The organism is Streptomyces sp. NPDC031225 (assembly GCF_055570355.1).
Genome location: NZ_JBVIHJ010000002.1, coordinates 317,862 through 374,456, shown reverse-complemented (window position 1 = coordinate 374,456; position 56,595 = coordinate 317,862). Strand labels below are relative to the sequence as shown.

The following is a 56,595-nucleotide window of genomic DNA, read 5'->3' as shown; positions in this document are numbered from 1 at the left end:
GCTGACATGCTTCTCGACGGCCCCGTCGCTGACCACGAGTTGGCGCGCGACGGCCGAGTTGGTCCGCCCCTCGGCCATGAGCCCGAGCACCTCCCGCTCCCGGGGCGTGAGATTGGCGAGCACATGCTGCTTACGGCTGCGCCCCAGCAACTGTGCGACCACCTCGGGATCGAGGGCCGTACCGCCCTCGGCCACCCGCACCACCGCGTCCACGAACTCACGCACCTCCGCGACCCGGTCCTTGAGCAGGTACCCCACTCCGTGACTGGACCCGGCCAGCAACTCGGTGGCGTACCGCTCCTCCACGTACTGCGACAGTACGAGTACCCCGAGTCCGGGATGTGCCTTGCGCAGTTGTACGGCGGCCCGTACTCCTTCGTCGGTGTGCGTCGGCGGCATCCGTACGTCGGCGACGACGACGTCGGGCAGCTCGCCCTCCGCGTCCAGCTCGCCGATCGTCTTGATCAGTGCCTCTCCGTCGCCCACACCGGCCACGACGTCGTGCCCGCGGTCGGTCAGCAACCGGGTCAGGCCCTCCCTCAGCAGCACTGAATCCTCGGCGATGACCACCCGCACCCTGTCCTCCACGACTCTCGGCCCCCCAGCCCGTTTCCTGCCCGCCCGCCGGACAGGTCCAGCATTCCAGCATTCGGATGCGGACGGGTGCGGGCAACGGGATTAGAGGCCGTGGATACGAACAAAGGCCCGAGAACAGGGGGGTCAGTGTCGTTTTTCAGCCCGTCCGGCGTTTGAGGACGAGGCTCCTTCAGGGCCGACGGGGGTCTGGGGGCGCAACCCCAGGATCCAGGGTCGAAAGGGGCAGCACCCCTTGGGGATGGGACGGGTAAGGGCGGCGGGGGCGACCCCCCCCCACCGCCCCCACGTCACGCAGGACCCGTCACACCCGATCCGCCCGCCAGGGCAACTCCGCGGTCACCCGGGTAGGTCCCGCCACCGGCGAATCCACCACCAGAATCCCGTCGACGGCATCCAACCGCTCCGCCAACCCCGCGAGCCCGGACCCGGAGGACACATCGGCCCCACCCACCCCGTTGTCCACCACCTGGAGCATCAGCCGGTTCTCCACCCGCCACACATCCACCGCGGCCGACGTGGCCCGGGAGTGCTTGCTGATGTTCTGCAACAGCTCCGACACCGTGAAGTACGCGATCCCCTCGATAGCCGGCGCCGGCCGGGCCGGCAGATCCACCTCCACCTGCACCGGCACCGTGCACCGCGACGCCACCGAGGACAGCGCCGCATCGAGCCCCCGGTCGGTCAGCACGGCCGGATGGATCCCCCGCGCCAGATCCCGCAGCTCCTGCAGCGCCGTCTTCACCTCACCGTGCGCCTCGTCCACCATCCGCGCCGCAGCGGCGGGATCCTCCGTGAGCTTCTCCTTCGCCAGCCCCAGATCCATGGCCAGCGCCACCAGCCGGGCCTGCGCCCCGTCGTGCAGGTCGCGCTCGATGCGCCGCAGATCCGCCGCCGCCGTGTCCACCACGACGCCCCGGTCCGACTCCAGCTCCACCACCCGCGCCGACAGCCGGGTCGGTCCGAGCAGACCCGTCACCATCACCCGGTCCACCATCGTCAGCGCCCGCACGATCCACGGCGTGGCCAGCGTGAACAACAGCCCCACCAGCGCGGTCACGGTGATCTCGAACGGGTTGTCCAGATAGATGTGATGGGTCTGGTCGCCGTACAGCTGGAGCCCGTCCTGACCGGCGTACGCCGGGAAGACCCAGAACCACAGCGGATACGTCAGCAGCGCCCAGCCGTACACCCAGAAGTTCACCGCGACGACGAACGAGAACACCGCCCACGGCAGGTGCAGCACGGAGTACAGCAGCGTCCGCCAGGACGTCCCGCTCTTGAGGACCGCCCCCATCCACGCCATGAACCCGGGCTTGCGCATCCGCAGCGGCTCCGGGTCCGCCAGCTCCAGATCCAGCAGCCCCCGCGCCCGCGCCCGCTCCATCGCCCCGAGCGCCCGGCACCCGGCGAGCCCCGCCGCGAAGACCGGGATCCCGAGGAAGGTCACGAGCAGACCCGCGCCCAGCGAGACCATCGTGACGGCGTACGCGAACAGCACGATGCTGATCGGCAGGCTCAGCAGCACATAGCCGTACTCACGCCAGGTCCGCCCCTCGAACGGCGCCCGCAGCCCCGCCGGCACCCGGTGCCGCCGCGCCTTCTCGGGGAACCCGAGCCCACTGTCGTACCCGTAGTCCGTGTCCGTGGCCATCGACGTCGTCCTTCGTCTCTCGTCCCGCGCCCGTGGTGTCGTATCTCCACCCTGCTGGGCCGCAGCTCAACGGACCATGGAGGCCGTCGGCCTCTTGAAAGGGGGGTTTTCCCCACCCTTTCCGGCACAACAGGCCGCAACGGCCGTCACGGCCTGTGCGGCGCCCGGTCCCGCCACGGCAGCTCGGCCGTCACCACCGTCGGGCCGCCCGGCGGCGAGTCGATGACGAACAGCCCGTCGACCGCGTCAAGGCGCTCCGCGAGCCCGCGCATGCCGGTGCCGCCGTCGAGCCGGGCGCCACCGCGGCCGTCGTCCCACACCTGGATGAGCAGCCGGTTCTCCGACCGCCACACGTCGACCGACGCCGACCGCGCCCCACTGTGCTTGCTGACGTTCTGCAGCAGCTCGGAGACGGTGAAGTAGGCGATGCCCTCGATCGCCTGCACCGGCCGCGCGTCGAGGTCGGCGGTCACCTTCACCGGCACCGTGCACCGCGAGGCGACCGACGACAGCGCTGCGTCGAGCCCGCGGTCGGTCAGCACGGCCGGATGGATGCCCCGCGCCAGGTCCCGCAGCTCCTGAAGCGCCAGCTTCACCTCGCCGTGCGCCTCCGCGACCATCGCCTGCGCGTACTCCGGGTCCTCCAGGAGCTTCTCCTTCGCCAGGCCGAGGCCCATGGCCAGATTGACCAGCCGGGCCTGCGCCCCGTCGTGCAGATCCCGCTCGATGCGCCGCAGGTCCGACGCGGCCGCGTCCACCACGACCCCACGGTCCGACTCCAGTTCCGCGATACGGCGTTCCAGCTCGGTCGAGGGCGACAGCAGACCGCGCACCATCGCCCGGTCCACGTTGGCGAGGCCCCGCGCGATGAACGGCAGCACCGGCCACAGCACGAACAACGAGGTCAGCGTGAGGGTGAAGGTGAGGATGCCCCAGGGCAGCCGGATGAAGTCGTACAGCACCGTCCGCCAGCCCACCGGGTCCTTCAGCCCCATCCACAGCTGGGGGAAGAAGCCGCTGCCGCCGTTCTTCGTGCGCCAAGGCAGCGGACTCGGCTCGTCCACGTGCAGCCCGAGCAGTGCCCGGGCCCGAGCCCGCTCCAGCTTGCCCAGCTGCCGCGCGCCCAGCAGACCGGCCGCGAGCAGCGGGAAGCCGATCACCGTGACGGTCAGCCAGAGACCGGTGAACAGCACGGTCATGACGTAGACGAAACCGAGGATCGACATCGGAAGGTTCGCCAGGAGATGCGCGATCTCCTTCCAGGTGTGCGCGTCATAGGCGAAACGGGCCGGCGGCAGTCGCCCGCGGTCGGTTCCGCCGCTGGTTCCGGCGGCTCCACCGGTGGTTCCGCCGGTGGTCACGGCACGGCTCGGGGACGAGTGGCGTTCGGTCATATGGGTTAGCGTGCCGCGCGAGAGGGCCGGGCGCCATGAGGCGGGCCGCCGCCGTGCCCTGGGGAAAACCCCACCCCCGTCTTCCAACGGGTGACGGGCTGCTTACCGGTCCTTTATCAGGGCCTAGACTCCCGTGCGTACAGATCGTCGAACAGCGGTGTTCATCGATGTCCACAGGGAGCGAGGGGCGGACGTGCCGGAACCGACCGTCGATTCGACCGTCGTCGCGGCGGACTACTTCCAGTCGTACTCGGTCGTCGGGCTGCTCGCCGTCGTCGGCGTGCTCTTCGTCGCCGTCGCCTTCGGCGCCGGCCGCCTGCTGCGGCCCGTGGTCCCCACCCCCGAGAAGCTCCTGACGTACGAGTGCGGAGTCGACCCCGTCGGCGAGGGCTGGGCCCACACCCAGGTCCGCTACTACGTCTACGCCTTCCTGTACGTCATCTTCGCCGTCGACTCGATCTTCCTGTTCCCGTGGGCGACGGTCTTCGCCGCTCCCGGCTACGGCGCGACCACCCTCGTCGAGATGTTCATCTTCCTCGGCTTCCTCGCCGTGGGGTTGTTGTACGCGTACAAGAAGGGTGTCCTGGAATGGACGTGACCCCCTCGGAGCCTGTTCTGCTTCCGGAGCCGAAACGGCTGGGCGCCCTCGCCCGCCTCGCCCCCGAGCCGATGAAGGTCATCCTCAACTGGGGCCGCCGGTACTCCCTCTGGGTCTTCAACTTCGGCCTCGCCTGCTGCGCCATCGAGTTCATCGCCGCGTCGATGGCCCGCCACGACTTCATCCGCCTCGGCGTCATCCCCTTCGCGCCAGGCCCGCGCCAGGCCGACCTGATGGTCGTCTCCGGCACGGTCACGGACAAGATGGCCCCGGCCGTGAAGCGCCTCTACGAGCAGATGCCCGAGCCCAAGTACGTCATCTCCTTCGGCGCCTGCTCCAACTGCGGCGGCCCGTACTGGGACTCGTACTCGGTCACCAAGGGCGTCGACCAGATCATCCCGGTCGACGTGTACGTGCCGGGCTGCCCGCCCCGCCCCGAGGCACTCCTCCAGGGAATCCTGAAACTCCAGGAGAAGATCGCGCGCGAGTCCCTGGCGGAACGGTACGCATCCCCGGCGACACGCCCATCGCCGGCGGCACTTCAGAGCGGGCTGGTGAAGGGTCCGGGGGCTCCGGGCGGGGCCTCCGGCCAGGGGGACGGGCGGTGACCGCCGTCGGCTGGCTCCCCGCCCCCGTCGAGGACCTCTTCGGCCCCGAGGCCACCGCCGAGGAGTCGTACGAGGTCCTGACGGTCGACGTCCCACCCGCGACCTGGCTCACGGCACTGCGCGCGGCCCGCGACGAACTGGGCTGCACCTACTTCGACTGGCTCAGCGCGGTCGACGAACCCGGCACCGGCTTCCGCGTGGCCGCCCACGTGGCGGCCCTCTCCCCAGTACGACGCCTGCTGCTCCGCACGACGATCTCCCACCAGACCCCGGCGCTGCCCACCGCCGTCGACATCTACGCGGGCGCCGCCTGGCACGAACGCGAGACCCACGAAATGTTCGGCGTCACCTTCGAGGGCCACCCCGCCCTCGACCACCTCCTCCTCCCGGAGACCTTCGAGGGCCACCCCCTCCGCAAGGACTTCGTCCTGGCCGCCCGGGTCGCCAAGGCCTGGCCCGGCGCCAAGGAACCGGGCGAGTCCGAACACGGCGGCCCCAAGCGCCGCCAGATGCTCCCGCCGGGAGTCCCCGACCCGAACGAATGGGGGCCCCTGAAAGGCCAGTTGCCCCCGGCTCCGGCCCGCGGCCCAGCCCGCACCCCGGGCGAACGCCCTGCCCGAGCCGCAGCAGACCGTCCGGTCCGACGGGCCCGTTCGGCGGCGGAGGGTTCGGCGAGTCAGTCGGAGGAGTCGGGCGCGCCGGGTGCGGTGACCGGTGGTCCACGTCGTGGGCGTTCGGCGGCGGAGGGTTCGGCGAGCCAGAGCGCAGCTGGAGCGACGGAGGCGACGGACACGGCAGCGGAGGCGGCGGACGGTGCTGCGGAGGCGGTGCCGACGGGCATGCCCCGACGCACACGCACCGCTGCGCAGGGCTCGGCCGGCCAGACGGTACCCGGAGCCGACCGCACGAGCGACGGCCCAGCAGCAACGACGAGCGGTGAGCCCGAGTCGAATGCACGGGCAACCGGCTTGCCCGCGTCCACGGTGGATGCTCCGGCAGCCGACCTGCCTCCGGCCACGGCGGATGCTCCGGTGAAGGACTCTCCCGCGTCGGGGTCGGACACGTCGGGGTCGCCCACGCCGGGGCTCGCGTCGGGGTCGAGCACCCCAAGGTCGGCGGCCTCGGCCTCGGACACTCCGGCGTCGGAGGCCCTGGGGCTGGGAGCCCCTGCCTCTGACACCCCGGCGCCGCACCGCCCGGGAGCCGCGGGCAATGCCCCGACCGGGCCCCGTCGGACACGCAGCGCTTCGGGCGGGTCCGCGAGCCGCCGTACCGAGACCGCCGCCTCCGAGCCGTCGGCCGATGACGCGAGCGTCAACCCTGCGCCGTCAAAGGCCCCCACCAGCCCCCGCAGTTCCGACGCACCCTGGCACCACGCCCGCCCGGCCTTCGACGACCCCGAAACGGAGCGGGCTCCCACGTCCGAAGACGAGGAACCCTCCGAGGACTCCGAGGACTCCGAGGACTCCGAGCACTCCGAACGCCGCAAGGCGCCCGAGGCGCCCGAGGTGCGCGAGGAGCCCAGTACTTCAGAGGGGCCCGGTGTCTCCGAGGCGGCTGACGCTTCCGAGGATCCCGGTGCTGCCGAGCTCCCCGATGACCCTCAAGGCCCGGCACGTGTCGAAGACACGGACGACGCCCCCGAGGACACACACGTGAACCCTCAGGGCGCCGGCCTCCGCCCGACCTCCGGCGACTCAACCCCTGATGAGCCCCAGGCCCCCGACACGCAGAGCACCCGCGACCCGCGCAACACCCGCCACACCCCCGACAAGCCCGCAGGAGGCCCGCAGTGAACGACGCTCTCGACGTCGCCCTGCGGCTCCTGATCGTCTTCGTCGTCTTCCTCACCTTCCCCCTGATCATCGGTCAGACCGAGCACAAGGTGATGGCCCACATGCAGGGCCGCCTCGGCCCGATGTACGCCGGCGGTTTCCACGGCTGGGCCCAACTCGTCGCGGACGGTGTGAAGTTCGCACAGAAGGAAGACATCGTGCCGGCGGGCGCGGACCGCCGTATCTTCCAACTCGCCCCCGCGGTGGCCCTTCTGCCCTACCTCCTCGTCCTCCTCGCCATCCCGATCGGCCCCGGCGAGGGTGCCGTCGGTGAGGTCGTCGACGCGGGTGTGTTCTTCGTGCTCGCCGTGATGGGCGTGGGCGTCCTCGGTTCCCTCATGGCCGGCTGGGCCTCCGCCAACAAGTTCTCCCTCCTCGGCGGCCTCCGCACCGCCGCACAGCTCCTGGCCTACGAACTCCCGATGCTGCTCACCGCCGCCTCGGTGGCGATGGCGGCCGGGACCGTCTCCCTCCCCGGCATCGTCGACGCCTTCGAGTGGTGGTGGCTGCCCTGGCAGATCGTCGGCGCGATCGTGTTCTTCGTCGCCGGCCTGGCCGAACTCCAGCGTCCGCCTTTCGACATGCCAGTCGCCGACTCGGAGATCATCTTCGGTGCCTACACCGAGTACACCGGCCTTCGTTTCGCCCTGTTCCTCCTCGCCGAGTACGCCGGAATCGTCGTCCTGTGCGGTCTCACCACGGTCCTCTTCCTGGGCGGCTGGCACGGCCCGTGGGGGGCCGACGGTCTCGGCTGGGTCTGGACCCTCCTCAAGACGGCCGTGCTCGCGTTCGTCGTCATCTGGCTCCGCGTGACCTACCCCCGGCTGCGCGAGGACCAGCTCCAGAAGCTCTCCTGGACCCTCCTCGTCCCCCTCTCCCTCGCTCAGATCGCCCTCACCGGCATCGTCAAGGTGGTGATCCAGTAACCATGCCCCCCATTCCTGGCTCAGGCCTGGCCAAGGGTCTGGCCGTCACCCTGCGCACGATGACGAAGAAGACCGTCACCGAGCAGTACCCCGACGCTCAGCCCGACCTCCCGCCCCGCGCCCGAGGTGTGATCGGCCTGTTCGAGGAGAACTGCACGGTCTGCATGCTGTGCGCCCGTGAGTGCCCCGACTGGTGCATCTACATCGACTCCCACAAGGAAACGGTCCCGGCAGCGGCCCCCGGTGGCCGCGAACGCAGCCGCAACGTCCTGGACCGCTTCGCCATCGACTTCTCCCTCTGCATGTACTGCGGTATCTGCATCGAGGTGTGTCCTTTCGACGCCCTGTTCTGGTCCCCGGAGTTCGAGTACGCCGAGACCGACATCCGCGACCTCACCCACGAGCGGGACAAGCTCCGCGAGTGGATGTGGACCGTCCCAGCCCCGCCGGCCCTCGATCCCGGCGCGGAGGAACCGAAGGAGATCGCGGCCGCCCGCAAGTCCGCCGAAAAGCTGGCGGCCGCACAGGCCGAGCCGCAGGAGGGGAACGCGTGAGCCTCACCCCTGCTCTACTGACCACAGCCGCGGCCGAGACCCATGGCTTCCTCTCGCCGACCGGTGTGGAGATCGCCTTCCTGCTCGTCGGCCTGGTCACCCTCGGTGCCGCGATCGTCACCGTGACCACCAAGCAACTGGTGCACGCCGCCCTGTGGCTGGTGGTGGCCCTCGGTGGTCTCGCCGTCGAATACCTCCTGCTCACCGCCGAGTTCATCGCCTGGGTGCAGGTCCTCATCTATGTCGGCTCCGTAGTGGTCCTCCTTCTGTTCGGTCTGATGCTCACCAAGGCCCCCATCGGCCGCTCCCCGGACGCCGACTCCGACAACCGCTGGGCCGCCCTCGTCGTGGCCGTCGCCGCGGGCGCCGCTCTGGTCTGGGTGGTCGTCGATGCCTTCCGTGCCACCTGGATCGACCTCGACGGCGCCGCCGCCGGCTCCACCGAGGCCACCGGTGCCAGCCTCTTCCAGAACTGGGTCCTCCCCTTCGAGGCCCTCTCCGTCCTGCTCCTCGCGGCCCTGGTCGGCGCGATCGTCCTGTCCCGCAAGGCGAAGGCGGAGTCGAGCTCTCCCCCTGTGAACTCCCGAGCCGCGACCGGGAGTTCCCCATCCGCCCCGGATTCCCGTAATCACACGATCGGGCGAAATGGACCGGTTGGGGGAACTGGACCGGCCGAGCCCTCCACACCGACCGAGCCCTCCACACCGGCCAAGGCCGCCGAGGCGACCAAGAGCGCCGAATCGGCCAACGCCATCGAGTCGGCCACGGAGTCCGCGTCGGCCAACGTCATCGCGTCGGCCACGGAGTCCGCGTCGGCCACAGAGCCCGCCTCGGCCAACGCCATCGAGTCGGCCACAGAGCCCGCGTCGGCCAAGGGCCCCGCGTCGGCCAAGGATCCCGAGTCGGCCGAGCAGGAAGGCGCCCGCTGATGCACCTCGCCTATCCCGCCGTACTCGCCGCCCTCCTCTTCTGCACCGGCCTCTACGGCGTCCTCGCCCGCCGCAACGCGATCCTCGTCCTGATGTCGGTCGAGCTGATGCTCAACGCCGTCAACCTGAACCTCGTCGCCTTCGACGTCTGGCTCAGCAAGGCCGCCGAGGAGACCCTGCACTCCGGCCAGGCCCTGACCCTGTTCACCATCGCCATCGCCGCCGCCGAGATCGGCATCGGTCTGGCGATCGTCCTCGCCGTCCACCGCAACCGCGGTACCGCCGACATCGACAAGCTCCGCGACACGGCCGAGGGCCACGAATCCGACAGCACCGACGGGGACTCCGACGGCGGCGTCCCCCTCAGCGCCGACCAGGACGTACGGACCGGGCGGGCCCGACGGACCGGACGAACCGGAAAGGCTGAGGCCACCGCGTGACCACGACCACCCTCGCCGTCCTCGTCCCCCTCCTTCCCTTCCTGGGCGCCGCGGCCGGACTGCTCCTGGGCCGCACGGCCCCCGGCTTCGTCCGCCCGCTCGCCGTCGTGCCGACGCTGGCCGCCCTCGCGCTCGCCGCGGTGGTCGCCGTACACCAGGGCGGCGACGAGGTGATGAACGCCGCCACCGAACTCACCCCGACCGGCTCGGTCCCGATCGAACTCGCCCTGCACATCGACGGCTTCGCCGCCCTCGTCGCCGTCCTGGTCGGCTTCGTCGCCACCTGTGTGCAGATCTACTCGACGGGCTATCTGCGCGACGACCCGCGCTACCCCTCGTACGCCGCTCTCGTCTCCCTCTTCACCTCCGCGATGCTGCTCGTCGTCTACTCCGGCGACCTGATCGTGCTGCTGGTCGGCTGGGAGATCATGGGCATCTGCTCGTACTTCCTGGTCGGCCACTACTGGGAGACCCCGGAGGCCCGCGCCGCCTCCCTCAAGGCCTTCCTGGTGACCAAGCTCGGTGACGTGCCCTTCCTGATCGGTCTGTTCGCGCTGGCCACCGACGCCGGCTCCTTCCGGATCACGAAGGTCCTCGACACCGTCGCGCACGGCGGACTCGACCACCCGACCCTGATCGCCCTGCTGCTCCTGGCGGGCGTGGCCGGCAAGTCCGCGCAGTTCCCGCTGCACACCTGGCTCCCCGACGCGATGGCGGGCCCCACGCCCGTCTCCGCACTGATCCACGCCGCGACGATGGTCACCGCCGGTGTCTACTTCATCGCCCGTCTCCTCCCGGTCTTCGAGGCCTCTCGGGCCGCGATGGTGATCCTCGCCGTCATGGCCGCCGTCACGATGCTCGGCTCCGGTCTCGCCGCACTCGCCCAGGACGACATCAAGCGCGTCCTCGCCTACTCGACGATCGGCCAGCTCGGCTACATGACCGGTGCCCTCGCCGTCGGCGACCGCGGTGCCGCCGTCTTCCACCTCCTGTCGCACGGCGCCTTCAAGGCGCTGCTGTTCCTCGCGGCCGGCGTGATCATCCACGCCGCCGGCACCAACTCTCTGGCCGCGATGTCCCGCATGCAGGACCTGCGCGCCCGCATCCCGGACGCCTACTGGACGATGACCGTGGCGCTCCTCGCGCTCGCCGCGATCCCGCCCTTCAGCGGCTTCTTCTCCAAGGAGTCCGTCCTCGGCGCCGCCGAGCACGTCGCCACCGGCCACACCGAGCACGCCCCCGGCGCCGCGGGCTGGATCACCCTGGTCGCAGGCCTGCTCACCGCCCTGCTCACCGCGGCCTATGCGACGCGCCTGTGGCTGCTGGCCTTCTACGGCAGGGGCGCCGAGGCCCCCGACCACGGCCGCCAGCCACTCCCGATGACCGTGGTGCTGTGGGTCCTCGCGGCCCCGTCCCTGGCCCTCGGCGCGTTCGCCTACCGTGTGCTGCCCGACTGGTTCGACGGCCGCGACCTCACCCCGACCCTCACCACGTCTGTCGTCGGCACGGGCGTGGCCCTGATCGGCGGCATCATCACCTACGCCGCCTGGCGCCACACCAGCGCGCTCGCAGCCCGTACCCCGCTCGGCGCGGTCGCCGCCCACCCCGGCGGGGCCGCCCAGGTCGAAGCCGAGGCCATCGCCAGCCACACTCCCGTATACGGGGACATCGCCTACGCACCCGATCCGGCGGACCCGGGCCGCCTTCTGCTCGGCCCCCTGCACCGGCACGCGGCCGTCGGCTTCCACCTGGACGCCCTGTACACGGCCGTCTTCGTTCGCCCGGTACAGGCCGGAGCCACCCTCGTCCGGTTCCTGGACCGTGAGGTCATCGAGACCTACGTACGCGGCGCGGGCGCCTTGCCACGCTGGCTCGGCACCGCCGTACGACGGGCACAGACCGGCAATCTGCAGACCTATGTGAGCGCGCTGCTCGCCGGCACCGTCGTCCTCGCGGTCGCCGCCGTCCTTGTCGCCACGGGAGCGTGAGCAGGCGTGATCGATATCAACGAGTCCGTGATGCAGTTCCTTCTGGCGTTCGTCGTGGCCGGCCCGCTCCTCGGCGCCGTCACGGCTCTCCTGCCGGCTCCGCCCGGACTGAAGGGGAAGTCACCCGAGCAGGCCGTGCTGCGGCACGGCGTGACGGTCAGCGGTGTGGTCCTCATCGCCGCGGTCGTCCTCGCGCTCGGCTTCGACCACGACCATCCGTCGAAGATGCAGGCCACGACGGACATCAGCTGGATTCCCGCGCTCGACGTGCGCATCCACCTCGGCATCGACGGCATTTCCCTCCCCCTTCTGGTCCTGACCGCGCTGCTGACCTTCCTCTGCGCGCTCTACTCCTACTTCAAGATGCCTGCGGGCCCCACTCCGAAGGCCTTTGTCGCCCTGGTGCTCGTCCTCGAGTCCGGCACCCTCGCGACCTTCGCCGTCCTCGATCTGCTGCTGTTCTTCCTCGCGTTCGAGATGGTGCTCGTCCCGATGTACTTCCTCATCGCCCGCTGGGGCGGTGAGCAGCGACAGGCCGCCGCCTGGCGCTTCATCCTCTACACACTGCTCGGTTCGGTCGTCATGCTGCTCGGCCTGCTCCTGATCGGGATCAAGGCGGGCACATTCGACATGGTGGCACTCGCCACTGACAACGGCCGGTCACTGACCACATCCGTGCAGGTCATCGCCGTTCTGGCGATCGGGATCGGGCTCGCCGTCAAGACCCCGATGTGGCCGCTGCACAGCTGGCTGCCCGACGCCCACACCGCCGCCCCGACCGTCGGCTCGGTCCTGCTGGCCGGCGTCCTGCTGAAGATGGGCACGTACGGGTTGGTCCGCATTCTGCTGCCGATCGCACCCGACGGCTTCCGCGACTTCGCGCCCTACCTCGCCGCCTTCGCCGTGGTCGGGATCATCTACGGATCCCTGGCCTGCCTCGCCCTCGCCAAGCGGGGCGCGAAGGGCGACCTCAAGCGCCTCATCGCCTACTCCTCCGTCGGCCACATGGGCTTCGTCCTGCTCGGCATCGCCACGATGACCCCGACCGGCGTGAACGGCGCCCTGTTCGCCAACATCGCCCACGGCCTCATCACCGGCCTCCTGTTCTTCCTCGTCGGCGCGCTCAAGGACCGCACGGGCACCACCGATCTCGACACCCTGGCCGAGGAGACCGGCGCCGCCCTGTACGGCAAGGCCCCACGCCTCGGCGGGCTGCTCGCCTTCGGCGCGGTCGCCTCGCTCGGCCTGCCCGGACTCGCCGGATTCTGGGGCGAGATGCTGGCCCTGTTCGGCGCCTTCGAACCCGCCGACGAGCTGAGCCGCCCCGCCTTCCTGACCTTCATGGCGATCGGCGCGTTCGGAACGCTCCTGACGGCCGCCTACATGCTCGTCGTGGTCCGCCGCGTCTGTATGGGCGCCGTACCGCAGGACGCCCCGCACCTCGCCGACGTCCACACGTACGAGTTCGCGGCCTGGACCCCTCTGGTCGCCCTCACCGTCGTAGCGGGCCTGTGGCCGAAGGTTCTCCTCGGCCTCACCGACCCGGTCGTGCAGCAGCTCCTCGCAGGAGGCAACCGATGAGCATCCTGGCCTCCTCCGCCCAGCCCTTGGCTTCCTCGGCCCAGCCGCTGGCCGCGAACCTCGTCCAGTCCGTCGACTGGCTCGCCATCGCGCCGCCCACCATCGCAGCGGTCGTCGCACTCGTCGTCCTCGTCGCCGACCTGTTCCTCGGCGAGCACAAGAAGGCCCTGCTCGGCTGGCTGTCGGTAACAGGCCTGGCCGCTGCAGCCCTCCTGCTGCTGCCCCTCCTGGACGGCGACCGCAGCACCTTCTGTCTGACCGGCGACACACGTGTGTGCAGCTACACGGCCGACCGCTTCACACTCGTCATCCAGTTCCTCGTCCTCGGCGGCGCACTCCTCACGGCCCTCCTGTCGGTCACCACGCTCAAGGACGCCGACAAGAGACTCCCCGAAGGGGAGTACTGGTTCCTGCTGCTGTCCTCCGCCGCCGGCGCCGCCCTCCTGCCCGCCTCCCGCGACCTGGCGACCCTGATCGTCGCCCTGGAGGTCGCCTCCCTGCCCGCCTTCGCCCTCGTCGGCATCCGGCACGGCGACAGAAAGTCGTCCGAAGCGGCCCTGAAGTTCTTCCTGTCCTCGGTCACCGCGACCGCGGTCGGCCTCATGGGCATCAGCTTCGTCTACGCCTCCACGGGCACCCTCTACCTCACCCAGGTCGCCGACCGGATCCAGCACGTCGACGGCCAGCTCCACACCCTCGCCCAGACCGGTGTCGTCCTCACCCTCGTCGGCTTCGCCTTCAAGACCGCCGCCGTCCCCTTCCACTTCTGGGTGCCCGACACCTACGTCGGCGCCCCCCTCCCGATCGCCGCCTACCTGTCGGTCGTCGGCAAGGCGGTCGGCTTCTCCGGCCTGATCCTCGTCACAGTCGTCGCGCTGCCGTCGTACGCCGACGTCTGGGGCCCGGCGCTCGCCGCACTCGCCGCCCTCACCATGACCGTCGGCAACCTCGGCGCCCTGCGCCAGCAGGCCACACGCGCGTACAGCGCCGTACGACTGCTCGCCTGGTCGTCCGTCGGCCAGGCCGGCTACCTCCTCGTCCCGATCGCCGCCGCCGCGTACTCCGACGACGCCGAACGGTCCGTCGGCTCCACCGTCGCCTACGCCCTCATGTACGCCGCCGTGAACCTCGGCGCCTTCGCGGTGGCCGCACTGGTCGGCCGTACGAAGGCCGCGAACCGCATCACGGACTACCGCGGCCTCTACGCGAGCAACCCGCTCACCGCCCTGCTCCTGGCGTTCTTCCTGCTCTGCCTGGCGGGGCTGCCGCCCGGCATCATCGGCCTGTTCGCCAAGGTCACCGTCTTCTCGGCGGCCGTGGACGCGGGACTCGGCTGGCTCGCCGTGGTCATGGCCGTAAACGTCGTGATCGCGCTGTTCTACTACCTCCAGTGGACGACCCTGCTGTTCCGGGCCCCCGAAGGCGAACCCGACGCCCACCGCGTCCCCGCCCCCCTCACCGCCGCCCTCGCCCTGACCGGAGTCCTCGGCATCGCCCTCTCGGGCGCACCCCAACTGGTGCTGCGCTTCACCGACACCGGACTCTTCTGAGCCCCCTCTCCTGAACCCTCACCCGTACGGCCCACCTGGGCCTGCGTACGCACAAGGGAACTAGTGACCCTCGCCTGGCGTTGAGCAGGATGGGAAGGTCCACTGGACGTGGCACCACGGACCGGTGGCATCGCAAGACATCGGAGACCAGCAAGCAAAGGGTTCCCCTGCTGCACCACTTGGAGGGCGTACCGTGCACCGCCGGCACAACGGGCTCAGGACCGCAGTCCTCCTCGGGGGACTGTCCGCACTCATCATCGTCATCGGCAGCTTCTTCGGCCGCATGGGGCTGGTCGTGGCCGTCCTGATCGCGCTGGGCACCAACGCGTACGCGTACTGGAACAGCGACAAGCTGGCTCTACGCGCGATGCGCGCCCGCCCGGTGAGCGAGTTCGAGGCCCCGGCCCTGTACCGCATGGTCCGCGACCTCTCCACCCAGGCCCGCCAGCCGATGCCGCGCCTGTACATCTCCCCGACCGAGGCACCCAACGCGTTCGCGACCGGCCGCAATCCGCGCAACGCCGCAGTGTGCTGCACCGAAGGCATCCTGCGCATCCTGGACGAGCGCGAACTGCGCGGGGTCATCGGCCACGAACTCAGCCATGTCTACAACCGCGACATCCTGATCTCGTCGGTCGCCGGAGCCCTCGCCTCCGTGATCATGTTCCTGGTCAACTTCGCCTGGCTGATCCCGATCGGCCGCTCCGACGACGATGACGGCCCCGGACTCCTGGGCATGCTGTTGATCATGACTCTCGGACCGCTCGCGGCCACCCTCATCCAGATGGCCATCAGCCGCTCCAGGGAGTACGAGGCGGACGCGTCCGGCGCCCAACTCACCGGCGACCCCCTCGCGCTCGCCAGCGCCCTGCGCAAGCTCGAAACAGGCACCAAACAGCTGCCGTTGCCCCCCGAACCGCGCATCGAGACCGCAAGCCACATGATGATCGCGAACCCCTTCCGCCCTGGCCAGGGACTGTCCAAGATGTTCTCGACACACCCGCCGATGGCGGAGCGCATCGCCCGGCTCGAGAAGATGGCAGGTCGCCCCCAGTGAAAACCATCCTGAACGTCATCTGGCTCTTCCTGAGCGGCTTCTGGCTGTTCCTCGCCTACCTGGTCGCGGGTGCGCTGCTGTGCATCACGGTCATCGGCATTCCCTTCGGCCTCGCCGCCTTCCGGATCGGCGTCTACGCCCTGTGGCCCTTCGGGTACACCACGGTCGAGCGCCGTGACGCGGGCGCGCCCTCATTCGTGGGCAACGTCCTGTGGCTGGTGCTGGCCGGCTGGTGGCTGGCCATCGGGCACATCGTCACCGGCATCGCCCTGTGCGTCACGATCATCGGCATCCCGTTCGGCATCGCCAACTTCAAGCTGATCCCCGTGTCCCTGTTCCCGCTGGGCCGCGAAATCGTCCGCACGGACGAGCCGTTCGCGACCCGCTGAGGGGTGGGCCGGGGAGTGGGCGCCCCGAAATACATCCTGCTGTGCTACGACCGGGAGACCGAGTTCGAGGGCGAGGACGGTTACGAGCAGACCTGGGCCGTGTGCGAGGACGCCGAGGATCTCTTCGCCGACCCGCCTCCTCCGCTCCGGGAGGTTCACGAACTCGTCGGCTGCGCTCCCGAGGGTGAGCTGAAAGACGCCCTCCCACGCGTGCGTGCCGAAGGATCGGCACCCCTCGGGTGCCTCACCCTGGAAATCCTCGACAGGAACGGCATATCGGTCGGTGAGTGGTATCTGGAGGACGTCCGCGTCATCGGCGACCGCCCCTGCGCCCGCGATCTGACGCTGCGGGACATCACGATCGAGGGCACGCAACCCGACCACGACCTCTACGACCACCCCCGGCGCCGACGGCTGTCCCCGGGCTACCGCCTGCTGGGCGCCCACGGCGAACCGCAAGGCACCTGCCGCGACATGGCCTGCGTGCACGAGGACCCGGACGAGCCCATGGGGCCTCCACTGCGCCTGCTGGGCTGCTCACCCCGGGGCGCCCTCAGGGCCGCGCTGGACGCGGGGGAGGAGGACCTCGGCCATGCGAAGGTCCTGCGCATCGACGCGTCCGGCCGGCCCGTGCAGTCCGCGGCCGAGGGCGAGCTGCGGGCCTGGATCCCGTCGGCTCGCGGTCCCGCTCTGGTCGACCTCACCCTCGACCCGTGGTCGAAACGACCGCCCTTCGTGGCCGGCGAGGTGTGGGAGCTGTGGGCCGAAGGGCGGCCCGCGGAACCCAACAAGTGGGCGCTGTGCGATGCCGAGGGCCGAGAGTTCTGGCTTCGCACGGCGCTCCACAACCATGTGCCGGGTGGCCAGGACCGGCCGCCCGGCACGACGTACCACCTCGACGGCCGCCACATCACCGACGTGCCCGGCTTCTTCTGCGCCCTGGGCGAGGCGGTGAACGGCCCCGGTGGATACTTCGGCTGGGGTCTGGACGCCCTGGACGACTGCCTGGGAGGCCGCTGGGGCGCGGCACCGCCGCTCAACCTGATCTGGCACGCTTCCGAAGTCGCCCGCGGATGCCTGGGCGTCACCCCGCACGCCGTTCACCGCCCGCCGGCCTTCGCGGAACTCCTCGCCTACCTCGCCGAGGGCGATCGCGTCGCCGTCCGCCTCGCCTGACCCGAGGTTTTCCACAACCCGGCGGTTGTCCACAGGTCTGCCCGACTGTCAGTGCCGCCCTGCATCATGAATGCATGACCGAGAGCGAGCAGTTGCTGGCACGGGTGGCGGACAAGGCCCGCACCACCCGTCCGTGGGGCTGGACCTCCCTCCCCGAGCGGGTGGACGCGGCCGCCCTGGCCCGCGCCGAGGCCGCTCTGGGCTTCCGCCTGCCCCCGCTGCTCGCCGACCTGTACCTGCGGATCGGAGACGGCGGATTCGGCCCGGAGTACGGCCTGTTGCCCCTGCTCGACAGCCCTCCGGCCGGTGAGCCCGCCGCCGTCGTGCAGTACCTCGCCAACCGCAAGGGCGGCCGCAAGGACCCGGACTGGCCCTGGCCCGAGGGCGTCCTGCCCATATCCCACTGGGGCTGCGCGATGTACGCGTGCGTGGACTGCCACAGCCCGGAAGCCACCGTCCTCTTCTTCGAGCCGAACGCCGGCGACTGCGACCACTCCTGGTTCGTGGACGCCCCCGCCCTCACGGACTGGCTGCAGACCTGGGTCGACGGCACGGGTTGGTACGAGGAGATGAACGAGGACCTGGAAATGACCCCTTGGACGGAGTTCCGGATACGCACGGCGTCGCCGGCCCAGGCGCCCTGACGCCCCCTGCAGGGGGCACCGCCGCCGACCGACCTACCGCGCCGCCCACCACTTCCGTACGCCATACGCCACTGCCCCCACCACCAGCACCCCCGCACCCACAGCCACCGAAGCCCCCGGCAGCGCGAACGCCAGCACCACGCATCCGAGCAGCCCCACCACCGGCACCACTTTGGACGCCGGAGCCGAACCCAACGTCCAGGCCGACGCGTTGGCCACCGCGTAGTACGCGAGCACACCGAAGGAGGAGAACCCGATCGCGCCTCGCACGTCCACCGTGGCGGCGAGGACGGCGACCACCGCGCCCACGGCCAGTTCGGCCCGGTGCGGTACCTGGAAGCGGGGGTGCACGGCGGACAGGGCGCCGGGCAGATGCCGGTCACGGGCCATGGCCAGCGTCGTCCGTGAGACACCCAGAACCAGGGCGAGCAGCGAGCCGAGCGCGGCTACGGCGGCACCCACCCGCACCACCGGCACGAGCCCCGCCACCCCTGCCTGCCGCACCGCCTCGGCCAGCGGCGCGTCCACACGCCCCAGAGCGTCGGCACCCAGCACGGAAAGGACAGCCACCGCCACACCCGCGTACACGACCAGCGTGATGCCCAGAGCCAGGGGGATCGCGCGGGGAATGGTGCGCGCGGGATCCCGTACCTCCTCACCCAGGGTCGCGATGCGCGCGTATCCCGCGAACGCGAAGAACAGCAGACCGGCCGCCTGCAGTACCCCGCCCACACCGCCCGAGGCCCCCACGTTCAGCCGCCCGGCCTCGGACGCCCCGGACCCCAGGCACACGACCACCACGGAAGCGAGGACAGCGAGAACCACCGCGACGATCGCCCGGGTCAGCCAGGCGGACTTCTGGATCCCCCCGTAGTTCACGGCTGTCAGTGCCACCACGGCCACGACGGCCACGGCATGGGCCTGGCCAGGCCAGATGTACACCCCCACCGTCAGCGCCATCGCCGCACAGGAGGCCGTCTTCCCCACCACGAACGACCAGCCCGCGAGATAACCCCAGAACGGACCGAGCCGTTCCCGTCCATACACGTACGTGCCGCCGGAGGCCGGATACAGGGCGGCCAAGCGCGCCGAGGAGGTGGCGTTGCAGTAGGCGACCAAGGCTGCGACCGCGAGCCCGAGCAGCAGTCCGGACCCGGCCGCGTGCGCCGCGGGCCCGAGGGCGGCGAAGATCCCCGCACCGATCATGGAACCGAGCCCGATGACGACGGCGTCACTCACTCCCAGCGTGCGCCGCAGTTCGGCACCGGAACGTGTCATGAGCCGCACCCTACTGATCCCGTGCAACCGCGGGGCGTGGGCCTGACGTCCTTCTCAGCGACAAGGCGCGAACACCCGCACGACGGCCGCAGCACCCAAGCCGTACCAGTACGCCGTACGACCCATGCGCCGGAGAATCCGCACGGTCTGCCGGGATGGATGCAGATCACAGTCGTCGGACAGTGCGGGCACAGCGCGGAAGGGCAGGTTCAGGGCATGAGCATCATCGGCTGGATCATCCTCGGGCTGTTGGCCGGAGCCATCGCCAAGTTCCTGCTGCCGGGCCGTGACCCGGGAGGCTTCATCGGGACGACCCTCATCGGCGTCGCAGGCGCTTTCATCGGCGGCTGGATAGCGGCCCATTGGCTGGACCACCCGGTCACCAAGAGCTTCTACGACGGCGCCACCTGGGCCGCCGCGATAGGCGGCTCGCTCGTGCTCCTGATCGCCTACCGTCTCCTGTTCGGCAACTCGCGCGACTGACATCCCCGAACCGCAGCCAGCAGGCGAGAAGGGTGGGCACCGGCCAGGTGCCCACCCTTCCTCGTACGGACGGTCCGCTGCCCTACCGGTAGTTCACGAACTGGATCGCGAAGTCGAAGTCCTTGCCCTTCAGCAGGGCGATGATGGCCTGGAGATCGTCCCGGCTCTTCGAGCTGACCCGCAGTTCGTCGCCTTGCACCTGGGCCTTCGCGCCCTTCGGACCCTCGTCACGGATGATCTTCGCGACCTTCTTCGCGTTGTCCTGGGAGATGCCCTCCTCGATCGACGCGAAGATCTTGTACTCCTTGCCGGAGAGCTGCGGCTCACCCGCGTCGAGCGCCTTCAGCGAGATCCCGCGCTTGATCAGCTTGGACTGGAAGACGTCGAGGACGGCATTGACCCGGTCCTCGGAGTTCGCCTCCATGAGGATCTTGTCACCGGACCACCCGATCGACGCACCCACGCCCTTGAAGTCGTAGCGCTGCGAGATCTCCTTGGCGGCCTGGTTGAGGGCGTTGTCGACCTCCTGCCGCTCGACCTTCGAGACGATGTCGAAACTGGAGTCGGCCATGTCCTGTGGCTCCTTGTATCGGGGTGCGTATCGGCGTGCGTAGGGATGCGTATCGGCGTACGTGGGGGCGGGCGCCGAACCCGGCGTGGACCGGGGCCGCATCCGCCCAAGCCTAGCCATCCCACGCCCTCCGGGCGCAGATCAATCAGGTGGCCGAGCACCCCTCGGCATCGGGTATTGTTTACGTCGTTGCCACAGAGCACCGCCGAAAGACGGTTCGAAGGGCAGCAACCCCGGCGGTGTGCCCGAGCGGCCAAAGGGAGCAGACTGTAAATCTGCCGGCTCAGCCTACCCAGGTTCGAACCCTGGCGCCGCCACGCTGAGAGAAAGACCCCCTCCGAACTGCGGAAACGCAGCGCGTAGGGGGTCTTTTCGTGTACTGGGACGCTTTGGTACGTGGCGTTTCTCACCGAGCGGCTGGGCGGGTGGGCAGCCGGGCGGCCTGGCATGGGTCAGGACACGCGTTCGCTCTCTTCCCTAAGCGCGGAGCGCGTGTGGCGGTAGCGGGCCGCGGCTTGGTGACGCGTCCAGAGGATCGAGCAGGAGAAGCCGGTCACGCCGAGCGCGAGACGTGCGAGTGGCAAGGCCGGCCGGCCACCCCGTGGTCAGCCCGGTGGCGATCATCATGGCCACGAGGAGGCCCAAGCCCTGTGCAGCCCGGCCAGCACGGCGACCAGTGGCCCGAGCGCTTGATCCGCCCCCTCTGGGTCGTCGACCAGCCTCCGCATCACGGCCCATACCCCGGGCTCGCTCAGCCCCTCACGAGAGTGCGTGGCGCCCGTCGATCCGGACGTAAGAATTCCGTCCGCTCGGGGCACACTGACTGCATGTCAAGTCGCCGAAGGCTCTGCCCCGAATGCCGTCGCGAGATCGCCGTGGTCGCCGGCCGCTTCGCCCGGCACGACCCTCCGGGAGCGCGCGAGAAAGGTCAGTTGGTCTCGTGCCAGGGTTCCCGCAGGCAGGCGGAACTCGAAGCGGTGCAGCCGTCGTTGGACGGGTACGCAGTCCCCGTCGTACCCGGCCAGCTCCCTCTGTTCTGACACCGCCGCCCCCTGCGCGGTCCCGACCTGACCGGGCGTCCACACGGCGCAGGCTCCACAGCCGCCAGCCGCCAGCCGCCAGCCGCCAGCCGCCAGCCGCCAGCCGCCAGTCCTCGCCCTCGCGTCACCGCCTGACCGCGGCCCTTCCAGCCATACGCGAGCAGTCCCGACGCGAACTGCCGTGCCCCGTTCGGGCCAGTCCGCGTCAAGCACCGGACAGCACGTCACAAAGGCGTCCAGGCGTGCATGGTCGCGAGCGCTCCCGCCCTGAAGCCTTTGCCGTGGCCGTAGAACTCCCCGTCACGAGGAGCACGTACATCCGCGTACACCCGCCGCACAGCGCCGCCACGCGGGCGGCGCTGTGCGGCGGTCGCCGTCAGTTGCCCGCCACCGACTTCACTGCCACCGACACCGGCGTGGACCCGCTGATCAGCTCCAGTGACAGCCCGGCGGTCGCGGGCGTGTCCAGCAACTCCGCGAGTACGGCGGCCACGTCGTCGCGCGGGATCGAGCCCCGGCCGGTCTGTGCCTCCAGGCGTACGAGGCCCTTGCCGGTGTCGTCCGTGAGCGCGCCGGGGCGCAGGATCGTACAGTCCAGGGCGTCCAGGCCGCTCACATAGGCGTCGGCCTCGCCCTTGGCGCGCAGGTAGGCATCGAAGATCTCGTCGCCCTGGTGCCGCGGGTCCGCGCCCATGGACGACACGATCACGAAGCGCCGCACGCCCGCCTGGACCGCCGCGTCCGCGAACAGCACCGCCGCCGCCTTGTCCACCGTCTCCTTGCGGGCCGCGTCGCTGCCCGGGCCCGCGCCCGCCGCGAAGACCGCCGCGTCCGCGCCCCGCAGAGAGGCCGCGACCTCCTCGACCGAGGCCGACTCCAGGTCCAGCAGGACCGGTTCGGCACCGGCGTCCCGCAGAGCGTCGCCCTGTTCCGCGCGGCGGATGATGCCCGCCACCTCGTTGCCTCGCGCGGCGAGCAACCGCTCAAGCCGCAGCGCGATCTGACCATGACCACCAGCGATGACAATGCGCATGTCTTCGACCGTACGCCCGAACAGCCACAACCGCCGCATGGCCTCCGGCCGAGGTCGCCGGACCGGATCGCTGTGACTGGTCGCCGCGCCGCCACGGGCCGTTGGGGGAACCGGCCGCGCGACTCCCCATGCGCCTGGACAGCCACAGACACCCGCCGCTACGACACCCCGGACCCCCACCGACCCCGGCTCTCCTACGACACCTGCCCCCGCCCCTGACGCGGCAGCCCCGCCTCTGCGGCGGTCGCCGTCGTCGCGGCCGAGTTGCAGTACTCCCGCACCGCGCTCGTCCGTGCCACCACACGCCCCCGGTGCACCACGATGCGGCTGTAGGCGAGGGAGAGTGCGCCGGCCAGGCGGTCGCCGCGTACCGCGAGCAACTCGGCCGGAAAGCCCGCCTCCACGCGGACCTCGGGCAGCCCGAGGACGGCCCGGGCGGACGTGCTCACCGAGTCGTAGGCGTCCTCGGGGCGCAGTGCGTACCGGGAGGCGAGGAGGTACGCGGCTTCCAACGGGTCGCCGCGCCCCACCGGGTTGGACACGTCCCGCAGCGCTCCGCTGCCGGCCGCCACCTGGACGCCGGCCGCGCGCAGCAGCCGTACCGGAGCCGTTCCCCGCCGGTCGACGCCCCCGCAGCCGCCCTGCGGGAGACACACCACGGCGACCCCGGCCGCCGCGAGCTGGTCGGCGGTCCGGGACACCACCTCGGCGGGCAGCCGGTCGAGCCCGGCACAGGGGCCCAGGGTCACGCCGGGGCGCAGCCCGCCGGCCATGGCCGCGAGGCGGGCCAGCCGGGCCGGGTCGGCGGCGTCGGTGTGCAGGTCGACGGGGCAGCCGTGCTCGGAGGCCACCTCCAGGACGGCCTCCGCGTAGCCCGTCGGATCAGGGTCGAGATCCGGACAGCCACCGACCACCGAGGCGCCCATCTTCAGGGCGTCCCGCAGCATCGCGAGCCCCTCGGCCCCGGCCACCCCGGTCAGCACCCGCGGCATCGCCACGGCCGTCAACTCGGAGAGCCCGCGCAGCGAACGGCGTGCCTGGAGTACGGCGGCCAGCGCGCGCAGCCCCTGGACGTCACCCACGCGCACGTGTGCCCTCACCGCGGTCGCCCCGTGCCCGAGCTGGAGCAGGGCGGCCTCGGTGGCCCGGCGCTGGACGTCGTGGGGGTCGTGGGAGACCGGTCCCTCGGCGTCGGCCGACAGCGCTGTGTCGCTGTGGGCGTGCGGCTCGGCCGGAGCCGGCAGGAGCAGGTAGCCGCCGAGATCCACCCGCGCCCCACGCGCGTGCGTGCCGCCCGCGGCCAGACTCCCCGCAGTCCCGACCGCCTCGATCCGCCCGCCGCCCAGCCGTACGTCCACGGTCCGGCCGTCGGTGAGCCGCGCCCCGCACAGCAGGAGACCGGCTCCCTCGGACCGGCCCGACGACGAAGGACCCGGCGAAGAGGACGAGGAGTGGTGCGGCTGCGGCTGGCTGTCAGGCATCGCGCTCCAGGGACTCGGGGGCTGCGCGAGCTCGGAACCACCGGAACCGCGCAGGGGACGCAAGATCACGCAGAGTGAGTCGAGCCTAGGACGGTGATCCGCTCGTCACGGGGAGGAGCGCAATAGTCGTACCGGTGTGGTCCGCCGTGCGGGAGGGGCGGTTGAGGCCGCCGGGAAGGCCGTGGATCAAGGCGTGCGGGGCGCCGCGAAACGGATTTGGGTGAACGGCGGCGGAGCGTGTAATGTCTTCATCGCTCGCCCCAATAGCTCAGTCGGTAGAGCGTCTCCATGGTAAGGAGAAGGTCTACGGTTCGATTCCGTATTGGGGCTCTGGTGTGAAAGGTTCCCGTCGCAAGGCGGGAACCGATCGCATCACAGCGGTGTAGCTCAGTCGGTAGAGCAAGCGGCTCATAATCGCTGTGTCACCGGTTCAAGTCCGGTCACCGCTACTGACAGTAGCCGATTGCGGGGTCGGTCCTTCGATCGGCTACTCTTTTATGCGTTCAACGTCCCATCCGTTCGTCAAGGAGCACTCCTGTGGCTGCCACCGACGTCCGCCCGAAGATCACGCTGGCCTGCGTGGAGTGCAAGGAGCGGAACTACATCACCAAGAAGAACCGGCGTAACAACCCGGATCGAATGGAGATGAAGAAGCACTGCCCGCGTTGCAACGCGCACACCGCGCACCGCGAAACGCGATAAATCAGGCTCGTACACGAGGCCGTCCCCGAGAGATCGGGGGCGGCCTCGCGTCGTTGAACGACCCGATACCGGTCAGTAGAGCAAGCAGGAGGTGCCGAGCCCATGGCGCTCGACCAGTCCTTCGTGGGGCGGACCTACCCGCCCACCGCCCCCTACGAGGTGGGCCGGGAGAAGATCCGCGAGTTCGCCGAGGCGGTGGGGGACACCAACCCCGCGTACACGGACCCGGAGGCAGCCAAAGCGCTCGGTCACCCCGACGTCGTTGCCCCGCCGACTTTCGTGTTCTCGATCACCTTCAGGGCCGCGGGGCAGGTAGTCCAGGACCCGCAGCTCGGCCTGGACTACAGCCGGGTCGTGCACGGCGACCAGAAGTTCGCGTACGTCCGCCCGGTGCGTGCCGGTGACCGACTGACCGTCACCTCCACCATCGAGGCCATCAAGTCCATGGCCGGCAACGACATCCTGGACATCCGCGGCGAGGTCCACGACGAGGCCGGCGAGCACGTCGTGACCGCCTGGACGAAGCTCGTCGCCCGCGCGGCAGAGGGGGCGTGAGGAAGCAGATGACGGCGAAGATCTCCTACTCCGACGTCGAGGTCGGCACCGAGCTGCCCGCCGGGACCTTTCCCGTGACCCGCGCCACCCTCGTTCAGTACGCGGGCGCCTCCGGGGACTTCAACCCCATCCACTGGAACGAGAAGTTCGCCAAGGAGGTCGGACTGCCGGACGTCATCGCGCACGGCATGTTCACCATGGCCGAGGCGATCCGCGTGGTCACCGACTGGACCGGCGACCCGGGCGCGGTCGTCGAGTACGGCGTGCGCTTCACCAAGCCCGTCGTCGTCCCGAACGACGACCAGGGCGCCACGATCGAGGTCAGTGCCAAGGTCGCGGCCAAGCTGGACGACAACACGGTCCGCGTGGACCTCACGGCGACCAGCGCGGGGCAGAAGGTGCTGGGGATGTCGCGGGCGGTCGTACGACTGGCCTGACGCCTGACGCCTGACGCCTGACGCCTGACGCCTGACGCCTGACGCCTGACGCCTGACGCCTGACGCTGAGGTGAGCCAGGTCGGTTGGTGCACTGCGCTGCGGTAAGGGGTGCCCTCCATGGTGGGGCGCCCCTTACGGCGTTGTGGCCCCCTGCCTGCGACAACGATCGGCGGGGGTGGGCCGTTCCGGATGGGAGTTCCAGTCGCGCGCACTCGGCTTCTTGTGACGCGTACTCGGCCTCTTGCCAAGTTAGTGATTGAGTACTAACTTAGCCGCATGGCCAGGATGAGTGCAGAGGAGAGGCGCGAGAGCGTCATCCGCGCGGCGACGACCGAGTTCGCCCGCGGTGGTTACCACGGCACCTCGACCGAGGCGATCGCCAAACGGGTCGGGGTCTCGCAGCCGTATCTCTTCCGGCTCTTCCCGGGCAAGAAGGCGATCTTCCTCGCCGCCGCCGAACGCTGCGTGGAGGAGACCATCCGCACCTTCGCTGAGGCGTCCAAGGGGCTGGAGGGCGAGGAAGCCCTGCACGCCATGGCGGACGCGTACACCCGGGTCATCTCGGAGCGGCCCGAGTGGCTGATGATGCAGATGCAGATGTACGTCGCCGTGGGCGCCGCCGAGCAGGAGGGCGACCACGAGTTCGGCGAGGTGGTCCGGGCCGGCTGGATGCGGCTGTGGGAGACGGTCCATCTGCCGCTCGGCGCCGACGCCAACGAGACGACGGTCTTCCTGGCCTTCGGAATGCTCATCAACTGCCAGGTGGCCATGGGTTTTCCGCCGGAGCACCGGGTCTGGGAGGGGATGTATCCCTCAGCCCGGCTCAAGGGCCGGCTGGAGCGCTGAGCCTGCATGGCGGGGTGCCGCAGGCGCCTCACCGTCTGGGCCTTTCCATGATCGTGAAACTTAGTAATCACTAACTAATCACCCGCTGGGGGAGCGATGTCACAGCAAGAGCACGCCGGGCCGACCGCACCGACCACACGTCGCGGGGGAGCCGTATGGGCCCTCGTCATCACCAGCGTCGCCGGATTCATGGCGGCCCTCGACAACCTCGTCGTCACCACCGCTCTGCCCTCCATCCGGGATGACCTCGGTGGGGCGCTGCACGACCTGGAGTGGACGGTGAGCGCCTACACGCTCACCTTCGCCGTCCTGCTCATGACCGGCGCTGCCCTCGGTGACCGGTTCGGCCGGCGCCGCCTCTTCCTCACGGGCCTCACGATCTTCACCGGCGCCTCGGCGGCCGCGGCCCTGGCACCCGGCATCGACTCCCTCATCGTCGCCCGCGCGATACAGGGAGTGGGAGCGGCGATCATGATGCCCCTCACTCTCACCCTCCTCACGGCCGCCGTGCCCGCCGCCAAGCGCGGCATGGCGTACGGCATCTGGGGCGCCGTCAACGGGCTCGCCGTGGCCTCAGGCCCCCTCATCGGCGGCAGCCTCACCGAGCACATCTCCTGGCAGTGGATCTTCTGGGTGAACGTCCCGCTCGGCCTCGCCCTCCTCCCGCTCGCCCGCCTGCGGCTCGCCGAGTCCCACGGCGCCGGAGCACGGCTCGACATCCCCGGCACACTGCTCGCCAGCGGCGGTCTCTTCGGTATCGTGTTCGGCCTGGTCCGCGGCCCGTCCGACGGCTGGACCGACGCCCCGGTCCTCCTCGCCCTGTTCGCCGGGTCCGCACTGCTCGCCGCGTTCATCCTCTACAGCACACGCGCCAAGAACCTCATGCTCCCCATGCGGCTGTTCCGCTCCCGCGCCTTCTCCGGGATCAACGCGGCGAGCCTGCTGATGTTCCTCGGGATGTTCGGCTCGATCTTCCTGCTCAGCCAGTACATGCAGGGCGTCCTCGGCTACTCGCCCACCGAGGCGGGCCTGCGGATGCTTCCCTGGACCGGCATGCCGATGCTCGTCGCACCCGTCGCCGGAATCCTCTCCGACCGCATCGGCGGCCGGCCGGTCGTGGCCACGGGCCTCTTCTTCCAGGCGGCGGGCCTCGCGTACATGGCGTCCGTGGTCACCGTCGACGTGTCCTACGCCGCGCAGCTCCCCGGTCTCATCATCAGCGGCATCGGCATGGCGCTGTTCTTCGCCCCCGCGTCCAACCTGGTCATGTCGAGTGTCCTGCCGGCGGAGCAGGGCATCGCCTCCGGGGCGAACAACGCGCTGCGGGAGGTGGGCGGAGCGCTGGGCATCGCCATCATGGCGTCGATCTTCTCCGCGCAGGGTGGATACGAGAGCGGCCAGTCCTTCGTCGACGGACTGCGGCCGGCCCTGATGACGGGCAGCGCGGTGGTGGCCGCCGCCGGGATCGCGGTCCTTCTGATCCCCTCGCGGAAGCGGGCGGCACGGGCCGCGGAGACCGCCCCTGCCGAGGAGACCCGGCCCCTGGAGACGATCGCCCGCTGAACCGGTGCCGCCACGGCCCCGCCCGCGAGGGCGGGGCCGTCCGCCGTGCCGGTGATCGCGCGGTTCCCCGCACCCCGACCCGGGGCACGCGCGCGGCCGCCGCCGAACCGTAGGCTGTAGCGCGTGCAGGAACGACACGACGCCCCCCTCGCCCCGCTGACCACCTTCCGCCTGGGCGGCCCCGCCACCCGCCTGGTGACCGCGACGACCGACGCCGAGGTGATCGAGGCCGTCCGCGAGGCCGACGCCGACGGCACCCCGCTTCTGGTCATCGGCGGTGGGTCCAACCTCGTCATCGGGGACAAGGGGTTCGAGGGCACCGCGCTCGTCATCGGCACCAAGGGCCACGAACTCGCCGGTACCCGTCTGACGCTCGCCGCCGGCGAAGTGTGGACCGACGCCGTCGCCCGCACCGTGGAGGCCGGACTCGCCGGTATCGAGTGCCTCGCCGGCATCCCCGGCTCCGCGGGCGCGACCCCCATCCAGAACGTCGGCGCCTACGGCCAGGAGGTGTCCTCCCGCATCACAGAGGTCATCGCCTACGACCGCCGCAGCGGCGAGACCGTCACCCTCACCAACGACGAGTGCGCCTTCTCCTACCGGCACAGCCGCTTCAAGGAAGACCCCGACCGCTACGTCGTCCTGCGCGTCCTCTTCGACCTGGAGGACGCCGGCGGCCTCTCCGCGCCCGTCAAGTACGCGGAGACCGCCCGCGCCCTGGGCGTGGAACCCGGCGACCGCGTCCCCCTCGCCGAAGCCCGCAAAACCGTCCTGAAGCTGCGCGCGGGCAAGGGCATGGTCCTGGACCCCGACGACCACGACACCTGGTCGGCAGGCTCCTTCTTCACCAACCCGATCCTCACGCACACCCAGTTCGCGGAGTTCCACGCGCGCGTGAAGCACCACCTCGGCGAGGACGCCGTACCGCCCGCCTATCCCGCGGGCGACGGCCACACCAAGACCTCCGCGGCCTGGCTCATCGACAAGGCCGGCTTCACCAAGGGCTACGGCACCGGCCCCGCCCGCATCTCCACCAAGCACACCCTCGCCCTCACCAACCGGGGCGACGCCACCACCGAGGACCTCCTCACGCTGGCCCGGGAGGTCGTGGCGGGCGTACGGGACACCTTCGGGATCACCCTGGTCAACGAACCGGTGACGGTGGGCGTGAGCCTGTAGCCGACGGGCGCCGAAGGCACGTCAAGAGGCCGGACCACTGAGCCAGTCGTCCACCCCGGACAGCATCTTGGTCTTCATGTCCTCCGGTGCCGCCGAAGCCCGTACCGACTGCCGTGCCAGTTCAGCGAGTTCCGCGTCCGAGAAGCCGTGATACCGCCGGGCGATGTCGTACTGCGCGGCCAGCCGGGACCCGAACAGCAGCGGGTCGTCGGCGCCCAGCGCCATCGGCACCCCCGCCTCGAACAGGGTCCGCAGCGGGACGTCCTCCGGCTTCTCGTACACACCGAGGGCCACGTTCGACGCCGGACACACCTCGCACGTCACCCCGCGGTCCGCCAGCCGCTTCAGCAGCCGCGGGTTCTCGGCCGCCCGCACGCCGTGACCGATCCGGCTCGCGTCCAGGTCGTCGAGGCAGTCCCGGACCGACGACGGCCCGGCCAGCTCACCGCCGTGCGGCACCGACAGCAGCCCGCCCTCGCGCGCGATGTTGAAGGCCCGGTCGAAGTCCCTTGCCATGCCCCGGCGTTCGTCGTTCGACAGCCCGAAGCCGACCACGCCCTTGTCCGCGTACCGCACCGCGAGCCGGGCCAGCGTGCGGGCGTCCAGCGGATGCTTCATCCGGTTCGCGGCGACCAGCACCCGCATCCCGAGCCCGGTCTCGCGCGAGGTCGTCTCCACCGCGTCCAGGATGATCTCCAGCGCCGGGATCAGCCCGCCGAGCATGGGGGCGTACGACGTCGGGTCGACCTGGATCTCCAGCCACCCCGAACCGTCGCGGACATCCTCCTCCGCGGCCTCCCGCACCAGCCGCCGGATGTCGTCGGGCTCCCTCAGACACGAGCGGGCCGCGTCGTACAGCCGCTGGAACCGGAACCAGCCCCGCTCGTCCGTGGCCCGCAGTTTCGGGGGCTCCCCGCTGGTCAGTGCTTCGGTCAGCGACTCGGGCAGCCGCACACCGTACTTGTCGGCCAGCTCCAGGACGGTGGCGGGCCGCATCGAACCGGTGAAGTGCAGGTGCAGATGGGCTTTCGGCAGCTCAGAGACATCACGTACACGCTCCATTCGAGGATCCTGCCGTACGTCGCCGCCGTCCCGGTACCGCTTTCCCCTTTAGTGGTCTTGCTCGCACAAAAAAAGGGGCACCCCCTCACGGACGGGGTGCCCCTTTTCCCACGGAGACGTCAGTCCCGCGCCTCCGCCAGCAGCTTCTGGATCCGCGAGACACCCTCGACGAGATCCTCGTCACCCAGCGCGTACGACAGCCGCAGATAGCCCGGCGTGCCGAAGGCCTCACCCGGGACGACCGCGACCTCGGCCTCCTCCAGGATCAGCGCGGCCAGCTCGACCGTGTCCTGCGGGCGCTTGCCGCGGATCTCCTTGCCGAGCAGCTCCTTGACCGACGGGTAGGCGTAGAAGGCGCCCTCGGGCTCCGGGCAGAGCACGCCGTCGATCTCGTTGAGCATCCGCACGATCGTCTTGCGACGCCGGTCGAAGGCCGTGCGCATCTCCGCCACCGCGTCGAGGTTGCCGGAGACCGCGGCGAGGGCCGCGACCTGGGCGACGTTCGACACGTTGGACGTGGCGTGCGACTGAAGGTTCGTCGCGGCCTTGACGACGTCCTTCGGACCGATGATCCAGCCCACCCGCCAGCCCGTCATGGCGTACGTCTTCGCGACGCCGTTGACGACGATGCACTTGTCGCGCAGCTCGGGCAGGAGCGCGGGCAGCGAGGTGAACGTCGCGTCGCCGTAGACGAGGTGCTCGTAGATCTCGTCGGTCAGCACCCACAGGCCGTGCTCGACGGCCCAGCGGCCGATCGCCTCGGCGTCGGCCTCGCTGTAGACGGCGCCGGTCGGGTTGGAGGGGGAGACGAAGAGGACGACCTTGGTCTTCTCCGTGCGGGCCGCCTCCAGCTGCTCCACGCTGACGCGGTAACCGGTGGTCTCGTCCGCGACGACGTCGACCGGGACACCGCCGGCGAGACGGATGGACTCCGGGTACGTCGTCCAGTACGGCGCCGGGACGATGACCTCGTCGCCCGGGTCGAGGATCGCGGCGAACGCCTCGTAGATCGCCTGCTTGCCGCCGTTGGTCACGAGGATCTGCGTCGGGTCGACCTCGTAGCCGGAGTCGCGCAGCGTCTTCGCGGCGATCGCGGACTTCAGCTCGGGCAGACCGCCGGCCGGGGTGTAGCGGTGGTACTTCGGGTTCGAGCAGGCCTCGATCGCGGCCTGGACGATGTAGTCCGGGGTCGGGAAGTCCGGCTCACCGGCGCCGAAGCCGATCACCGGCCTCCCGGCGGCCTTGAGGGCCTTGGCCTTGGCGTCCACGGCGAGGGTGGCGGACTCGGAGATCGCGCCGACTCGGGCGGAGACCCGGCGCGCGGTGGGAGGGGTTGCAGCGCTCATGGGGCCCATCGTTCCAGACCGGAAACCTGCCCGGCACGCGGGTTTCACGGACTGAACAACGACTGAACAACCGTCCGGATTCGTCCCGCACGCTGGGCGATCTTGCGTCCCCAAGGCCCTTACGGGCGCTTTCTGTTCGACGAGGGGCCGTGGACCACGTACACTCTCACCTCGTTGGCCTTCAGCAGCCGCCCCAACCGGTGCACACCGAGCACCCGGTCGGATGCGGTACGTTGGGGGGCGCACAAAGGGTCGTAGCTCAATTGGTAGAGCACCGGTCTCCAAAACCGGCGGTTGGGGGTTCAAGTCCCTCCGGCCCTGCTACACACACCATCGCCAGGATGTGTGCGCATGTACGTACAGCAATGCACCGCCGTGCGGCTCCAACCGGGCGCGGCACGGCCACGACCCGGGAACAGGTGAGGACGAATGGCGGACGCCGTGGGCTCCATTGATACGCCTGATGCCCAGGATGAGGCGCCGGAGTCCAAGAAGACCCGTAAAGGCGGCAAGCGGGCCAAGAAGGGCCCGCTGAAGCGCCTCGCGCTCTTCTACCGGCAGATCGTCGCAGAACTCCGCAAGGTCGTCTGGCCGTCGCGGAACCAGCTGTCGACGTATACGACCGTGGTGATCGTCTTCGTCATCGTCATGATCGGTCTGGTGACCGTGATTGACTATGGACTCAACCACGCCGCCAAGTACGTATTCGGCTGAGCACAGAGCGAAGGGCGCCGAGGTTACCGGCGCCCCTTTTCGCATGTTCCACCCCTAAGTATCCAGGAAGAAGCAGCCACCGTGTCTGACCAGAACCTGAACGACGCCGTCGAGCCGGACGAGACCGTGTCCGTGGAGGACGAGCTCGACATCGTCGAGGGCGCGGACGAGGACCTGGACGAGGTCGAGGCTGCCGACGCCGAGGCCGGCGAGCCCGCCGAGGAAGCCGCCCTGCACGCCGAGGACGAGTCCGCGGAAGAGTCCGGTGGTGACGTCGAGTTCACCGAGGACGAGTCCGGCGATGACGTCGAGGCCACCGAGTCCGTCGAGGACGAGGAAGAAGAGGCCGAGGAAGAGCCGGCCGAGCCGGTCGACCCCGTCGCCGCCCTGCGCGAGGAACTGCGCACCCTCCCCGGTGAGTGGTACGTCATCCACACCTACGCGGGTTACGAGAACCGCGTGAAGACCAACCTCGAACAGCGTGCCGTCTCGCTGAACGTCGAGGACTTCATCTTCCAGGCCGAGGTGCCCCAGGAAGAGGTCGCGCAGATCAAGAACGGCGAGCGCAAGACCATCCGCCAGAACAAGCTCCCCGGCTATGTCCTGGTGCGCATGGACCTGACCAACGAGTCCTGGGGTGTCGTCCGCAACACCCCCGGCGTCACCGGCTTCGTGGGCAACGCCTACGACCCGTACCCGCTGACCCTGGACGAGATCGTCAAGATGCTCGCCCCGGAGGCCGAGGAGAAGGCCGCCCGCGAGGCCGCCGAGGCCGAGGGCAAGCCGGTCCCGCAGCGCAAGCTCGAGGTCCAGGTCCTGGACTTCGAGGTCGGCGACTCGGTCACCGTCACCGACGGCCCCTTCGCCACCCTCCAGGCCACGATCAACGAGATCAACGCCGACTCCAAGAAGGTCAAGGGCCTCGTCGAGATCTTTGGCCGCGAGACTCCGGTCGAGCTGTCCTTCGACCAGATCCAGAAGAACTGAGTGGCTTGACCGACACAGACAGAACCGACGAAGGCGCCCCACCGGTGGAGACCGGGACGGGGCGTCTTCGCCGTTTCCGGGTGCCGGCTCTGCTCCTGCTGCTCGCTGCGGTCCTCTCGATTCCGGCGATCCTCGTGGGGATCAACCAGTGGAACCGGGTGGCCGAGGTCCAGGGCGGGGGGCGCGCGGTCGGTACCTTCCACTCGGAGGGCGCCAACTGCTTCCGTCACCGCTGCTGGGTCGACTTCGAGGTCGACGGCAGGCGCGTGGAGGCCGATCTGCCGGCCGTCACCGGCACTCGGGAGAACAAGGTCTCGCGGGACGGCAAGCCGATCGTCATCCGTTACCTGGCCTCGGACCCGACGAGGGCCGCCGAGGAGAACGATTACGGCTCCGTGGTCGCCGCATGCTTCCTGCTCGGCCTCCCGACCCTTGCGCTGCTGCTCATCGCGGTGCTCCGGCTGATCCACGGCCCGCTCCGACGGGACCCCGCTCCGCAGGGCTGACCTGCCGATTTCTTGTCCAGGGCCGCAACGGCTATCGTGGTGCGGTATGCCATTTGCTGGATGAATCATCCAATTGACGCATCCGAGTCAGGCAGATGGCACTCGACCTCTCACGTAAGGACCCGGAGAGAGCATGCCTCCCAAGAAGAAGAAGGTCACGGGGCTCATCAAGCTCCAGATCAACGCCGGCGCGGCGAACCCGGCCCCGCCGGTCGGCCCCGCGCTCGGTCAGCACGGCGTCAACATCATGGAGTTCTGCAAGGCCTACAACGCCGCGACCGAGTCGCAGCGTGGCTGGGTGATCCCGGTGGAGATCACGGTCTACGAGGACCGCTCCTTCACCTTCATCACCAAGACTCCGCCGGCCGCGAAGATGATCCTCAAGGCCGCTGGTGTCGAGAAGGGCTCGGGCGAGCCGCACAAGACCAAGGTCGCCAAGATCACCCAGGCGCAGGTCCGCGAGATCGCCACGACCAAGCTCCCCGACCTCAACGCCAATGACCTGGACGCCGCGTCCAAGATCATCGCCGGTACCGCCCGTTCCATGGGCATCACGGTCGAGGGCTGAGCCCAACTCCCGCAGAAGAAGTGGCAGGGCCTGCTCGGCCCACACCACGACTCCTCAGAACACACAAGGAGCAGTAGTGAGCAAGCGCAGCAAGTCTCTCCGCGCTGCGGACGCCAAGATCGACCGGGAGAAGCTCTACGCCCCGCTCGAGGCCGTCCGTCTCGCCAAGGAGACCTCCACGAGCAAGTTCGACGGCACCGTCGAGGTCGCCTTCCGTCTGGGTGTCGACCCGCGCAAGGCGGACCAGATGGTCCGTGGCACCGTGAACCTCCCGCACGGCACCGGTAAGACCGCCCGGGTCCTGGTCTTCGCGACCGGTGACCGTGCCGAGGCCGCACTCGCCGCGGGCGCCGACATCGTCGGCTCCGACGAGCTCATCGACGAGGTGGCGAAGGGTCGTCTGGACTTCGACGCCGTCGTCGCCACCCCGGACCTCATGGGCAAGGTCGGCCGCCTCGGCCGCGTGCTCGGTCCCCGTGGTCTCATGCCGAACCCCAAGACCGGCACCGTGACCCCGGACGTGACCAAGGCTGTCACCGAGATCAAGGGTGGCAAGATCGAGTTCCGCGTCGACAAGCACTCGAACCTGCACTTCATCATCGGCAAGACGTCGTTCGACGACACCCAGCTGGTGGAGAACTACGGCGCGGCCCTGGAGGAGATCCTCCGTCTGAAGCCGTCCGCCGCCAAGGGGCGCTACATCAAGAAGGCCGCTCTCAGCACGACGATCGGCCCCGGCATCCCGCTCGACTCCAACCGCACCCGCAACCTCCTCGTCGAGGAGGACCCGGCCGCGGTCTGAGACACCGGCAGGTTCCCGGGCCCCGCACCTTTCGAGGTGCGGGGCCCGTTCGCGTGTGCGGGGCATGTGCTCTGGGTTAGCGTGCGAGCAGGGCACCTGCACCGGGGGGACGCATGAAGAGGACGACGGTCTGGGTCATGAGGGCCGCCGTACTGACGGGACTGGCCGTCTGCACCACCGCCTGCACCTCCTCCGGCTCCCCCGACGGGCCCCGCGAGACGCACACGGCCCCGGCGCCCGCCCCTCTCCCCGCCCTGCGTGTCGCCGAGCGCTCCACCGAGCGGGCCGACACGGCCCGGGTGAGATCGGGAACCGTGATGGGCAGCCAGCTCTCCCTCACCGCCGACGGCGTCCTGGCCTGGCGCGACGGCCTCTCCGGCGCCCTCACCATCGCCTACACCGGCGGCTCCGCGGCCGAGACGATGCGAGGTCTCGGCGTCACCTCCATGGAGGCCCGCTACCTCTCCGACGCCTACTACGCGCGCATGGGCGACGTCTTCGCCGCGAAGGCGGGCGGCAAGCACTGGCTCAAATACGCCTACGACGACCTGAAGACCCTCGGCGGCGGAGCCGACCTCGCCGACCAGATGCGCTCCACCACCCCCAACCAGTCGGTGCGGCTGCTGCTGGACTCGAAGGACGTGCGCGAGGTCGGCGAGGAGAGCGTGGACGGCCAGACCACCACGCACTACTCCGGCACCGTGCGGGTCGAGGACGTCACCGACACCGAGCTCCAGCAGCGGCTCCAAGCCGCCGATGTCACCGCCGAGACCGTCGACATCTGGATCAACGAGAAGAACCTACTGGTCAAGAAGGTCGAGAAGACCACTACGGCGAGCGGCCGGGTGACCCAGACCGCCCACTACAGCGACTACGGCGTGAAGGTCGCCGTACGGAAGCCGCCGGCCGCCGACACCACGGATTTCAAGACACTCCTGTCACAGCCGAGTACCAACTCCTCCTGAGTCCCGGGGAATTCGCAGGACCCCCTCCGCCCCCTCGGCTAGGCTCACGGTCTTGCTGTGAATCGGCCATGTGTTCCTTGGGGGGAATCAATGAGTGCTTCTGTACGACGTTCCGCACGCTGTCGGACGATCGGCGCCGGGCTCGCCGTCGTGGCCCTCGCCGCGGGTGCGGTCAGCTGTTCCAAGGGGGGCGACGAGTCGCCGAAGATGACGCCCGCGGCAGCGGTCGCCAAGGCGGCGAAGAACACGGAGGGCATCACCTCCGTCCACTACCGCATGAAGGGCAAGGTGCCCGAGCAGGGGCGGGTCGAGGGCGAGGCCTCCATGCGGATCAAGCCGAGCGTCGCGATGGCCATGAAGATGACCGTGCCCGACCAGGGCACCAAGGGCACCATGGAGATCCGGCTCGTCGACAAGGCCATGTACATCGGCGGCAACGCCGACATGGCCAAGGAGATGGACGGCAAGACCTGGGTCAAGTTCGACATGTCCGCGCTGGGCGACAAGAACCTCGGCGCCACCACGCCCGGTGCCGGCCAGGCCGACCAGAACCCGGCCACCGAGTCCACGTTCCTCACCGGCGCCAAGAACGTGAAGAAGGTCGGCACCGAGACTGTCGACGGCGTCAAGACGACCCACTACTCGGGCACCGTCACCGTCGCCGACCTCAAGGCCTCCTTCAAGGACGAGACCAAGGCCGTCCGCGAGCAGCGCGAGAAGAGCCTCCAGCAGTACGAGAAGCTGGGCGTCGACAAGCTCGCCATGGACATGTGGGTCGACGGCGAGAACCACACCAAGCAGTTCCGGATGCAGGGCGCCGCCGACAAGGGCCCGCTCGACATGACCATCACCTTCCTCGACTACAACAAGCCGGTCACCGTCACGGCCCCGCCCGCGAAGGACACCGCCGACCTGGCCGAGATGATGAAGGGACTCCAGAACGGCTGAGCGTCGTAGGACCGGATTTGCTTGACAGGGATCCGGTCACGTACGCTCCTACAGAAGCCAAAGACCGCTGGTCGTTGCCGTGTTCTCAACTGAGGGTGCGGTGGCCGAAGGATCCGCTGAATACTGCGGACGACCCGCGTAGGTGTCTGTGGAAGTCGCTCCTGGAGTTCACTGCCTCACGGCAGTTGTGTTTCCGGTTGAGTTACGCCCCGTGCGCCTGCGCCGGGGCGTTTCGTTTGTCCAGCCCCTTCTGAGCGGTCCTCATCACCCGGAAGGAGGCCGACGCTCTATGGCAAGGCCCGACAAGGCTGCCGCGGTAGCCGAGCTGACGGAGCAGTTCCGCAGCTCGAACGCCGCCGTGCTGACCGAGTACCGGGGTCTCACTGTGGCGCAGCTCAAGAACCTGCGCCGTTCTCTCGGTGAGAACGCCCAGTACGCCGTGGTGAAGAACACGCTGACCAAGATTGCGGCCAACGAGGCCGGGATCACGACGCTCGACGACCTGTTCAACGGTCCGACGGCGGTCGCCTTCGTCACCGGTGACCCGGTGGAGTCGGCCAAGGGTCTTCGTGACTTCGCCAAGGACAACCCCAACCTCGTCATCAAGGGCGGTGTCCTTGACGGCAAGGCGCTGTCCGCCGACGAGATCAAGAAGCTTGCGGACCTCGAGTCCCGCGAGGTTCTGCTCTCCAAGCTGGCGGGTGCCTTCAAGGGCAAGCAGACTCAGGCTGCTCAGGTCTTCCAGGCGCTCCCGTCGAAGCTCGTCCGCACTGTGGAAGCGCTTCGTGCCAAGCAGGACGAGCAGGGCGGTGCCGAGTAACTCGGCTCGCGAAATGACCGCCGCCTGAGGCAGCCCGCCTGAGGCAGAGGTCGTAGCGGGCCGAACGTACGCCCGCCACACATGTACATACCGGCACCAGCCGAATTAGTGGAAGGATCGCCCCTCATGGCGAAGCTCAGCCAGGAAGACCTGCTCGCGCAGTTCGAGGAGATGACCCTCATCGAGCTCTCCGAGTTCGTGAAGGCCTTCGAGGAGAAGTTCGACGTCACCGCCGCCGCGGCCGTCGCCGTCGCCGGTCCGGCCGGTCCGGCCGCCGCCGCCGAGGTTGCCGAGGAGCAGGACGAGTTCGACGTCATCCTCACCGGCGCCGGCGAGAAGAAGATCCAGGTCATCAAGGTCGTGCGTGAGCTGACCTCCCTGGGTCTGAAGGAGGCCAAGGACCTCGTGGACGGCGCTCCGAAGCCGGTCCTCGAGAAGGTCGCCAAGGAGGCCGCCGAGAAGGCTGCCGAGTCCCTCAAGACGGCCGGCGCGTCCGTCGAGGTCAAGTAAGACCTCTCGCGGGCCTCGTTCGGCCTGTAACGCGTAAGCACCGAAGAGCGATCATCCATCTGGGTGGTCGCTCTTCGGCGTTCCTGGAGGCGCGGTCACGGTTACCGTGCGGCCTTGAGGGCGAGGGGTATGGTGATCTTCGTCGTGTCTCCCGGAACCCCAGGTTCGGGCAGGGAGGCCTTGACGAACCGCACGCAGCGCGCAATTCTCAGGACGCGTCGCCAGAACGGTCCGAATCCGAGGCATGGATCGGCGACGAAGAGGGCAGTATCAGTGTGCGTTGAGGGCAGCATGCCGAGGGCGTTGAGGACAGCGAGAGTTTTTGAAGACTGGGCAGGAATGCAGGGCTGGACATCAGTGCGCCGAATGGCTACACTGACCCTTTGCGCTGCCTGTTAGTTGCCCCCTGCCCGTCACCAGGGGTCTGCCCTCGCCTCAGCATCGATGAACGGAACATCTCTGACCTGGCCTTCTGGTCAAATCAGGGAGATCTGTCTCTGTGCCGTGGATGAGGGAACCGGGGAGCGCGTAGTGAGTCCGAGCCCTCGGAAGGACCCCCTCTTGGCCGCCTCGCGCACTGCCTCGAACGCGAATACGAACAACGGCGCCAGCACCGCCCCGCTGCGCATCTCCTTTGCAAAGATCAAGGAGCCCCTCGAGGTTCCCAACCTGCTCGCGCTGCAGACCGAGAGCTTTGACTGGCTGCTCGGGAACACCGCCTGGCAGAGTCGGGTCGAGGCCGCTCTCGAGTCCGGTCAGGACGTCCCCACCAAGTCCGGTCTGGAGGAGATCTTCGAGGAGATCTCCCCGATCGAGGACTTTTCCGGGTCGATGTCGCTGACCTTCCGCGACCACCGTTTCGAGCCCCCGAAGAACAGCATCGACGAGTGCAAGGACCGCGACTTCACGTACGCGGCACCGCTCTTCGTGACGGCCGAGTTCACCAACAACGAGACCGGCGAGATCAAGTCCCAGACGGTCTTCATGGGCGACTTCCCGCTCATGACCCACAAGGGCACCTTCGTCATCAACGGCACCGAGCGTGTCGTGGTGTCGCAGCTGGTCCGTTCGCCGGGTGTCTACTTCGACTCCTCCATCGACAAGACGTCCGACAAGGACATCTTCTCGGCCAAGATCATCCCTTCCCGGGGTGCCTGGCTGGAGATGGAGATCGACAAGCGCGACATGGTCGGTGTCCGCATCGACCGCAAGCGCAAGCAGTCCGTGACCGTCCTTCTCAAGGCGCTCGGTTGGACCACCGAGCAGATCCTCGAGGAGTTCGGCGAGTACGAGTCGATGCGCGCAACCCTGGAGAAGGACCACACCCAGGGCCAGGACGACGCGCTGCTCGACATCTACCGCAAGCTGCGTCCGGGCGAACCGCCCACGCGTGAGGCCGCCCAGACCCTTCTGGAGAACCTCTACTTCAACCCGAAGCGCTACGACCTCGCCAAGGTCGGCCGCTACAAGGTCAACAAGAAGCTGGGTGCGGAGGCTCCGCTCGACGCGGGCATCCTGACCGTCGAGGACATCATCTCGACGATCAAGTACCTGGTGAAGCTGCACGCGGGCGAGACCGAGACGGTCGGCGACAGCGGCACGAACATCGTCGTCGAGACCGACGACATCGACCACTTCGGCAACCGTCGTCTGCGCAGCGTCGGCGAGCTCATCCAGAACCAGGTCCGCACGGGTCTGGCTCGTATGGAGCGCGTCGTCCGTGAGCGCATGACGACCCAGGACGTCGAGGCGATCACGCCGCAGACCCTGATCAACATCCGGCCGGTCGTCGCCTCCATCAAGGAGTTCTTCGGCACCAGCCAGCTGTCGCAGTTCATGGACCAGAACAACCCGCTGTCGGGTCTCACCCACAAGCGCCGTCTGTCGGCTCTTGGCCCGGGTGGTCTCTCCCGTGAGCGGGCCGGCTTCGAGGTCCGTGACGTGCACCCGTCCCACTACGGACGCATGTGCCCGATCGAGACGCCCGAAGGCCCGAACATCGGTCTGATCGGTTCGCTCGCCTCCTACGGCCGCGTCAACGCGTTCGGCTTCGTGGAGACGCCGTACCGCAGGGTCGACGGCGACGTCGTCACCGACGAGGTCGACTACCTGACGGCCGACGAAGAGGACCGCTTCGTCATCGCGCAGGCCAACGCCACGCTCGACGACAACATGCGCTTCACCGAGAACCGCGTCCTGGTCCGCCGCCGTGGCGGCGAGGTCGACTACGTCCCCGGTGACGACGTGGACTACATGGACGTCTCGCCGCGCCAGATGGTGTCGGTCGCGACCGCCATGATCCCGTTCCTCGAGCACGACGACGCCAACCGTGCCCTGATGGGCGCGAACATGATGCGTCAGGCCGTGCCGCTCATCAAGAGCGAGGCCCCGCTCGTCGGCACCGGCATGGAGTACCGCTCCGCCGTCGACGCCGGCGACGTGGTCAAGGCCGAGAAGGCGGGTGTGGTCCAGGAGGTCTCCGCGGACTACATCACCACCGCCAACGACGACGGCACGTACATCACCTACCGCCTGGCCAAGTTCGCCCGCTCCAACCAGGGCACCTCGGTCAACCAGAAGGTCATCATCGACGAGGGCGACCGCGTCATCGAGGGCCAGGTCCTCGCCGACGGCGCGGCCACCGAGAACGGCGAGATGGCGCTGGGCAAGAACCTGCTCGTGGCGTTCATGCCGTGGGAGGGTCACAACTACGAGGACGCGATCATCCTGTCGCAGCGCCTCGTGCAGGACGACGTCCTCTCCTCGATCCACATCGAGGAGCACGAGGTCGACGCCCGTGACACCAAGCTCGGCCCCGAGGAGATCACCCGGGACATCCCGAACGTCTCCGAGGAGGTCCTCGCCGACCTCGACGAGCGCGGCATCATCCGCATCGGCGCCGAGGTCACCGCGGGCGACATCCTGGTCGGCAAGGTCACGCCCAAGGGTGAGACCGAGCTGACGCCGGAGGAGCGCCTGCTGCGCGCGATCTTCGGTGAGAAGGCCCGTGAGGTCCGCGACACCTCGCTGAAGGTGCCGCACGGCGAGACCGGCAAGATCATCGGCGTCCGTGTCTTCGACCGCGAGGAGGGCGACGAGCTGCCGCCCGGCGTCAACCAGCTGGTCCGTGTGTATGTTGCGCAGAAGCGCAAGATCACCGACGGTGACAAGCTCGCCGGCCGACACGGCAACAAGGGCGTCATCTCGAAGATCCTTCCGATCGAGGACATGCCGTTCCTCGAGGACGGAACTCCGGTCGACATCATCCTGAACCCGCTGGGTGTGCCGTCCCGAATGAACCCGGGACAGGTCCTGGAGATCCACCTCGGCTGGCTCGCCAGCCGCGGCTGGGACGTCTCCGGGCTCGGCGAGGACTGGGCGAAGCGCCTGCAGGTCATCGGCGCCGACCAGGTCGAACCGGGCACGAACGTCGCGACCCCCGTCTTCGACGGTGCGCGCGAGGACGAGCTCGCGGGTCTGCTGAACCACACCATCCCGAACCGCGACGGCGAGCGCATGGTGCAGCCGACCGGCAAGGCGAGGATGTTCGACGGCCGCTCCGGCGAGCCGTTCCCGGAGCCGATCTCTGTCGGCTACATGTACATCCTCAAGCTCCACCACCTGGTCGACGACAAGCTCCACGCCCGGTCGACCGGTCCGTACTCGATGATCACCCAGCAGCCGCTGGGTGGTAAGGCCCAGTTCGGTGGCCAGCGGTTCGGCGAGATGGAGGTGTGGGCGCTGGAGGCATACGGCGCCGCATACGCCCTCCAGGAGCTGCTGACCATCAAGTCCGACGACGTCACCGGCCGCGTGAAGGTCTACGAGGCAATCGTCAAGGGCGAGAACATCCCCGAGCCCGGCATCCCCGAGTCCTTCAAGGTGCTCATCAAGGAGATGCAGTCCCTGTGCCTCAACGTGGAGGTGCTGTCCTCGGACGGCATGTCCATCGAGATGCGCGACACCGACGAGGACGTCTTCCGCGCGGCGGAAGAGCTCGGCATCGACCTGTCCCGGCGCGAGCCGAGCAGCGTCGAAGAGGTCTGACGGGAGTCCGGCCGGAGGACCTGGTGAGGAACCTCCGGCCGGCCCCTGGACCCCCGTTTCAGACCCCAAGACTTACAACCCTGAGAGGGATTGACGCATAGTGCTCGACGTCAACTTCTTCGATGAGCTCCGGATCGGTCTGGCCACCGCTGACGACATCCGTCAGTGGAGCCACGGCGAGGTCAAGAAGCCCGAGACCATCAACTACCGCACCCTCAAGCCCGAGAAGGACGGACTCTTCTGCGAGAAGATCTTCGGTCCGACCCGGGACTGGGAGTGCTACTGCGGCAAGTACAAGCGCGTCCGCTTCAAGGGCATCATCTGTGAGCGCTGTGGCGTCGAGGTCACGCGCGCCAAGGTGCGTCGTGAGCGGATGGGCCACATCGAGCTTGCCGCTCCCGTCACCCACATCTGGTACTTCAAGGGCGTCCCGTCGCGCCTGGGCTACCTGCTCGACCTGGCCCCGAAGGACCTCGAGAAGGTCATCTACTTCGCCGCGTACATGATCACGTACGTGGACGAGGAGCGCCGTACGCGTGACCTGCCCTCCCTGGAGGCGCACGTCTCCGTCGAGCGGCAGCAGGTCGAGAACCGTCGCGACTCCGACCTGGAGGCCCGCGCCAAGAAGCTCGAGACCGACCTGGCCGAGCTGGAGGCCGAGGGCGCCAAGGCCGACGTGCGCCGCAAGGTGCGCGAAGGTGCCGAGCGTGAGATGAAGCAGCTGCGCGACCGTGCGCAGCGCGAGATCGACCGTCTCGACGAGGTGTGGACCCGGTTCAAGAACCTCAAGGTCCAGGACCTGGAGGGCGACGAGCTCCTCTACCGCGAGCTGCGTGACCGCTTCGGCACGTACTTCGACGGCTCGATGGGTGCCGCGGCGCTGCAGAAGCGCCTGGAGTCCTTCGACCTGGACGAAGAGGCCGAGCGGCTTCGCGAGATCATCCGTACCGGCAAGGGCCAGAAGAAGACCCGTGCGCTGAAGCGGCTGAAGGTCGTGTCTGCCTTCCTGCAGACCTCCAACAGCCCCAAGGGCATGGTGCTCGACTGCGTCCCGGTCATCCCGCCGGACCTTCGCCCGATGGTGCAGCTGGACGGTGGCCGCTTCGCGACCTCCGACCTGAACGACCTGTACCGCCGTGTGATCAACCGCAACAACCGCCTGAAGCGCCTTCTCGACCTCGGTGCGCCCGAGATCATCGTGAACAACGAGAAGCGCATGCTCCAGGAGGCCGTCGACGCGCTGTTCGACAACGGCCGTCGTGGCCGTCCGGTCACCGGTCCCGGTAACCGCCCGCTGAAGTCCCTGAGCGACATGCTCAAGGGCAAGCAGGGTCGATTCCGTCAGAACCTGCTCGGCAAGCGTGTGGACTACTCCGCGCGTTCCGTGATCGTCGTCGGTCCGCAGCTGAAGCTGCACCAGTGCGGTCTGCCGAAGGCGATGGCGCTGGAGCTCTTCAAGCCGTTCGTGATGAAGCGCCTGGTCGACCTGAACCACGCGCAGAACATCAAGAGCGCCAAGCGGATGGTCGAGCGTGGCCGGACCGTGGTGTACGACGTCCTCGAAGAGGTCATCGCCGAGCACCCGGTGCTGCTGAACCGTGCGCCCACCCTGCACCGCCTCGGCATCCAGGCCTTCGAGCCGCAGCTGGTCGAGGGCAAGGCCATCCAGATCCACCCGCTCGTCTGCACCGCGTTCAACGCGGACTTCGACGGTGACCAGATGGCCGTGCACCTGCCGCTCTCCGCGGAGGCGCAGGCCGAGGCCCGCATCCTGATGCTGTCCTCGAACAACATCCTGAAGCCGGCTGACGGTCGTCCCGTCACCATGCCGACCCAGGACATGGTTCTTGGTCTGTTCTTCCTCACCACCGACGGTGAGCTGCGTGACACCAAGGGCGAGGGCCGGTCCTTCGGCTCCACGGCCGAGGCGATCATGGCGTTCGACGCCGGTGAGCTCGCGCTCCAGTCCCCGGTCGACATCCGCTTCCCGGTGGGCACCATCCCGCCGCGTGGCTGGATGCCGCCGGCGCAGGAGGAGGGCGACCCGGAGTGGCAGCAGGGTGACACCTTCCGCCTGCGCACCACCCTGGGCCGCGCGCTCTTCAACGAGCTGCTGCCCGAGGACTACCCGTTCGTCGACTACTCGGTGGGCAAGAAGCAGCTCTCCGAGATCGTCAACGACCTGGCCGAGCGCTACCCCAAGGTCATCGTGGCGGCGACGCTCGACAACCTGAAGGCGGCGGGCTTCTACTGGGCGACCCGCTCCGGTGTCACCGTGGCCATCTCCGACGTCGTCGTTCCCGAGGCGAAGAAGGAGATCGTCAAGGGTTACGAGGCGCTGGACGAGAAGGTCCAGAAGCAGTACGAGCGCGGTCTGATCACCAAGGAAGAGCGCACGCAGGAGCTCATCGCGATCTGGACCAAGGCGACCAACGAGGTCGCCGAGGCGATGAACGCGAACTTCCCCAAGACGAACCCCATCTTCATGATGGTTGACTCGGGTGCCCGAGGAAACATGATGCAGATGCGTCAGATCGCCGGTATGCGTGGTCTGGTGTCGAACGCCAAGAACGAGACGATTCCGCGTCCGATCAAGGCGTCCTTCCGTGAGGGCCTGTCCGTGCTGGAGTACTTCATCTCCACGCACGGTGCCCGTAAGGGTCTGGCGGACACCGCCCTGCGTACCGCCGACTCGGGTTACCTGACCCGTCGTCTGGTGGACGTCTCGCAGGACGTCATCATCCGCGAGGAGGACTGCGGCACCGAGCGCGGTCTGAAGCTGAAGATCGCCACGCGTGGCGCCGACGGCGTGCTGCGCAAGACCGACGACGTCGAGACCAGCGTCTACGCCCGCATGCTCGCCGAGGACGTCGTCATCGACGGCAAGGTGATCGCGCCGGCCAACGTGGACCTGGGCGACGTGCTCATCGACCAGCTGGTGCACCACGGCATCGAGGAGGTCAAGACCCGCTCGATCCTGACCTGCGAGTCGCATGTCGGCACCTGCGCCATGTGCTACGGCCGCTCGCTGGCCACCGGCAAGCTGGTCGACATCGGTGAGGCGGTCGGCATCATCGCCGCCCAGTCCATCGGTGAGCCCGGCACCCAGCTGACGATGCGTACCTTCCACACCGGTGGTGTGGCCGGTGACGACATCACGCAGGGTCTGCCGCGTGTCGTCGAGCTCTTCGAGGCCCGTACCCCGAAGGGTGTCGCACCGATCTCCGAGGCGGACGGCCGTGTCCGCATCGAGGAGACCGAGAAGACCAAGAAGATCGTCATCACGCCGGACGACGGCAGCGACGAGACGGCGTTCCCGATCTCGAAGCGTGCCCGGCTCCTCGTCAGCGAGGGCGAGCACGTCACGGTGGGCCAGAAGCTCACCGTGGGTGCCACCAACCCGCACGACGTGCTGCGCATCCTGGGTCAGCGTGCCGTCCAGGTCCACCTGGTCGGCGAGGTCCAGAAGGTCTACAACTCGCAGGGTGTGTCGATCCACGACAAGCACATCGAGATCATCATCCGGCAGATGCTGCGCCGCGTGACGATCATCGAGTCCGGCGACGCCGAGCTGCTGCCCGGTGAGCTGGTCGAGCGGTCGAAGTTCGAGACCGAGAACCGTCGTGTGGTCCAGGAGGGCGGTCACCCGGCCTCCGGTCGTCCGCAGCTGATGGGTATCACCAAGGCCTCGCTGGCGACGGAATCCTGGCTGTCGGCCGCCTCCTTCCAGGAGACGACCCGAGTCCTGACGGATGCGGCGATCAACGCCAAGTCCGACAGCCTCATCGGCCTCAAGGAGAACGTCATCATCGGTAAGCTCATCCCGGCCGGTACGGGTCTGTCCCGTTACCGCAACATCCGGGTGGAGCCGACCGAGGAGGCCAAGGCCGCGATGTACTCGGCCGTCGGATACGACGACATCGACTACTCGCCGTTCGGCACGGGCTCCGGCCAGGCCGTCCCGCTGGAGGACTACGACTACGGTCCGTACAACCAGTAGGACCTGCGTCTGAACGACTGAAGGGCGGTCACTCCGTTTCGTACGGGGTGGCCGCCCTTCGGCGTGTCATCGCCGGCGGTCCACATAGGCCTGCAGGTGATGCATCCGGGTGTGGACGTCGGGGTGGGAGTCGAGCAGGCGCATCATCACCCCGTCCGGGGTGGTCCGCCGGGACTCCAGCCGGTCGTGCTCAGCACGCAGCACCTCCATCAGGTGCGCGGCGAAACCGAGCCCCGCGGCGTGCTCGTCGGCGCGCAGCTCCGCACGCCGGGAGACGGCGGCCACCAGGTACGGCGTGGCCAGCGGAAGGAAGACCAGGCCGTACGTGGCGGTCGCCAGCGCGAGGACGACGACGACCGCGGCGAAGGTCGCGAAGGTCGCCGCGCCCGCGGAGAGCCGCTCGACACGCGAGGCCGTCCGGAGCACCAGGCGCCAGGCGAGCCGGGCGGGCAGCGCGTACCAGAGGGAGAGCAGCGAGGCCCACGCATGGCCCCGGGTGTGATGGCCGAGCTCATGGGCGAGCACGCCACCCAGCTGGGCGGGGCTGAGGGTCTTCAGCGAGTGGCTGGTCACGCTGACGATGTGGCCGGCCGCCGCCAGGGCGTTGATCTCGTCGCTGCCCTCTATCCACAGCTGGTACGCGTTCGCGTCGACACCGGCGCGGCCCGCCACCTCCCGCCAGACGGGGCGCAGTTTCCGCTCCTCCTCGGGAGCCGGGAAACGCAGCCGGAAAAGCCACCGGGCCAGGAGGCGTTCGCAGGGCCGGCTGAAGACCAGGGCGCCGCTGAGCGTCCAGCACCCGAACGGGATCCACCAGGGGACGCCGCTCACGGCGCCGACGACGTACGACACCAGGAAGACGACGGCCAGGCTGGCGAGCCCGTGGGGGAGATGGAGTGCCAGATGGCCGAGGGCGGTGATGTCCGCGCCGCGCCGGCGGGGGGATATGTGGACGCGCCCGGAGCGGAACAGCGGCAGTTCCTCGTCCAGGTCCCGGGGTTTCTCGGGTTCCTCTGGTTCTTCGGATTCGTAGGGCAGGGACATGGCGTTCCTTCCGGGCGGGGACGGGGTCTCAGGCGTCTCAGGCGAAGAGCAGCGATACGGGAAGCAGGACCGCCGAGCCGCCGAAGGCGATCAGGCCGGTCCGGATCCAGAAGTGCTTGCGAGCGGCGATGCGGCTGTTCTCGGCGAGAGCCGCGCGCAGTGCCCGGGCCGGGGCGCGTTCCGTGTCCGCCAGGGCGGAAGCGAGGAGGCCGGCGAGGGCGGCGCGGCGGATGTCGTCGAAGTAGGTGAGCGGCTGCCCCGGGGCCCAGCGGCTTCTGCCGTAGCGGGGTGTGACGGCCAGGAGCAGGGCGAAGAACGAGATGACCAGCAGTGCGGCTCCCGACCACCAGAGCAGGGCGGCGGGCACCGGGAGCCGCGCGGGGTTCCAGCGCAGATTCACCAGGAGGGCGCTCAGTACGCCCGCCGTCAGGCCGAGCATGCCCACCAGGACCGTGGCCTTGGCGTCGGCGCGGGCGATCTCACCGCGGAGATCGGCGAGCAGCTGGACGTCCGCCCGTGGTCGTGGGCTGCGCGGGGCCCTTGTCATGTTCCGTCGTCCGGACGGCTCTCCCGCGGCAACTCCGGGTAGGCCGGTGGGAGGCCGTCCTGAGCCGGGGAGCCGGTCGCCCGCAGGATGGCCGTCATCCGCTCGGCGATGAGCGCGTGGGGCTTTTCGAGGTGGTACTGCTCCAGCAGCTTGCCCTCCAGCGCCTGGTCGATCAGGTGCAGCTGGCTCTTCACCAGGTCTGCCTGCTCGGTGTGGAGGTGTTGGAGAACCAGGTTCGTGTCCTGCGGATGCACCGCCAGGTGCAGGGCGATCGCGGCCGTACCGCCCCTGGCCAGGTGGTGTTCGTAGAACTCGATCTTCGCGGACGTCCGCTCCGCCTCGTACTCGTTGCGGCGCATGGACGCCCGGTGTTCCGGTTCGGCGGCCTCTTCCTCGTGCCGGGCCGTGCGCAGCCGGTCCTGGTGGAAGCGCTCGGTGGCATCGCGCCGCAGCCGGACCGAGCCGCTGACCTCCAGGCCCTCGGCCGCCCCGATCTGCGGGGTGGCGTCCACCGCCCGTTGCACGGCCCCCTCGGCCTCGGCGCTCGCCTCGATGGGGTGCCCGCGACCGGCCGCCCGCATCACGGGCAGCAGCCGACGCGTGACCAGGGCGGGCACGTCGTGCTCCTGGCTGCGCACGAACAGCTCCGGATCGACGACGCGCCAGGTGATGTCGGCGGTGGCCTCGAACTCGAAGCTGTCGATCCGGCTGGGCAGGGGCACCTTCAGCGGGAAGGAGTGGGAGTCCGTGTCCACCTCGTAGACCGTGACGTAGCCCCACACGGACGTGGGTCGCTTCGGCGGCATGAACGTCCTGTACGTCCCCTGCTGGGTGACCAGGACCAGCGCGTGGTCGAGGCGTCCCGCGTAGCGCCGACTGCCGAGCCGGAACCGCGACAGATGCCAGACGGTGTGGACGGGGTCCGCTTCGGGATGGCGCGCCAGGGGCTTCTCGGGCCGCTGCCGGAACCAGTCGAGCTGCTCGGTCCGCCGGCCCTCCTCCTGCTCGCCCGGACCGTCGGTCCGCCCGGGGTACGGCAGGTCCTTGCCGCTGTCCGGCTGTTCGGGAGGCTTGGAGTACTTCGGTTCCTTCGGCTGTTCGGGCCGCGGGGCGGTGTGTTCCATGGCCGGCCTCTCTCAGTGGTCGGGGATGCGTGCCAGCAGCCGGACGGCCACCGGTGAGGGGGGCTTCTCGGCGTCGCGGACCGTGCGGAGCAGGTGGCTCACGCGGTGGTGGTTGGCAGGCGTCGTGACGAGGGCGGGCAGCAGCGAGGTGAGGGCTGCCTCGGACTCCGGGTCGCGGTCGGCTGTGAGGACCCAGCCGCGCAGGATGCGCAGGGCCTGCGTGGTGTGTTCCCGATCGGCCAGCGCGGCCTGCCAGAACGTGACGAGGTGCCGCGCCTCCGTGTCGTCGACGGCGGCCGCGGCCTGGGCGTACCAGTCCAGGACGAGCGGGCGGTCGTCGGGCCCGTCGGTCTGCCGGCACGCCTGGAGGAAGGCACGGAGCGCGTACGCACGGACCCTGCGGTCCCCGGGGAGGCGGTCGGCGAGGGCGCGCAGCACGGGTTCGCGCAGGGCGAGCAGGAGGAGTTCCAGGGCGTCCGCGAACTGCTTGGCCTCCTCCTCCAGGAAGTCCGCGTAGGCCTCGGCGCCGTCCTCGTCGCCCTCCTGGTCCTCCGGACGGCGTTGCCCTCGGATGGCGTCCAACAGGGCGTTCAGGGCGTGCTCGTAGTGCACGGGACCCAGCAGGCCGTAGGTACGGACGGCCGTCCACCGGCGGCCCTCGTAGTCGCCGGTGCACCAGTCGTGCAGGATGCGGAAGACGCCGGGCACCTCCAGCAGCTGGGCCATGGTGAGGGCGTTGGCCGCCGTCAGCCAGGAGTTGAAGTCCTCGTCGCCCGCCCAGGGTTCGACGAGGAGGGCCATGGCCGAGGACAGGTCGGCGGTGGCAAGGAGGGCGGTGGCCGAGGCCGCCCGGGTCCGGACGAGAGGGCGGCCGTCCCTGGCGAGCTCACGGATCCACGCGACGAGGGCCGGGCGGGCGGACGGGCGGAGGTTCCACACCTCCTCCAGGAGGAGCCGGGCCATGCGCTCGTCACGGAAGGCGGCGAAGTACTGGCCCACCAGGGGGCCCCACTCGGTGACCTCGGTGTCCCAGTATCCGCGGGCGTGGGCGAGACGCAGCCATTCCTCGCGGGAGCCGCCGAAGACCGGGATCTCGGGCGGCACACGGGGGTTGGCCGTCTGCTGGAGCCGTATGTAGAGCAGGTCGGCGAGCTCGGCGGTCACCGCGTACGGGGCCCTGTCGAACACGGCGAGCGCGATGAGGAAGGCCCTGTCGTGCAGCGAAGTCGGGCGCTGCTCGTCGGTGAGCCAGCGGGAGACCTGGGCGGTCGCGGCCTCCTTGCCGTAGGCGGCGAGCTTCTCCGCGTCCGACTCCCCGCGGTGGAAGGCGACCAGCTGCCGTGCGAACTCCTCGATCCCGCCCGGCTGTTGCTGCCGTGCCAGGAACTCCGCCACCGGTGTGAGCGCGCACAGCCCCTCCCAGGCGGCCTGCCCGGTGTGCCGGGTGACGTGGGAGCGCAGCATGTCCTCGGCCGTCGGCGGTTCCCAGCGCACGAACGGGACGTCCTCCAGAGCCGCCGACGGCTCGACCGTGATCACCAGGTAGCCGCCGTCGCGCTCCAGCCGCTCGCGCAGGCCCAGCAGATGCGGCTCGCGCAAAGGGTGACTGCGGCTGGTGGCCAGGTTGAGCAGGACGTGCCCGGTCGCCTCGTCCAGCTGCTCCAGCAGGACCGAGAGCGAGGCCGGCGGGTCGAGGTTGCGCACCCGCCCGGCGCCCAGGCGCAGCAGCATCATCAGCGCCGCCGAGCGTCGGCCGGTGTCCCGGCCGCCGGACAGGATGACGACCCGGTCGCTGCGCAGCCGGTCGAGCGCCTCGTCGAAACTCGGGCAGCCGTGGAAGACGTACGACAACTCCTCGACCTGTTCCCGGGGGACCTCCCCCGAGAGGTGTTCGGGGTGCTGCGGTCGCGCGCCGAAGTGGTAGTTCACGTCGCCCTTGACCACGCCACCGGTGACACCGAAAAGGTCTCTCCTGGCGTCGGTGCGGGCCAGCGGGGAGACGAAGGCCGGGCCGTGGGAGATCAGGTCCGAGCGCGCGTCCCAGGCCTTCTGCCGCTGCCGTTCATGGGACTCGGCCGGCTCGTCCTGCTTCTTCTGGTCACCGTCCGGCCTGGCTCCGTCGGCGGAGGTCGCGGCGCCGGTCGCCACGTCGTCCTGACTCACCGGCGTTCACCTCGCCGGGACGAGCCGAAGTCGTAGTTCAGGTCGCCGTTCGTGCCACCGCTGGGGCCGTAGTGGTCGCCCGTGACGTGGCTCTCGTTGTGCTGGGCGGACGGGGCGCTGCCCGCAGGGGAGTCCGTCGGGGTGTCGGCCGCGGGCGAGTCCGGAGGGGGATCCGCGGGTGCGCCGTGGAGCCATGCGACGGTCGGCCCTTCCTTGGTCTCAAGGGTGATCCGGTGGAAGTCCTCCGGCCGCACGCCCAGGTGTCCGTTGCTGACGACGCCCTGGTACACCCCGTCGGACGCACACAGCACACAGTCCTCGGCGCGGTTCTTCAGGGCCTCCCTCAGTGGGCCGGAGTCCAGCAGCCGTACGGCGTGGTTGAGGTCCCTGCCGACCCAGCCGCCGAGCCCGTCCACGGCGACGTATCCCGCGGAGAGCACGATGCGCAGCCGCATGCGCGTGCTGTCGGCGATCAGGCGGTTCTTGCTGTGCAGGAGCGCGGGGGTCTCGGTCAGCAGGGTCTTGGCCAGAACCGGCACGGAGATCCGGGTGTCGATGAGCTCCATGACGGAGTCACCGCGGTCCGCCCGCAGCCGGGACGTCTCGTCGGCGCCGGCGGCGAGGAGCGTGGCGTCGGCGACGTCGTAGAGCATGCGGCGCAGGTACGCCTGCTCCACGTTGTCGCGCTTGCCGAACTGCTCGATGTCGAAGAGCAGGATGGTGCGGTACACGGGGTCGGTCATGGCGGCCTCTCGCGAGTCGGGCTGATGCCCAGCACGATGGCCTGCCTCGGGCGTGTGGCCGAAGGCCCGATGACACGGAGGAACTGTGACCGTGTGCACAGACGGGACGGGGTCCCGTATGGTCAGGCCGCGCCGCCCGTGACGATGCGGCGCAGCACGTCGGGGCGGAGTACGACGATGCGGCGGCGGTCGGTGAGGACGACCTTGCGGCTCCGCAGGTCCTTGAGGAGCCGGGCGATCGCCTCACGTGAGGAGCCGACCGAGCCCGCGAACTCCTGCTGGCTGAGGCCGATGGCGAGTTCTATGCCTTCGGCGGTGTGCTTGCCGTGGGTGCGCACGAGTTCGAGCAGCAGGGCGGCCAACCGCTCGCGCACCGTCAGGGCGGCCCATTCCAGCCTGCGGCGGTCCGTCGAGCGCTGTCGGTCGGTGGCGAGGCTCAGCAGATGCAGCGCCACGCGGGCGTTGTCGGCGAGGAAGGCGGTGAAGCGGCTCTCCTCTATGACGACCGCCTCGACCGGCTCCAGGGCGGTGACCGTCGCCGAGCGCCGACGTCTGCTGAGGGCAGCGCCCTCACCGACTATGTCACCCGGTCCGCGCAGGGCGAGCAGAGCCTCGTAGCCGTTGACGGCGGTCACCGTGACCTTGGTCCAGCCGTGCAGGAGAAGCAGTACGTGGGTGAACGGCTCGTCCTGACGCATGACGTCGCTGCGTGCCGGATAGCTCAGCGGGCGGCCGATGGCGAGCAGCGCGACCCGGTCCGCCTTCTCCAGCCGGGCGAGGAAGGGCACCTTGTCGTCGAAACCACCATCGTCCCACGTTTGCGCGTGCCCCCCGGCCATACCCGCTGCCCCCTCGTTCACCTGCACAGATGCTCTTGAACTCGCAACCAGTCAACGTACTTGAAGTGACGAGGCGGGAAACGAGCGACAATCGGCCGCCGTGGCTGAAGCGCGTACCGTCGACAAAGGCACGAAATGGCGCATCATGGAGGAACCTCGGGGGAACGGGAGGTGCTCCGTGTCGCAGCCGTCGTGGCGGCCCTGGGAGGGTGAAGGCGAGGCGCCGGCCAGTGGTGCGCCGGACGCCGGGCAGGGGAGAGGCGTGCCGCGGCCAGGGTCTGGTGCGGACGCTTCCGTCGAGAGGCCGTACCCGTACCGTGCGGGCGAGGACGTCTCCGCGGAGCGCCCCTGGCGCGGTGCGCCCGCCCCCGTCGCCCGCCCCTGGCCCGGGTACGCCGTTCCGCAGGCCGCCCCCTCCATGCTCGCCTCCCACGCCGACCGTGAGCGTGCCGTCGACGTGCTCCGGGCCGGGTACGGGGAGGGGCGGATGGAGAAGGACGAGTTCGACCGGCGGGTGGGCCGGGCGTACGCCGCCCGGACCGTGGGGGAGCTGGCGCTGCTCGTCGCCGACCTGCCGCAGGGGCCCGTACCGCAGGTCGCCGCGGCCGTCGCCGCCGTACCGCGGACGTTTCTGCCCGCCCCGCGGCCGCGGGCGAACGGGAAGGCCGTCGGCGCCGCCGTGTGCGGGCTGCTGTGTGTGCCGACCTTCGGGTTCACCGGGATTCCGGCGGTGATCCTCGGGCACACCGCGCGCACGGAGATCGAGCGGACCGGCGAGAGCGGGGACGGGCTCGCCCTGACCGGGCTCGTGTTCGGCTGGCTGTCGATCGCCGCGTGGGCGGTCCTGCTGACGCTGCTGATCGCCGTGGGGCTTGCCTCCGGGTGAGTGCGCGGGCACCCGTGCCGCCACATGTGCGGAATGTGAAATCGAAGATCGTCCACGGCGTAGGGGCTTGACACCGTCGGTCCGGAGATGTTGCCGCCGTCCATTTGTTTTGACCGCAGCGAATGAGCTAGGTACGCTCAGACCTTGTGCCTGGGGTGTGCCCTGGCTCTTGTGCGTGCCTTCAACCGCATGTCGAGCTGTAAGCGGCCACCGTGATCCGTGCCCCTTCCGCCTTGCGGCGGAAGTTCGCCGGGTTCGACACACCCGACCGCGTGGGTCGGTGACGTTCCAGGTTAGCTTCACCATCGGCACACAGAAACCGGAGAAGTAGTGCCTACGATCCAGCAGCTGGTCCGGAAGGGCCGGCAGGACAAGGTCGAGAAGAACAAGACGCCCGCACTCGAGGGTTCCCCTCAGCGTCGTGGCGTCTGCACGCGTGTGTTCACGACCACCCCGAAGAAGCCGAACTCGGCCCTGCGTAAGGTCGCGCGTGTGCGTCTGACCAGCGGGATCGAGGTCACTGCTTACATTCCGGGTGAGGGACACAACCTGCAGGAGCACTCCATCGTGCTCGTGCGTGGCGGTCGTGTGAAGGACCTGCCCGGTGTTCGCTACAAGATCATCCGCGGTTCGCTTGACACCCAGGGTGTCAAGAACCGCAAGCAGGCCCGCAGCCGCTACGGCGCCAAGAAGGAGAAGTAGAAAATGCCTCGTAAGGGCCCCGCCCCGAAGCGCCCGGTCATCATCGACCCGGTCTACGGTTCTCCTCTTGTCACCTCCCTGATCAACAAGGTGCTGCTGAACGGCAAGCGCTCCACCGCCGAGCGCATCGTGTACGGCGCCATGGAGGGCCTGCGCGAGAAGACCAGTGGCGACCCGGTCATCACGCTGAAGCGCGCGCTGGAGAACATCAAGCCGACCCTCGAGGTCAAGTCCCGCCGTGTCGGTGGCGCGACCTACCAGGTCCCGATCGAGGTCAAGCCGGGCCGTGCGAACACGCTCGCCCTGCGCTGGCTGGTCGGTTACTCCCGCGCCCGTCGCGAGAAGACCATGACCGAGCGTCTGCTCAACGAGCTTCTCGACGCTTCGAACGGCCTCGGTGCGGCCGTCAAGAAGCGCGAGGACACCCACAAGATGGCCGAGTCCAACAAGGCCTTCGCGCACTACCGCTGGTAGTCGCAGACCCCATCGAGACCGAGAGAAGACCGAAGCCTTATGGCTACCACTTCACTTGACCTGGCCAAGGTCCGCAACATCGGGATCATGGCCCACATCGACGCGGGCAAGACGACCACCACCGAGCGGATCCTCTTCTACACCGGCGTCAGCTACAAGATCGGTGAGGTCCACGACGGCGCTGCCACCATGGACTGGATGGAGCAGGAGCAGGAGCGTGGCATCACGATCACCTCTGCTGCCACCACCTGTCACTGGCCGCTCGAGGACGACGACTACACCATCAACATCATCGACACCCCCGGGCACGTCGACTTCACGGTCGAGGTGGAGCGTTCGCTCCGCGTCCTCGACGGTGCCGTCACGGTGTTCGACGGTGTCGCCGGTGTGGAGCCGCAGTCCGAGACGGTGTGGCGTCAGGCCGACCGTTACGGCGTGCCGCGCATCTGCTTCGTCAACAAGCTCGACCGCACCGGCGCTGAGTTCCACCGCTGTGTGGACATGATCAAGGACCGGCTCGGTGCCGTTCCGATCATCATGCAGCTGCCGATCGGCGCCGAGATGGACTTCAAGGGCGTTGTGGACCTGGTCCGCATGAAGGCGCTCGTGTGGTCCGCCGAGGCTGCGAAGGGCGAGATGTACGACGTCGTCGACATCCCGGCCACGCACGCCGAGGCTGCCGAGGAGTACCGCGGCAAGCTGGTCGAGACCGTCGCGGAGCACGACGACGAGATCATGGAGCTGTTCCTGGAGGGCCAGGAGCCCACCGAGGAGCAGCTGTACGCCGCGATCCGTCGTGTCACCATCGCGTCCGGCAAGTCCGACGGCATCACCGTCACCCCGGTGTTCTGCGGTACCGCGTTCAAGAACAAGGGCGTCCAGCCCCTGCTCGACGCGGTCGTGCGCTACCTGCCGACCCCGCTCGACGTCGAGGCCATCGAAGGCCACGACGTCAAGGACCACGAGGTCGTCGTCAAGCGCAAGCCGTCCGTCGACGAGCCGCTGTCCGCGCTCGCCTTCAAGATCATGAGCGACCCGCACCTGGGCAAGCTCACCTTCGTCCGGGTTTACTCGGGCCGCCTGGAGACCGGCACCGCGGTGCTGAACTCCGTCAAGGGCAAGAAGGAGCGCATCGGCAAGATCTACCGCATGCACGCGAACAAGCGTGAGGAGATCGAGGCGGTGGGCGCCGGCGACATCGTCGCCGTGATGGGTCTGAAGCAGACCACGACCGGTGAGACGCTGTGTGACGAGAAGAGCCCGGTGATCCTGGAGTCCATGGACTTCCCGGCGCCGGTCATCCAGGTCGCCATCGAGCCCAAGTCCAAGGGTGACCAGGAGAAGCTGGGTGTCGCCATCCAGCGTCTCGCGGAGGAGGACCCCTCCTTCCACGTTCACTCGGACGAGGAGACCGGCCAGACCATCCTCGGCGGTATGGGCGAGCTGCACCTCGAGGTGCTGGTCGACCGTATGAAGCGCGAGTTCAGGGTCGAGGCCAACGTCGGTAAGCCGCAGGTCGCGTACCGTGAGACGATCCGCAAGGCCGTCGAGCGCGTGGACTACACCCACAAGAAGCAGACCGGTGGCACCGGCCAGTTCGCCAAGGTGCAGATCGCGATCGAGCCCATCACCGAGACCGACGGTCCGGCGTACGAGTTCGTGAACAAGGTCACCGGTGGCCGTATCCCGCGGGAGTACATCCCGTCGGTGGA

Annotated in this window: 51 protein-coding genes, 4 tRNA genes and 1 pseudogene (2 of these 56 running past the window's edge); 41 read left to right on the top strand and 15 right to left on the bottom strand. The window is 69.2% G+C overall.

All coding sequences use genetic code 11. The features are described from left to right. The 3 genes from ACZ48Z_RS04585 to ACZ48Z_RS04575 all read right to left on the bottom strand — a co-directional run. On the bottom strand, nucleotides 1–576 hold the 5' portion of the coding sequence (locus ACZ48Z_RS04585; protein ID WP_468734469.1) for a response regulator. The gene continues 84 nt to the left of window position 1, outside the view; the window shows 576 of its 660 coding nt (coding positions 1–576); it begins with the start codon at nucleotides 574–576; its stop codon lies beyond the left edge, outside the window. A 322-nt stretch (nucleotides 577–898) separates the two neighbouring features. Beyond that, a complete protein-coding gene (locus ACZ48Z_RS04580; RefSeq protein WP_468734284.1) occupies nucleotides 899–2,248 on the bottom strand; it encodes a sensor histidine kinase in 1,350 nt (449 codons plus the stop codon). A gap of 146 nt (nucleotides 2,249–2,394) precedes the next feature. Next, nucleotides 2,395–3,642 carry a sensor histidine kinase gene (locus ACZ48Z_RS04575; protein WP_468734283.1) on the bottom strand — a complete coding sequence of 416 codons (1,248 nt, stop codon included), beginning with the start codon at nucleotides 3,640–3,642 and terminating at the stop codon, nucleotides 2,395–2,397. A 193-nt stretch (nucleotides 3,643–3,835) separates the two neighbouring features. Between ACZ48Z_RS04575 and ACZ48Z_RS04570 the strand changes: the two genes are divergently transcribed. The 14 genes and pseudogenes from ACZ48Z_RS04570 (at nucleotide 3,836) to ACZ48Z_RS04505 (ending at nucleotide 17,917) form a co-directional block, all read left to right on the top strand. Then, entirely contained in the window at nucleotides 3,836–4,240 is a 405-nt protein-coding gene (locus ACZ48Z_RS04570) for an NADH-quinone oxidoreductase subunit A (RefSeq protein ID WP_389096457.1), read from the top strand. Beyond that, nucleotides 4,231–4,848: an NADH-quinone oxidoreductase subunit B gene (locus tag ACZ48Z_RS04565; RefSeq protein ID WP_468734282.1), complete on the top strand. Its 618-nt coding sequence runs from the start codon at nucleotides 4,231–4,233 to the stop codon at nucleotides 4,846–4,848. The genes ACZ48Z_RS04570 and ACZ48Z_RS04565 overlap by 10 nt, the downstream gene beginning before the upstream one ends. Then, nucleotides 4,845–6,644 carry an NADH-quinone oxidoreductase subunit C gene (locus ACZ48Z_RS04560; RefSeq protein WP_468734281.1) on the top strand — a complete coding sequence of 600 codons (1,800 nt, stop codon included), beginning with the start codon at nucleotides 4,845–4,847 and terminating at the stop codon, nucleotides 6,642–6,644. Before ACZ48Z_RS04565 ends, ACZ48Z_RS04560 begins: the two co-directional genes overlap by 4 nt. After that, on the top strand, nucleotides 6,641–7,609 hold the full coding sequence (locus ACZ48Z_RS04555; RefSeq protein ID WP_468734280.1) for a complex I subunit 1/NuoH family protein: 969 nt from the start codon (nucleotides 6,641–6,643) through the stop codon (nucleotides 7,607–7,609). Before ACZ48Z_RS04560 ends, ACZ48Z_RS04555 begins: the two co-directional genes overlap by 4 nt. 2 nt (nucleotides 7,610–7,611) lie before the next feature. Further along, entirely contained in the window at nucleotides 7,612–8,163 is a 552-nt protein-coding gene (locus tag ACZ48Z_RS04550) for a NuoI/complex I 23 kDa subunit family protein (RefSeq protein ID WP_468734279.1), read from the top strand. Nucleotides 8,164–8,180: 17 nt separating this feature from the next. Further along, a pseudogene (locus tag ACZ48Z_RS04545) lies at nucleotides 8,181–8,876 on the top strand (NADH-quinone oxidoreductase subunit J family protein); the annotation flags it as partial. A gap of 215 nt (nucleotides 8,877–9,091) precedes the next feature. After that, entirely contained in the window at nucleotides 9,092–9,532 is a 441-nt protein-coding gene (gene nuoK, locus ACZ48Z_RS04540) for an NADH-quinone oxidoreductase subunit NuoK (RefSeq protein ID WP_468734278.1), read from the top strand. Beyond that, nucleotides 9,529–11,520, top strand: a complete 1,992-nt coding sequence (locus ACZ48Z_RS04535) for an NADH-quinone oxidoreductase subunit 5 family protein (RefSeq protein ID WP_468734277.1) — start codon at nucleotides 9,529–9,531, stop codon at nucleotides 11,518–11,520. Before nuoK ends, ACZ48Z_RS04535 begins: the two co-directional genes overlap by 4 nt. Nucleotides 11,521–11,526: 6 nt before the next feature. Next, entirely contained in the window at nucleotides 11,527–13,101 is a 1,575-nt protein-coding gene (locus ACZ48Z_RS04530) for an NADH-quinone oxidoreductase subunit M (RefSeq protein WP_468734276.1), read from the top strand. Continuing rightward, nucleotides 13,098–14,651, top strand: coding sequence for an NADH-quinone oxidoreductase subunit N (locus tag ACZ48Z_RS04525; protein WP_468734275.1), 1,554 nt, complete (start codon nucleotides 13,098–13,100; stop codon nucleotides 14,649–14,651). Before ACZ48Z_RS04530 ends, ACZ48Z_RS04525 begins: the two co-directional genes overlap by 4 nt. A gap of 193 nt (nucleotides 14,652–14,844) precedes the next feature. Further along, nucleotides 14,845–15,708, top strand: a complete 864-nt coding sequence (htpX, locus tag ACZ48Z_RS04520) for a zinc metalloprotease HtpX (RefSeq protein ID WP_468734274.1) — start codon at nucleotides 14,845–14,847, stop codon at nucleotides 15,706–15,708. Continuing rightward, nucleotides 15,705–16,097, top strand: a complete 393-nt coding sequence (locus ACZ48Z_RS04515) for a YccF domain-containing protein (RefSeq protein WP_468734273.1) — start codon at nucleotides 15,705–15,707, stop codon at nucleotides 16,095–16,097. The genes htpX and ACZ48Z_RS04515 overlap by 4 nt, the downstream gene beginning before the upstream one ends. Before the next feature lie 15 nt (nucleotides 16,098–16,112). Beyond that, nucleotides 16,113–17,273 (top strand): barstar family protein, encoded by a 1,161-nt coding sequence (locus ACZ48Z_RS04510; protein WP_468734272.1) that lies wholly within the window; start codon nucleotides 16,113–16,115, stop codon nucleotides 17,271–17,273. A 74-nt stretch (nucleotides 17,274–17,347) separates the two neighbouring features. Further along, the gene (locus ACZ48Z_RS04505; RefSeq protein WP_468734271.1) at nucleotides 17,348–17,917 is read left to right on the top strand and encodes an SMI1/KNR4 family protein; all 570 of its coding nucleotides are present in this window, start codon (nucleotides 17,348–17,350) and stop codon (nucleotides 17,915–17,917) included. 33 nt (nucleotides 17,918–17,950) lie between these two features. On the opposite strand, the gene ACZ48Z_RS04500 is transcribed toward ACZ48Z_RS04505, so the two are convergent. Beyond that, on the bottom strand, nucleotides 17,951–19,195 hold the full coding sequence (locus ACZ48Z_RS04500) for an APC family permease (RefSeq protein ID WP_468734270.1): 1,245 nt from the start codon (nucleotides 19,193–19,195) through the stop codon (nucleotides 17,951–17,953). 216 nt (nucleotides 19,196–19,411) lie between these two features. Between ACZ48Z_RS04500 and ACZ48Z_RS04495 the strand changes: the two genes are divergently transcribed. Then, on the top strand, nucleotides 19,412–19,678 hold the full coding sequence (locus ACZ48Z_RS04495) for a GlsB/YeaQ/YmgE family stress response membrane protein (RefSeq protein WP_468734269.1): 267 nt from the start codon (nucleotides 19,412–19,414) through the stop codon (nucleotides 19,676–19,678). An 82-nt stretch (nucleotides 19,679–19,760) separates the two neighbouring features. On the opposite strand, the gene ACZ48Z_RS04490 is transcribed toward ACZ48Z_RS04495, so the two are convergent. Further along, nucleotides 19,761–20,249 (bottom strand): YajQ family cyclic di-GMP-binding protein, encoded by a 489-nt coding sequence (locus ACZ48Z_RS04490; protein ID WP_468734268.1) that lies wholly within the window; start codon nucleotides 20,247–20,249, stop codon nucleotides 19,761–19,763. A gap of 235 nt (nucleotides 20,250–20,484) precedes the next feature. On the opposite strand from ACZ48Z_RS04490, the gene ACZ48Z_RS04485 reads away from it, so the two are divergent. Then, nucleotides 20,485–20,566, top strand: a tRNA-Tyr gene (locus ACZ48Z_RS04485). 510 nt (nucleotides 20,567–21,076) lie between these two features. Further along, nucleotides 21,077–21,289, top strand: coding sequence for a hypothetical protein (locus ACZ48Z_RS04480; RefSeq protein WP_468734267.1), 213 nt, complete (start codon nucleotides 21,077–21,079; stop codon nucleotides 21,287–21,289). 376 nt (nucleotides 21,290–21,665) lie between these two features. On the opposite strand, the gene ACZ48Z_RS04475 is transcribed toward ACZ48Z_RS04480, so the two are convergent. Then, nucleotides 21,666–22,322: an NAD(P)H-binding protein gene (locus ACZ48Z_RS04475; protein ID WP_468734266.1), complete on the bottom strand. Its 657-nt coding sequence runs from the start codon at nucleotides 22,320–22,322 to the stop codon at nucleotides 21,666–21,668. Nucleotides 22,323–22,516: 194 nt separating this feature from the next. Next, the gene (locus ACZ48Z_RS04470; RefSeq protein WP_468734265.1) at nucleotides 22,517–23,803 is read right to left on the bottom strand and encodes an amidohydrolase family protein; all 1,287 of its coding nucleotides are present in this window, start codon (nucleotides 23,801–23,803) and stop codon (nucleotides 22,517–22,519) included. A gap of 257 nt (nucleotides 23,804–24,060) precedes the next feature. On the opposite strand from ACZ48Z_RS04470, the gene ACZ48Z_RS04465 reads away from it, so the two are divergent. The 8 genes from ACZ48Z_RS04465 (at nucleotide 24,061) to ACZ48Z_RS04430 (ending at nucleotide 29,086) form a co-directional block, all read left to right on the top strand. Further along, a tRNA-Thr gene (locus ACZ48Z_RS04465) sits at nucleotides 24,061–24,133 on the top strand. 46 nt (nucleotides 24,134–24,179) lie between these two features. Beyond that, nucleotides 24,180–24,252: transfer RNA gene (locus tag ACZ48Z_RS04460), tRNA-Met, on the top strand. 88 nt (nucleotides 24,253–24,340) lie between these two features. Then, nucleotides 24,341–24,505: a 50S ribosomal protein L33 gene (rpmG, locus tag ACZ48Z_RS04455; protein WP_018834916.1), complete on the top strand. Its 165-nt coding sequence runs from the start codon at nucleotides 24,341–24,343 to the stop codon at nucleotides 24,503–24,505. A 102-nt stretch (nucleotides 24,506–24,607) separates the two neighbouring features. Next, nucleotides 24,608–25,060, top strand: coding sequence for an FAS1-like dehydratase domain-containing protein (locus ACZ48Z_RS04450; RefSeq protein WP_389096420.1), 453 nt, complete (start codon nucleotides 24,608–24,610; stop codon nucleotides 25,058–25,060). Nucleotides 25,061–25,068: 8 nt separating this feature from the next. Then, entirely contained in the window at nucleotides 25,069–25,497 is a 429-nt protein-coding gene (locus ACZ48Z_RS04445; protein ID WP_468734468.1) for a MaoC family dehydratase, read from the top strand. A 277-nt stretch (nucleotides 25,498–25,774) separates the two neighbouring features. Next, nucleotides 25,775–26,344, top strand: coding sequence for a TetR/AcrR family transcriptional regulator (locus tag ACZ48Z_RS04440; protein ID WP_468734264.1), 570 nt, complete (start codon nucleotides 25,775–25,777; stop codon nucleotides 26,342–26,344). 96 nt (nucleotides 26,345–26,440) lie between these two features. Next, complete coding sequence (locus tag ACZ48Z_RS04435; RefSeq protein WP_468734263.1) at nucleotides 26,441–27,907, top strand: MFS transporter; 1,467 nt, start codon at nucleotides 26,441–26,443, stop codon at nucleotides 27,905–27,907. 123 nt (nucleotides 27,908–28,030) lie between these two features. Next, nucleotides 28,031–29,086: a UDP-N-acetylmuramate dehydrogenase gene (locus tag ACZ48Z_RS04430; RefSeq protein WP_468734262.1), complete on the top strand. Its 1,056-nt coding sequence runs from the start codon at nucleotides 28,031–28,033 to the stop codon at nucleotides 29,084–29,086. A gap of 21 nt (nucleotides 29,087–29,107) precedes the next feature. Here ACZ48Z_RS04430 and ACZ48Z_RS04425 read toward each other — a convergent pair whose 3' ends face one another. Together ACZ48Z_RS04425 and ACZ48Z_RS04420 are read right to left on the bottom strand one after the other, a co-directional pair. Continuing rightward, nucleotides 29,108–30,148, bottom strand: coding sequence for an adenosine deaminase (locus ACZ48Z_RS04425; protein WP_468734261.1), 1,041 nt, complete (start codon nucleotides 30,146–30,148; stop codon nucleotides 29,108–29,110). Nucleotides 30,149–30,267: 119 nt separating this feature from the next. Further along, nucleotides 30,268–31,494 (bottom strand): pyridoxal phosphate-dependent aminotransferase, encoded by a 1,227-nt coding sequence (locus ACZ48Z_RS04420; RefSeq protein WP_468734260.1) that lies wholly within the window; start codon nucleotides 31,492–31,494, stop codon nucleotides 30,268–30,270. A 248-nt stretch (nucleotides 31,495–31,742) separates the two neighbouring features. Between ACZ48Z_RS04420 and ACZ48Z_RS04415 the strand changes: the two genes are divergently transcribed. The 12 genes from ACZ48Z_RS04415 (at nucleotide 31,743) to ACZ48Z_RS04360 (ending at nucleotide 46,361) form a co-directional block, all read left to right on the top strand. Beyond that, a tRNA-Trp gene (locus tag ACZ48Z_RS04415) sits at nucleotides 31,743–31,815 on the top strand. Between the two features lie 108 nt (nucleotides 31,816–31,923). Beyond that, the gene (gene secE / locus ACZ48Z_RS04410) at nucleotides 31,924–32,208 is read left to right on the top strand and encodes a preprotein translocase subunit SecE (RefSeq protein WP_468734259.1); all 285 of its coding nucleotides are present in this window, start codon (nucleotides 31,924–31,926) and stop codon (nucleotides 32,206–32,208) included. An 81-nt stretch (nucleotides 32,209–32,289) separates the two neighbouring features. Then, nucleotides 32,290–33,195, top strand: a complete 906-nt coding sequence (gene nusG, locus ACZ48Z_RS04405; RefSeq protein WP_468734258.1) for a transcription termination/antitermination protein NusG — start codon at nucleotides 32,290–32,292, stop codon at nucleotides 33,193–33,195. Nucleotides 33,196–33,200: 5 nt separating this feature from the next. Beyond that, entirely contained in the window at nucleotides 33,201–33,701 is a 501-nt protein-coding gene (locus ACZ48Z_RS04400; RefSeq protein ID WP_468734257.1) for a hypothetical protein, read from the top strand. A 133-nt stretch (nucleotides 33,702–33,834) separates the two neighbouring features. Further along, nucleotides 33,835–34,269, top strand: a complete 435-nt coding sequence (gene rplK, locus ACZ48Z_RS04395) for a 50S ribosomal protein L11 (RefSeq protein ID WP_006383482.1) — start codon at nucleotides 33,835–33,837, stop codon at nucleotides 34,267–34,269. 76 nt (nucleotides 34,270–34,345) lie between these two features. Then, nucleotides 34,346–35,071, top strand: a complete 726-nt coding sequence (rplA, locus tag ACZ48Z_RS04390) for a 50S ribosomal protein L1 (protein ID WP_389096407.1) — start codon at nucleotides 34,346–34,348, stop codon at nucleotides 35,069–35,071. Nucleotides 35,072–35,184: 113 nt separating this feature from the next. After that, nucleotides 35,185–36,036 carry an SCO4651 family lipoprotein gene (locus ACZ48Z_RS04385; RefSeq protein WP_468734256.1) on the top strand — a complete coding sequence of 284 codons (852 nt, stop codon included), beginning with the start codon at nucleotides 35,185–35,187 and terminating at the stop codon, nucleotides 36,034–36,036. A gap of 90 nt (nucleotides 36,037–36,126) precedes the next feature. After that, nucleotides 36,127–36,984, top strand: a complete 858-nt coding sequence (locus ACZ48Z_RS04380) for an SCO4651 family lipoprotein (RefSeq protein ID WP_468734255.1) — start codon at nucleotides 36,127–36,129, stop codon at nucleotides 36,982–36,984. Nucleotides 36,985–37,273: 289 nt separating this feature from the next. Next, nucleotides 37,274–37,804 (top strand): 50S ribosomal protein L10, encoded by a 531-nt coding sequence (gene rplJ / locus ACZ48Z_RS04375; RefSeq protein ID WP_389096401.1) that lies wholly within the window; start codon nucleotides 37,274–37,276, stop codon nucleotides 37,802–37,804. A 126-nt stretch (nucleotides 37,805–37,930) separates the two neighbouring features. Next, entirely contained in the window at nucleotides 37,931–38,314 is a 384-nt protein-coding gene (gene rplL / locus ACZ48Z_RS04370; protein WP_468734254.1) for a 50S ribosomal protein L7/L12, read from the top strand. A gap of 561 nt (nucleotides 38,315–38,875) precedes the next feature. After that, nucleotides 38,876–42,361 carry a DNA-directed RNA polymerase subunit beta gene (gene rpoB / locus ACZ48Z_RS04365; protein ID WP_468734253.1) on the top strand — a complete coding sequence of 1,162 codons (3,486 nt, stop codon included), beginning with the start codon at nucleotides 38,876–38,878 and terminating at the stop codon, nucleotides 42,359–42,361. Between the two features lie 100 nt (nucleotides 42,362–42,461). Beyond that, on the top strand, nucleotides 42,462–46,361 hold the full coding sequence (locus ACZ48Z_RS04360) for a DNA-directed RNA polymerase subunit beta' (RefSeq protein WP_468734252.1): 3,900 nt from the start codon (nucleotides 42,462–42,464) through the stop codon (nucleotides 46,359–46,361). 66 nt (nucleotides 46,362–46,427) lie between these two features. Here the strand turns inward: ACZ48Z_RS04360 and ACZ48Z_RS04355 are convergent, their stop codons facing one another. The 6 genes from ACZ48Z_RS04355 to ACZ48Z_RS04330 all read right to left on the bottom strand — a co-directional run bounded on the left by ACZ48Z_RS04355 (nucleotide 46,428) and on the right by ACZ48Z_RS04330 (nucleotide 52,821). Next, the gene (locus ACZ48Z_RS04355) at nucleotides 46,428–47,405 is read right to left on the bottom strand and encodes a M48 family metalloprotease (protein WP_468734251.1); all 978 of its coding nucleotides are present in this window, start codon (nucleotides 47,403–47,405) and stop codon (nucleotides 46,428–46,430) included. A gap of 37 nt (nucleotides 47,406–47,442) precedes the next feature. Then, nucleotides 47,443–47,952, bottom strand: a complete 510-nt coding sequence (locus ACZ48Z_RS04350; protein WP_468734250.1) for a Pycsar system effector family protein — start codon at nucleotides 47,950–47,952, stop codon at nucleotides 47,443–47,445. Continuing rightward, nucleotides 47,949–49,076: a hypothetical protein gene (locus ACZ48Z_RS04345; protein WP_468734249.1), complete on the bottom strand. Its 1,128-nt coding sequence runs from the start codon at nucleotides 49,074–49,076 to the stop codon at nucleotides 47,949–47,951. The genes ACZ48Z_RS04350 and ACZ48Z_RS04345 overlap by 4 nt, the downstream gene beginning before the upstream one ends. 12 nt (nucleotides 49,077–49,088) lie before the next feature. Next, nucleotides 49,089–51,239, bottom strand: a complete 2,151-nt coding sequence (locus ACZ48Z_RS04340; RefSeq protein WP_468734248.1) for a hypothetical protein — start codon at nucleotides 51,237–51,239, stop codon at nucleotides 49,089–49,091. Continuing rightward, nucleotides 51,236–51,982: a hypothetical protein gene (locus ACZ48Z_RS04335; RefSeq protein WP_468734247.1), complete on the bottom strand. Its 747-nt coding sequence runs from the start codon at nucleotides 51,980–51,982 to the stop codon at nucleotides 51,236–51,238. The genes ACZ48Z_RS04340 and ACZ48Z_RS04335 overlap by 4 nt, the downstream gene beginning before the upstream one ends. A gap of 122 nt (nucleotides 51,983–52,104) precedes the next feature. Continuing rightward, nucleotides 52,105–52,821, bottom strand: a complete 717-nt coding sequence (locus tag ACZ48Z_RS04330; RefSeq protein ID WP_468734246.1) for a Crp/Fnr family transcriptional regulator — start codon at nucleotides 52,819–52,821, stop codon at nucleotides 52,105–52,107. A gap of 262 nt (nucleotides 52,822–53,083) precedes the next feature. On the opposite strand from ACZ48Z_RS04330, the gene ACZ48Z_RS04325 reads away from it, so the two are divergent. From ACZ48Z_RS04325 to fusA, 4 genes are all read left to right on the top strand, one after another. After that, complete coding sequence (locus tag ACZ48Z_RS04325) at nucleotides 53,084–53,707, top strand: DUF1707 and DUF4190 domain-containing protein (protein ID WP_468734245.1); 624 nt, start codon at nucleotides 53,084–53,086, stop codon at nucleotides 53,705–53,707. Nucleotides 53,708–54,037: 330 nt separating this feature from the next. Next, nucleotides 54,038–54,409, top strand: coding sequence for a 30S ribosomal protein S12 (gene rpsL / locus ACZ48Z_RS04320; protein WP_003948652.1), 372 nt, complete (start codon nucleotides 54,038–54,040; stop codon nucleotides 54,407–54,409). A 3-nt stretch (nucleotides 54,410–54,412) separates the two neighbouring features. Then, the gene (gene rpsG / locus ACZ48Z_RS04315) at nucleotides 54,413–54,883 is read left to right on the top strand and encodes a 30S ribosomal protein S7 (RefSeq protein WP_468734244.1); all 471 of its coding nucleotides are present in this window, start codon (nucleotides 54,413–54,415) and stop codon (nucleotides 54,881–54,883) included. A 39-nt stretch (nucleotides 54,884–54,922) separates the two neighbouring features. Further along, a protein-coding gene (gene fusA, locus ACZ48Z_RS04310; protein WP_468734243.1) for an elongation factor G crosses the window boundary here: on the top strand, nucleotides 54,923–56,595 show its 5' portion. Its footprint extends 457 nt past the window's final position; only the first 1,673 of its 2,130 coding nucleotides appear in the window; the start codon lies at nucleotides 54,923–54,925; the stop codon falls past the right edge of the window.

What these genes read in the sequence shown, in the direction of transcription:
- ACZ48Z_RS04475 (WP_468734266.1), bottom strand. Translation starts at nt 22,322, where the DNA reads ATGCGCATTGTCATCGCTGGTGGTCATGGTCAGATCGCGCTGCGGCTT.
- ACZ48Z_RS04525 (WP_468734275.1), top strand. Translation starts at nt 13,098, where the DNA reads ATGAGCATCCTGGCCTCCTCCGCCCAGCCCTTGGCTTCCTCGGCCCAG.
- ACZ48Z_RS04575 (WP_468734283.1), bottom strand. Translation starts at nt 3,642, where the DNA reads ATGACCGAACGCCACTCGTCCCCGAGCCGTGCCGTGACCACCGGCGGA.
- ACZ48Z_RS04495 (WP_468734269.1), top strand. Translation starts at nt 19,412, where the DNA reads ATGAGCATCATCGGCTGGATCATCCTCGGGCTGTTGGCCGGAGCCATC.
- ACZ48Z_RS04445 (WP_468734468.1), top strand. Translation starts at nt 25,069, where the DNA reads ATGACGGCGAAGATCTCCTACTCCGACGTCGAGGTCGGCACCGAGCTG.
- secE (WP_468734259.1), top strand. Translation starts at nt 31,924, where the DNA reads ATGGCGGACGCCGTGGGCTCCATTGATACGCCTGATGCCCAGGATGAG.
- ACZ48Z_RS04330 (WP_468734246.1), bottom strand. Translation starts at nt 52,821, where the DNA reads ATGGCCGGGGGGCACGCGCAAACGTGGGACGATGGTGGTTTCGACGAC.
- ACZ48Z_RS04435 (WP_468734263.1), top strand. Translation starts at nt 26,441, where the DNA reads ATGTCACAGCAAGAGCACGCCGGGCCGACCGCACCGACCACACGTCGC.
- ACZ48Z_RS04550 (WP_468734279.1), top strand. Translation starts at nt 7,612, where the DNA reads ATGCCCCCCATTCCTGGCTCAGGCCTGGCCAAGGGTCTGGCCGTCACC.
- ACZ48Z_RS04500 (WP_468734270.1), bottom strand. Translation starts at nt 19,195, where the DNA reads ATGACACGTTCCGGTGCCGAACTGCGGCGCACGCTGGGAGTGAGTGAC.
- ACZ48Z_RS04345 (WP_468734249.1), bottom strand. Translation starts at nt 49,076, where the DNA reads ATGGAACACACCGCCCCGCGGCCCGAACAGCCGAAGGAACCGAAGTAC.
- nuoK (WP_468734278.1), top strand. Translation starts at nt 9,092, where the DNA reads ATGCACCTCGCCTATCCCGCCGTACTCGCCGCCCTCCTCTTCTGCACC.
- rplL (WP_468734254.1), top strand. Translation starts at nt 37,931, where the DNA reads ATGGCGAAGCTCAGCCAGGAAGACCTGCTCGCGCAGTTCGAGGAGATG.
- ACZ48Z_RS04480 (WP_468734267.1), top strand. Translation starts at nt 21,077, where the DNA reads ATGTCAAGTCGCCGAAGGCTCTGCCCCGAATGCCGTCGCGAGATCGCC.
- ACZ48Z_RS04425 (WP_468734261.1), bottom strand. Translation starts at nt 30,148, where the DNA reads ATGGAGCGTGTACGTGATGTCTCTGAGCTGCCGAAAGCCCATCTGCAC.
- rplJ (WP_389096401.1), top strand. Translation starts at nt 37,274, where the DNA reads ATGGCAAGGCCCGACAAGGCTGCCGCGGTAGCCGAGCTGACGGAGCAG.
- ACZ48Z_RS04565 (WP_468734282.1), top strand. Translation starts at nt 4,231, where the DNA reads ATGGACGTGACCCCCTCGGAGCCTGTTCTGCTTCCGGAGCCGAAACGG.
- ACZ48Z_RS04505 (WP_468734271.1), top strand. Translation starts at nt 17,348, where the DNA reads ATGACCGAGAGCGAGCAGTTGCTGGCACGGGTGGCGGACAAGGCCCGC.
- ACZ48Z_RS04470 (WP_468734265.1), bottom strand. Translation starts at nt 23,803, where the DNA reads ATGCCTGACAGCCAGCCGCAGCCGCACCACTCCTCGTCCTCTTCGCCG.
- ACZ48Z_RS04450 (WP_389096420.1), top strand. Translation starts at nt 24,608, where the DNA reads ATGGCGCTCGACCAGTCCTTCGTGGGGCGGACCTACCCGCCCACCGCC.
- ACZ48Z_RS04440 (WP_468734264.1), top strand. Translation starts at nt 25,775, where the DNA reads ATGGCCAGGATGAGTGCAGAGGAGAGGCGCGAGAGCGTCATCCGCGCG.
- rpsG (WP_468734244.1), top strand. Translation starts at nt 54,413, where the DNA reads ATGCCTCGTAAGGGCCCCGCCCCGAAGCGCCCGGTCATCATCGACCCG.
- ACZ48Z_RS04380 (WP_468734255.1), top strand. Translation starts at nt 36,127, where the DNA reads ATGAGTGCTTCTGTACGACGTTCCGCACGCTGTCGGACGATCGGCGCC.
- ACZ48Z_RS04420 (WP_468734260.1), bottom strand. Translation starts at nt 31,494, where the DNA reads ATGAGCGCTGCAACCCCTCCCACCGCGCGCCGGGTCTCCGCCCGAGTC.
- ACZ48Z_RS04385 (WP_468734256.1), top strand. Translation starts at nt 35,185, where the DNA reads ATGAAGAGGACGACGGTCTGGGTCATGAGGGCCGCCGTACTGACGGGA.
- ACZ48Z_RS04335 (WP_468734247.1), bottom strand. Translation starts at nt 51,982, where the DNA reads ATGACCGACCCCGTGTACCGCACCATCCTGCTCTTCGACATCGAGCAG.
- ACZ48Z_RS04355 (WP_468734251.1), bottom strand. Translation starts at nt 47,405, where the DNA reads ATGTCCCTGCCCTACGAATCCGAAGAACCAGAGGAACCCGAGAAACCC.
- ACZ48Z_RS04580 (WP_468734284.1), bottom strand. Translation starts at nt 2,248, where the DNA reads ATGGCCACGGACACGGACTACGGGTACGACAGTGGGCTCGGGTTCCCC.
- ACZ48Z_RS04350 (WP_468734250.1), bottom strand. Translation starts at nt 47,952, where the DNA reads ATGACAAGGGCCCCGCGCAGCCCACGACCACGGGCGGACGTCCAGCTG.
- ACZ48Z_RS04490 (WP_468734268.1), bottom strand. Translation starts at nt 20,249, where the DNA reads ATGGCCGACTCCAGTTTCGACATCGTCTCGAAGGTCGAGCGGCAGGAG.
- rplK (WP_006383482.1), top strand. Translation starts at nt 33,835, where the DNA reads ATGCCTCCCAAGAAGAAGAAGGTCACGGGGCTCATCAAGCTCCAGATC.